Source organism: Sphaerisporangium sp. TRM90804 (assembly GCF_029846175.1).
GTDB lineage: Bacteria > Actinomycetota > Actinomycetes > Streptosporangiales > Streptosporangiaceae > Sphaerisporangium.
In genome coordinates this window covers 446662-488712 of sequence record NZ_JARWAC010000009.1, presented here as the reverse complement: position 1 = coordinate 488712, position 42051 = coordinate 446662, and the positions used below count along the sequence as shown (strand labels likewise).

Annotated in this window: 31 protein-coding genes (1 of these 31 only partly in view); 20 read left to right on the top strand and 11 right to left on the bottom strand. The window is 73.1% G+C overall.

What is annotated here, in order from left to right:
- Positions 1-668, top strand: a 668-nt coding sequence (locus PYR91_RS12915) for a vitamin B12 dependent-methionine synthase activation domain-containing protein (RefSeq protein WP_279779915.1), incomplete at its 5' end; no start/stop codon positions are given.
- Positions 669-879: 211 nt separating this feature from the next.
- On the top strand, positions 880-2394 hold the full coding sequence (locus PYR91_RS12910) for an aminoglycoside phosphotransferase family protein (protein WP_279779913.1): 1515 nt from the start codon (positions 880-882) through the stop codon (positions 2392-2394).
- A gap of 614 nt (positions 2395-3008) precedes the next feature.
- On the opposite strand, the gene PYR91_RS12905 is transcribed toward PYR91_RS12910, so the two are convergent.
- The 7 genes from PYR91_RS12905 to PYR91_RS12875 all read right to left on the bottom strand — a co-directional run bounded on the left by PYR91_RS12905 (position 3009) and on the right by PYR91_RS12875 (position 11692).
- Positions 3009-3773, bottom strand: coding sequence for a VOC family protein (locus PYR91_RS12905; protein ID WP_279779912.1), 765 nt, complete (start codon positions 3771-3773; stop codon positions 3009-3011).
- A 216-nt stretch (positions 3774-3989) separates the two neighbouring features.
- The gene (locus tag PYR91_RS12900; protein ID WP_279779910.1) at positions 3990-4511 is read right to left on the bottom strand and encodes a hypothetical protein; all 522 of its coding nucleotides are present in this window, start codon (positions 4509-4511) and stop codon (positions 3990-3992) included.
- 185 nt (positions 4512-4696) lie between these two features.
- Entirely contained in the window at positions 4697-5521 is an 825-nt protein-coding gene (locus PYR91_RS12895; protein WP_279779909.1) for an SRPBCC family protein, read from the bottom strand.
- A 156-nt stretch (positions 5522-5677) separates the two neighbouring features.
- Positions 5678-6700, bottom strand: coding sequence for a hypothetical protein (locus tag PYR91_RS12890; protein ID WP_279779908.1), 1023 nt, complete (start codon positions 6698-6700; stop codon positions 5678-5680).
- Between the two features lie 174 nt (positions 6701-6874).
- The gene (locus tag PYR91_RS12885; RefSeq protein ID WP_279779906.1) at positions 6875-8158 is read right to left on the bottom strand and encodes a lipase family protein; all 1284 of its coding nucleotides are present in this window, start codon (positions 8156-8158) and stop codon (positions 6875-6877) included.
- A 202-nt stretch (positions 8159-8360) separates the two neighbouring features.
- Positions 8361-9761 (bottom strand): HAMP domain-containing sensor histidine kinase, encoded by a 1401-nt coding sequence (locus PYR91_RS12880; protein WP_279779904.1) that lies wholly within the window; start codon positions 9759-9761, stop codon positions 8361-8363.
- A 410-nt stretch (positions 9762-10171) separates the two neighbouring features.
- Positions 10172-11692: a discoidin domain-containing protein gene (locus tag PYR91_RS12875; RefSeq protein ID WP_279779903.1), complete on the bottom strand. Its 1521-nt coding sequence runs from the start codon at positions 11690-11692 to the stop codon at positions 10172-10174.
- A gap of 426 nt (positions 11693-12118) precedes the next feature.
- On the opposite strand from PYR91_RS12875, the gene PYR91_RS12870 reads away from it, so the two are divergent.
- The 10 genes from PYR91_RS12870 to PYR91_RS12825 all read left to right on the top strand — a co-directional run bounded on the left by PYR91_RS12870 (position 12119) and on the right by PYR91_RS12825 (position 25703).
- Positions 12119-13423, top strand: coding sequence for an ROK family transcriptional regulator (locus PYR91_RS12870; RefSeq protein WP_279779902.1), 1305 nt, complete (start codon positions 12119-12121; stop codon positions 13421-13423).
- Between the two features lie 183 nt (positions 13424-13606).
- A complete protein-coding gene (locus tag PYR91_RS12865; protein ID WP_279779901.1) occupies positions 13607-16438 on the top strand; it encodes a carbohydrate-binding protein in 2832 nt (943 codons plus the stop codon).
- 133 nt (positions 16439-16571) lie between these two features.
- The gene (locus tag PYR91_RS12860) at positions 16572-18149 is read left to right on the top strand and encodes a ThuA domain-containing protein (protein ID WP_279779900.1); all 1578 of its coding nucleotides are present in this window, start codon (positions 16572-16574) and stop codon (positions 18147-18149) included.
- Positions 18150-18278: 129 nt separating this feature from the next.
- Positions 18279-19433 carry an inositol-3-phosphate synthase gene (locus tag PYR91_RS12855; RefSeq protein ID WP_279779899.1) on the top strand — a complete coding sequence of 385 codons (1155 nt, stop codon included), beginning with the start codon at positions 18279-18281 and terminating at the stop codon, positions 19431-19433.
- Positions 19430-20476 carry an SCO3242 family prenyltransferase gene (locus tag PYR91_RS12850; RefSeq protein ID WP_279779897.1) on the top strand — a complete coding sequence of 349 codons (1047 nt, stop codon included), beginning with the start codon at positions 19430-19432 and terminating at the stop codon, positions 20474-20476. Before PYR91_RS12855 ends, PYR91_RS12850 begins: the two co-directional genes overlap by 4 nt.
- Positions 20473-21435 carry a sugar phosphate isomerase/epimerase gene (locus tag PYR91_RS12845; RefSeq protein ID WP_279779896.1) on the top strand — a complete coding sequence of 321 codons (963 nt, stop codon included), beginning with the start codon at positions 20473-20475 and terminating at the stop codon, positions 21433-21435. Before PYR91_RS12850 ends, PYR91_RS12845 begins: the two co-directional genes overlap by 4 nt.
- Positions 21432-22118 carry an EboA domain-containing protein gene (locus tag PYR91_RS12840; protein WP_279779894.1) on the top strand — a complete coding sequence of 229 codons (687 nt, stop codon included), beginning with the start codon at positions 21432-21434 and terminating at the stop codon, positions 22116-22118. The genes PYR91_RS12845 and PYR91_RS12840 overlap by 4 nt, the downstream gene beginning before the upstream one ends.
- A 16-nt stretch (positions 22119-22134) precedes the next feature.
- Complete coding sequence (locus PYR91_RS12835) at positions 22135-22998, top strand: TatD family hydrolase (protein ID WP_279779893.1); 864 nt, start codon at positions 22135-22137, stop codon at positions 22996-22998.
- A gap of 94 nt (positions 22999-23092) precedes the next feature.
- Positions 23093-24265, top strand: a complete 1173-nt coding sequence (eboE, locus tag PYR91_RS12830) for a metabolite traffic protein EboE (protein WP_279779891.1) — start codon at positions 23093-23095, stop codon at positions 24263-24265.
- Between the two features lie 58 nt (positions 24266-24323).
- A complete protein-coding gene (locus tag PYR91_RS12825; RefSeq protein ID WP_279779890.1) occupies positions 24324-25703 on the top strand; it encodes an alkaline phosphatase family protein in 1380 nt (459 codons plus the stop codon).
- Between the two features lie 165 nt (positions 25704-25868).
- On the opposite strand, the gene PYR91_RS12820 is transcribed toward PYR91_RS12825, so the two are convergent.
- The 3 genes from PYR91_RS12820 to PYR91_RS12810 all read right to left on the bottom strand — a co-directional run bounded on the left by PYR91_RS12820 (position 25869) and on the right by PYR91_RS12810 (position 29566).
- Positions 25869-26036, bottom strand: a complete 168-nt coding sequence (locus PYR91_RS12820; RefSeq protein WP_279779889.1) for a DUF3073 domain-containing protein — start codon at positions 26034-26036, stop codon at positions 25869-25871.
- 214 nt (positions 26037-26250) lie between these two features.
- A complete protein-coding gene (locus PYR91_RS12815) occupies positions 26251-27720 on the bottom strand; it encodes a HAMP domain-containing sensor histidine kinase (RefSeq protein ID WP_279779888.1) in 1470 nt (489 codons plus the stop codon).
- Positions 27721-28174: 454 nt separating this feature from the next.
- Positions 28175-29566, bottom strand: coding sequence for a tannase/feruloyl esterase family alpha/beta hydrolase (locus tag PYR91_RS12810; protein WP_279779887.1), 1392 nt, complete (start codon positions 29564-29566; stop codon positions 28175-28177).
- Between the two features lie 455 nt (positions 29567-30021).
- Between PYR91_RS12810 and PYR91_RS12805 the strand changes: the two genes are divergently transcribed.
- The 8 genes from PYR91_RS12805 to PYR91_RS12770 all read left to right on the top strand — a co-directional run bounded on the left by PYR91_RS12805 (position 30022) and on the right by PYR91_RS12770 (position 39086).
- Positions 30022-30780, top strand: coding sequence for an ABC transporter ATP-binding protein (locus PYR91_RS12805; RefSeq protein ID WP_279779886.1), 759 nt, complete (start codon positions 30022-30024; stop codon positions 30778-30780).
- On the top strand, positions 30767-31483 hold the full coding sequence (locus PYR91_RS12800) for an ABC transporter ATP-binding protein (protein ID WP_279779884.1): 717 nt from the start codon (positions 30767-30769) through the stop codon (positions 31481-31483). Before PYR91_RS12805 ends, PYR91_RS12800 begins: the two co-directional genes overlap by 14 nt.
- A 71-nt stretch (positions 31484-31554) precedes the next feature.
- Positions 31555-32799 (top strand): ABC transporter substrate-binding protein, encoded by a 1245-nt coding sequence (locus tag PYR91_RS12795; protein WP_279779882.1) that lies wholly within the window; start codon positions 31555-31557, stop codon positions 32797-32799.
- Positions 32800-32899: 100 nt separating this feature from the next.
- On the top strand, positions 32900-33763 hold the full coding sequence (locus PYR91_RS12790) for a branched-chain amino acid ABC transporter permease (protein WP_279779880.1): 864 nt from the start codon (positions 32900-32902) through the stop codon (positions 33761-33763).
- Positions 33760-34773 carry a branched-chain amino acid ABC transporter permease gene (locus PYR91_RS12785; protein ID WP_279779879.1) on the top strand — a complete coding sequence of 338 codons (1014 nt, stop codon included), beginning with the start codon at positions 33760-33762 and terminating at the stop codon, positions 34771-34773. Before PYR91_RS12790 ends, PYR91_RS12785 begins: the two co-directional genes overlap by 4 nt.
- Positions 34774-34826: 53 nt before the next feature.
- Positions 34827-35612 carry a 3-hydroxybutyrate dehydrogenase gene (locus PYR91_RS12780; protein ID WP_279779878.1) on the top strand — a complete coding sequence of 262 codons (786 nt, stop codon included), beginning with the start codon at positions 34827-34829 and terminating at the stop codon, positions 35610-35612.
- Positions 35613-35665: 53 nt separating this feature from the next.
- Positions 35666-37573, top strand: coding sequence for a helix-turn-helix domain-containing protein (locus PYR91_RS12775; protein ID WP_279779877.1), 1908 nt, complete (start codon positions 35666-35668; stop codon positions 37571-37573).
- Between the two features lie 472 nt (positions 37574-38045).
- Complete coding sequence (locus PYR91_RS12770; protein WP_279779876.1) at positions 38046-39086, top strand: LacI family DNA-binding transcriptional regulator; 1041 nt, start codon at positions 38046-38048, stop codon at positions 39084-39086.
- Positions 39087-39252: 166 nt separating this feature from the next.
- Here the strand turns inward: PYR91_RS12770 and PYR91_RS12765 are convergent, their stop codons facing one another.
- Positions 39253-42051: the 3' portion of a BTAD domain-containing putative transcriptional regulator gene (locus tag PYR91_RS12765; protein WP_279779875.1), read on the bottom strand. The gene runs 297 nt beyond the window's last position; 2799 of the gene's 3096 nt are visible here — the last part of the coding sequence; the start codon falls outside the window, past its right edge; the stop codon is at positions 39253-39255.

Genomic DNA, 42051 nt, shown 5'->3' with positions numbered 1-42051 from the left:
GCGGCGGATCCGGGCCCTCCTACGAGGAACTGGTGGAGACCCAAGGCCGGCCGCGGCTGCGGATGTGGCTGGAGCGGTTGCAGACCGAGAACCTGCTGGAAGCCGCCGTGGTGTATGGGTACTACCGGTGCGTCAGCGACGGCGACACCCTGATCATCCTCGGCGAGGAGGAGCAGGAACTGACCCGGTTCGTCTTCCCGCGGCAGCGGCGGGACCGGCATCTGTGCCTGGCCGACTTCTTCCGGCCCAAGGACTCCGGTGAGGTCGATGTGATCGGGTTGCAGGTGGTGACGATGGGCAACCGGGTCGCGCAGGCGGCCGGGGAGTTGTTCGCCAAGGACGCCTACCGCGACTACCTGGAACTGCACGGCCTGTCGGTCCAGCTGACCGAGGCACTGGCCGAGTACTGGCACGCCCGGGTCCGCACCGAACTCGGCATCGGCGGCGACGAGTCCCTCGACGACATGCTGAAGGTCAACATCGCCGGCTGCCGGTACTCCTTCGGCTACCCCGCCTGCCCCAACCTCGAAGACCAGGCCCAGCTCTTCGAACTCCTCGACCCCTCCCGCATCGGCGTCCAACTGTCGGAGGAGTTCCAGCTGCACCCCGAACAGTCCACCTCCGCCGTCATCGTCCACCACCCCGAAGCCAAATACTTCAACGTCTGATCCGACGGCGTATGCGAGGTTCACGCGCCGAAAGAAGTGTTCGCACCACACCTCGGGCGGCGTCCGCCGCCTGAGGTTCAGGTGGTGGGCACGGGCCGTCCGGAGTCCGCTGGTACGGCACCACGGGCGGCGCGGGCCGCGTGTGCGGCGTGCCGAACGGCCGGCGCTAAACGGCTGGCGGCACGGCGCGTCCTCTCCGCACACTTGCGGCATGGAGCAGCGGGCGGGACGGCGGGTCAGCGCGATCGTGACGGTGGCCGGGCGGCGCCTCGGCGGCGTCGGGCCGTTCCCGGTGGACAGCCCGTGGTGGGCTGACGTCGAACCCGTCGTCGCGCACCTCGGGCGCCTGCTCTCCGTGCCCGTGGTCGTGCTGCGCCTGCTCGACGTCCGAGGCGGCGAAGGCGCCAGGGACGGGCACGTCACCTACCACGTCGAGGCGCTGCGCCCCCCGCTAGAAGGGGCTCTGGGGCCCGACCTCCCCGGCTTCGACGACCTCGCGGCACCCGCCGCCGGCCGCGCCTCCTGGGCGACGACGGACGGGGTGCGCGACGCGCTGAGCTGGGCGGAGAACGCGCTGAGCAACGCGGGGCACCGGGTGCTCGCGAGGCCCGAGCAGGTGAAGACCTGGAACCTGGCCTGCCTGTTCCGCATCACCACCTCGGCCGGTGTTTTCTGGCTCAAGACCACCCCGCCGTTCGCCACCGTCGAAGCCGAGGCCATCGCGGTGTTCCGCCGAGCCGACCCCAGCCTCGTCCCCCTCGTCCTCGCCGCCGACCCCCCGCACGGCAGGACGCTGCTCGCGCACATCCCCGGCGTCGACTGCTGGCAGGCCCCGGAAGAGGTCATCCGCACCACAGTCTCCCGAATGGTCACCGCCCAGGCCGCCCTCGCCCACCACCTCCCCTTCGCCGCCGACCCCCCATTCCCACCCCCCACCACCCCCGGCACGACCACACGGCCAACCCCGGGCATGACCACGCGGACCGCCTGGGATATGCCCGCGCGGGCTGTCCCCGGCGTGGCCGCGCGGACTGATCCTGGTCTGGCCGCGCGGACTCATCCCGGTCTGACCGCGCGGACCGCCTCAGGCATGGCCACGCAGGCTTTCCACGGCATGGCCACGCGGCCACCCGCGACCGAGAGCCGCGCGGCCTCGGCTGTTTCCGGCGCCGCCTGGCCCGGTGACGGGCTGCCGGCGCGCACGCCGCGCGGCTTGCCCGCCCAGGTGAGCAGGCTTCTCGACGGCGAGGCCGGCGAGGACCTGAGCGCGGAGGAGCTGTCGCGGGCCCGCCGCCTGGTGGAGCGCCTGCCCGCCCTGGTCGCCGAACTGGAGGCGTGCGGGCTCCCCGACACCGTGGTGCACGGCGACTTCCACCCCGGCAACTGGAGATCCGACGGCCGCCACACGGTCGTGCTCGACTTCGCCGACAGCCACGTCGGCCACCCGGCCATCGACGGCCTGCGGCTCCGCGAGTACGCACCGGACGGCTCGGCGCCCTTCGTCACCGACGCCTGGGTCCGGGCATGGTCGGCGGCCATCCCCGGCTCCGACCCGTCCCGGGCCCTGACCCTCGCCGAACCGCTGGCCCATCTCAGCTACGCCCTCAGATACCAGGAGTTCCTCGACGGCATCGAGCTGAGCGAACGCCGCTACCACGAAGGCGACCCCGCCCACGAAATCCGCGCCGCCCTGACCACCACCGAAGCTCGCCCCCTCCGCCCATAACGCCCCCTGTCCCCGCCGTACGGCGGCGCCGGCCTCGCCGCACTACTCCCCGCCGACGCGGCGCCGGCGACAGGCACTAAACAGCGAGGACGCGCTGCCTAACGCCGCCTACGCCCTGCGCCTGCCGAGGGCGCCGTGAAAGGGCTGGGCCGAAGGCGCCGTTTCGTGGGCGGTGGCCGGCTGGATCGCAGTGGGTGGGGTTGGAGGATCGGGCGGTCGTCTGGGTCGGGGGTGGCGCCGGTGATTATTGCGTGGCGGGCGCCCTAGGGGGCGTTTCGTGGGCGGTGGCTGGCTGGATCGCAGGGGGTGGGTTGAGAGGATCGGGGTGGCTCGTTTGGTCGGGGGTGGCGCTGGTGATCATGGCGAAGCGGGCGCCCTGGGGGCGGTGGGTTCGGCGAGATGGTGCCTTCGGCGCTGTCTTCCAAAGGGCGGCATTCATCCCGGTTCGCTGCTCACCGTTGCGCGGGTGATCGTTCGCGGTCGTCACGACTGGGGGTGAACGCTCGCGCGATGGCGGGGGTGAGCCGGGGGAGGGGCGCTCCAGAAAGGCCGGGCCGAAGGCGCCGTTTCGGGGGCGGTGGCTGGTTGGATCGCCGGAGGGCGGGGCGTTCGGGTCAGGGGGTGGCGCTGGTGATTATGGCGAAGCGGGCGCCCTGGGGGTCGGTGAGTTCGGCGAAGCGGCCTATGCCTTCGGCGCCTATTGCGGGGACGGTGACGCGGGCTCCCAGTTGCTGGGCCAGAAGGAGGGTGGCGTCGCAGTCGGGCACCTCGAGGTAGGGGAGCCAGTGGGGGGTGTCGCCGGGCTGGAGGGGCAGGAGGCCGGCCAGGCTGGGGTCGGTGCCCTCGGAGGCCGAGGCGACGATGTAGGTGAGGTCGCCGAAGGGCGTGTGCTCGATGGTCCAGCCGAAGACGTCGGCGTAGAAGGGGCTCACGGCATCGGGGTCGGCCACGTACAGCTCGGCCCAGGCCAGCGAGCCGGGCTCGGTGACCAGGTCGAGGCCCTTGAGGTCGCCCGGCTGCCACAGCGAGAAGTCGGCGCCGCCGGGGTCGGTGCACGCGGCCATGCGGCCCTGGGTGAAGACGTCGTCGGGGGCCATGCGTACTGTGCCGCCGGCCTGCTCCACCGCCTTGACGGTCGTGTCGGCGTCCGGCGTGTGGAAGTAGAGGTTCCACGTGGGCGGGGCGCCGTCGTGGCTCGGGCTGAGGGCGGCGACGGTCTTGCCGTCGAGCTGGAAGAAGCCGTAACCGCCGGACTCGGGGCCGGCGGAACGGAAGCTCCAGCCCAGCAGTTCGCCGTAGAACGCGGCGGCCGAGCCGGTGTCGGACGTCGAGAGGTCGAGCCAGTTGGGAGCCCCGTGGACATACTGGGTGGTGAGCATGAGAGCTTCCTTCGAGGAATCCGGGCAGGGGAAACTTGCCGGGTGACCTGCGGCGACGTCGCCGGTGCCCACCCACCCGAAAGACTGGCATCCCCCACCGACAGTTTCGCCCCCTGCGCCCGCCCGCTCACACGGCGGATCCCGCCACGCCCACGGGCGGCACCTTTGTGGTGGCCGGGCCGGGGGGCCGGGGTGGCGACGGCTCTGCCCGCGGCGCTACGCGGTGGCGGTGTCTCCTGATGGCACCTGTGCGGTGGCCGGGGGCGCCGGGGGTACCCGGGTGGCGGGGGTGTCGCCCGGGAAGGGGAGGCTCGGGGCGTCGGCGGGGGGTGTGTCCCAGAAGGGGGCGTCCTTGGCGGAGGTCTTCTTGCCGAAGGGCTCGAAGTGGGGGACGTAGCTGTTGGGGAAGACCTTGACGCTGTGGGCGCCCATCATCCTGCGGTGCTTGGCCGTTCCGGCGGGGATGCGGACGCCCGCGCGCAGCAGGCCGCGCTTGCAGTCGGGGCCGGAGTAGACGACCACCTCGACGTTGGTGTTGTTGGCGATCACCGCGCGGCTCAGGAAGGGAAAGGACGGCAGGCTGTAACAGCCGGCCGCGGGGTTGTCGAGCTGGGTGCGGGGCACGCCCTCGCCCTCGATCACCAGGGTGCCGGTGGCCGCGGCGGCGGGTGGGGGAACGGCCATCACCAGGGGTGCGGCGGCGAACAGGGCACTGAGGGCGGTCAGGGCACGTCGCATGGCTTTCTCCTCAACTGTGGATCCAGAGCCACTCCATCGTAACCGACAGTGATCGAATACTCACCGAACGAAGCCGTTCGCCGCCCTGGTGGTGCGCGGCCCCCGATCGCCGCGGTTGCGTGCCGCGTGTTCTCGGGCGGCGTGAGCCGCTCAACCGGGGGCCTGGTCGCGGGTCGTCGCCGGTGCTAGTCGCGGGGTGGCTTCGGGGTTCGGGCGAGTTGCTCGGCCAGGTGGGCGATCCGGGTGCGCCAGCCGGTCAGGGCCGTTTCGCGGTCGCCGGGCGGGCAGGTGTGGGTCAGGGTCAGGCGGGCGCCGTGTCCGGTGCCTGGCCGCAGCTCCCAGCGGACGACGCCGGCCCCGGCGGTGTACTCCAGGAGGTGGGGAGGCTTGACCTCCAGCGGCCGCCCCGGGGGGAACCGCGGGAGTGTGAAGCCCTCGGGGGTCGCGTCCCCCGCCGGGTCGCCGCCGAGGGTCTGCCACACGACGGCGGCGGGGCGGCTGAGCTGCCGCTCGAAACGGACCCCGGTGTCGTCGGTGACGCCGCGGTCGAGGCCCAGCTTCTCGATGTAGGTCTCCAGCAGGTCGTCCATGTCGCCGCCCTCCTCGGACGGCGGCGGGGACGAACCGCGCAGCGCGGTGTCCATGGCGTTCAGGCAGGTGTGCCATCCGGCGGCGAAGCTGGGGGCGCCGTAGCGGTCGTCGAAGGTGTGGGTGAGCAGCAGCAGCGACCCCTCGCCGTCCGCCCGCACCTCCCAGCGGAGCAGCTCGCCGCCCCAGGTGAAGGCGAAGACCCGGGGCGGGTCGAGCTCGGTCACGACCCCGGGCTCGTCGGGGAAGTCGAACCGGATCTCGCCGCCGACCCTGAGGTCGACCCGCACGGAGCTCGGGAACCACCGGGCGAGGTCGTCAGGCTCGGTGAGCGCCCGCCACACCTTCTCCGGCGGGTGCGCCAGCCGCCGCTCCATCCGCAGGACGCTGCGGCCCGCCTCCATGCCCAGACTCTCGCGCATTCGCTCCTCCTCGCTGTCCGCGCCCGGCCGTGCGCCGCCGCAGGCGTGGCGACGAGGCGACCCTCGTCCAAGCGATGTGGCCGGTCGCGAATGAACATACCAGTTTGGTTATATGCTTATGACAGCATATACGGATCGGGAAGCGGATGGGGAGGGCTACCACGGCGGGGTGAGGACGGCGAAGGCGGTGCAGTTGCCCGGCCAGGCGGGGGTGCCGCCCGTGCCCGGTGCCGGGACGACCGTGCACGCGGCCCGGGCGATCTGCCTGCGGGACCCGAGCACGGTGACCGAGAGGGTGGCCCCGACGGGGGTGAGCGCGACGCCGACCACCTCGCCGAGGCGGGCCGGCAGTACCTGCGCGAGGTCGATCCAGGGATTGGCGGCCCGGGGGTCGTGGATCACCGCCCGTGTGGCGCCGCCGGGCGTGAACGCGAGGAACTCCACCCCGCCGAGCAGGGCGGCGTCGATGGCCGAGGAGGGGCCGGGCGGTCCCTGCGCACCGGTCTCGCCTCTCGGGCCGGGCTCACCGCGTTCCCCGCGATCCCCCGCGGGCCCCTTGTCTCCGGGGTCGCCCTTGGCGCCGGTGTCTCCTTTATCTCCTTTATCGCCCTTGTCTCCGGGCTCTCCGGCATCGCCTGGGTCGCCCTTGTCTCCCGGGTCGCCCTTGTCGCCTTTCGGGCCGTCGTCGCCTTTTTCTCCGTCGTCGCCTTTATCTCCCGGGTCGCCCTTGTCGCCTTTCGGGCCGTCGTCGCCTTTCTCTCCGTCGTCGCCTTTCTCTCCATCATCTCCCTTGTCGCCCTTCGAGCCGTCGTCGCCTTTCTCTCCTTCCTGGCCCTTATCGCCGTTGTCCCCCTTGTTTGCTCGGCGCTTCTTGGTGCGACACCGGTCTGTCCCTTTCTTTCGGCCGTACTTGCATTTCGGCCACGGCCTCGCCTCGGGCCCCGCGGCCGGGCCGCCGGCGTTCCCCACGGCGGTGACCGGCGCGGACACCTGGGCCTGACCGGGGACGGACGCCGTCACCAGCCCGCCCGCCATCGCCGTCGCGACGGCCAGCGCCAGCAGCCGCCCCCGTGGGGATCGCCGCGCGGTCCCGCCCCCGCTGTGAGGAATCACGTGCCATCTCCTGTGGTGAACACCGAGAAACAGGGCCTTTCCGGCCGCCCCGTCTGCGATGCCCACCAAGATACTCAGAAGCCGGCTCCGAACTCCCGCAGCGATTCGATCGCGGAGGTGGAAAGGCGGCGAAAGCCGTCCGCCGGGTCCGCCGGACACGCGAAGACCGCCCCCTCTCGGAGGCGGTCCCGTGTTTTCCTCGCGGGCGTGTCGCGTGCGGCGCCCGTCGTTGCCGGCGGCCTAGTCGCCGAACTCGTTCTGCACTCCCGGAGGGGTCAGCGCGGAGATGTAGTGCTGCGGAAGGTGGTCGTCGATGGAGTACATGACGGGCAGCGCACGGGTCGCGTGGAACTTGCGCGCGACGAACGCCATCGCCGACAGGGGGATGCCGAGCAGGCCGGGCATCTGCGGCGCCGGGCGCCTCCTGGCCTCCCAGCGCCCCTTGCGCGTGATGGACGTCCGCGCGGCGGGCGCCAGCGTGCCGACGATGCCGTTGCGCAGGTGCGGGATCCGGTAGTGGAACTCGCGGCCGAAGTGCCGGAACGGCCCGGAGGCGGTGGACGGCAGGTGCGGGACGACGTCGCTGTCGTAGGTGTACCGGATCACCTTGTCGCGCAGGAACGGCTCGCTCTGGCACGCCTCGGCGAAGTTCGGGTCGCCGATCATCGGCTGCCCGAAGGTGTAGACGGCGCGGAGCCGGGCGGCCAGGTCCTCGTACTTGCGCTCGTGGCGCAGCATCACGCCCATCAGCGCCGCCATGCCGCCGCCGAGGCTGTGCCCGGTGATGTAGAGCGCCTCCAGATTGCCGTCGAATCGCGCCGGCCGGCTGTGCAGGGCGTCGCCGGGCACCTGGGCGTGGTCGGAATGGCGGTCGGTGGCGCGGCGCAGCAGGTTCATGACCTCGTAGCGGGTGGCGCGCACGTTGCGGTAGACGCCCGCGTGCACGGTGGCGCACGGGTCGCCGATGCGGTAGCCGATCCGCTCGGGGTCGACGTCGAGGTCGCTGAGCCAGTTGATGAAGTTCAACGGCTCGGTTCCGCGATAACAGAGAATGGCGACCCGGCCGCTCCGGCTCTGAATGAGGAAGGCGGTCGAGCAGATCAGCATCGCGTCGACCGACGACCGGATCATCTGGATGTGGTTGTCCTCCAGGCCCATTCTCGCCATGATCATGGAGAGCGTCTTCGGGTCGGAGTAAGCGTAGGCGGCGCACGTCGCCATCACGTGGGCGACGACCGGGTCCGGCTGGTCCACGGCGTTCAGCAGCCGGTTCTCCAGGTCCTTGTAGACCGGAAATCCGGCGGTCTCCTGGTGGCCGTACGGGCGGAGCTCCTCGAACGTCGGGGCCTGGGCCTCGCTGACGCCCCGGCCGTCGGATTCGAGGGCCTCGCGCAGCCGCTCCTCCCATCCCTGGGTGAGGGTCTCACCGACCTTCCTCCCGCCGGCCATCGCCTTGCCCACGCCGGACGCCGGAACGGACTTCTCCGCCTGGCGGTTGTTTCTCGTGGTTTCCACACTGGCCACGTCATACCTCTTTCGGTCGCCCGCCGCGACGGTGCTCTTAACGGGCCGTGGTTTCCTGGACGAACAGCACGGAATCCGTCGCCGCCCCCGGGGGCGAACGCCGGATTCCCGTCTGCTTCCTCACGTTTCCTGTGCGTACGGCGGCGAATCTCATGCGCGCGCAAACTCATTCCACAGCGCGGGAGGACCGGGGAGGGAAGGCCTAGCGGGTGGAGGCCAGACCGCTCCCCGCGTGCGAGGCGGGCGGCGGTGCGGCGCCGCCGGAGCGGGCGGCGAGGGGCAGGCACAGCACGAAGCGGGCGCCGCCCGCGTCGGAGGCAGAGACCTCGATGGTGCCCCCGTGCGCGCGGGCGATGTCGCGGACGATCGCCAGGCCGAGGCCGGTCCCGCCCCGGTCGCGGCAGCGGGAGGCGTCGAGCCGGGTGAAGCGCTCGAAGATCCTTGCGCGGTCCGCCTCGGCGACGCCGTCGCCGTCGTCGTCCACGACCAGCTCGGCGCTGTCGCCCGCGGGGCGGACCTCGACCCGCACGAGCCGGCGGGCGTGCCGCTGGGCGTTGTCGAGCAGGTTGGTCAGGACCCGGGCGATCTGGGTGTCCACGGCGTCGACGTACACGCCGGGGGTGAGGCGGAGCTGCACCGGGAGGCGGTCGGCCCGCCGGGAGACCTCCATGCGGACCGACTCCGACAGGTCGACCTCACGGGTCGCGGCCCCGGGGGCGCCGGCGCCGATCCTGGCCAGCAGGAGCAGGTCGGTGATGATCGCCTGCAGCCGGTCGACGTCGCGCAGCGCGCGCCCCAGCAGGTCGTCCAGGTCGGTGTCCTCCGGGTGCAGCCGGGCCTCTTCGAGCTGGGCGCGCAGGCCGGCGACCGGCGTGCGCAGCTCGTGCGAGGCGTCGGAGGCGAACTGCCGCTGCTGGGCGAGCGCGTGGTCCATGCCGGTCTTGGCCTTCTCCAGGCGTTCCAGCGTGCTGTTGACCGTGCGCGCCAGCCGGGCCACCTCGTCGTCGCTGTTCGGCTCGGGGACGCGGCTGCTGAGGTCGTTGACGTTGGTGGCGGCGAGCTCGGCGCGGATGGCCTCGACCGGCCGCAGGGTGCGTCCGGTGATCTTCCACGTCGCCCAGACCGCCAGGGAGATCAGCAGCGCGACCTGGATGGAGAAGAGCGCGTCGAACACGCCGGTGGAGATCAGCCCCTGGACGGGGCCGCCCGCGTAGACGACGGTCGAGTCGTCGGAGGAGGTGACCCGCAGGGCCGAGATGCGGATGCACCCGAGCGCCGGGTGCGCGCAGGTCTGAACGTCGCTCTGGGGATCCGAAGGGGACGGCCACACGCTGGTCAGCGGGGGGAGCCCGCGCGCGGCCGGCGAGGCGGCGATGACACGGGGACCCGGCGCGACCACCTGGACCAGGTCGACGCCCGGGACGCTTGAGGTGACCTCCGGGCCGCTGAGCCTGCCCACGCGGTCCGCCGCGGCGATCAGGTCGGCGGCGTGGCGGGCGTCGAGCCAGCCGGCGTTGGTCAGCTCCTGGCGCGCGACCATGCCGGCCAGCACCCCGGAGGGGATCAGGAGGAGCATGGACAGCAGCGCGATCAGGGCCGTCACCCGGCCACGGATCGACCGGGGGCGGTGGAGACGACGTCCGAGGCGCCACAGGGCGCGCGGTGACGGGAACGGCCTGTGACGCAAACGGGTCTCCTCCTCACGGTGGATCGCTGTCGGGTTGATCACGAGTGGCGCCCGGCGGGCTCCGGTGGGTTCCGGCGGGCCGCGGCGGCGCGGGCCGCACGGGGGGCGCGAGTGCCGGGGACGGCGTCTGGGTGGTCATCACCCACACCCAGGACGACATCAATGTACCAAACACCCCAAAAAGGTACAAACCAGACAGAAAGCCAGCAGGGTTAGGTCACGGCAAGGCCAAGGTGGAGGCCCCAACGCCAAGGCGGGGGCCCGGAAACACGTCCGCCCGGTACGGCCGGTGGCCGTACCGGGCGCAGGACTGCCCGGGAGGACGGTCAGGTGCGGTAGACCTGGAACTCCGAGACCTGCCCGGCGGGCCATCCGGTGTTGCCGGTGAAGGTCAGCCGGATGTGGCGCTGCGTGGTCGCGGGGAACGTGATGGTCGCGGCGTTCCCGCCGGAGGGCGAGAACGTGTAGCCGCGCGACTGCGCCAGCGTGGTGTAGGCGGACCCGTTCTGGCTGCCGTGCACCGAGAGCGTCTGCGTCCTGGCGCCCCAGGAGGGCGGCAGGGTCAGCACGATCCTGCCCACCTGCGAGGCGGCGCCCAGGTCGACGGTGATCGACTGCGGGAAGGCGTGGTTGGCGCTCTCCCAGTAGCTGCCGGTGTTGCCGTCGTTGGCGTTGGCGGCGACGTAGCCCTGGGTGTGGCTCGTCGCGCTGATCGGCTTGCGCGCGGCCAGGTTCGGGTTCGGCTGCGGGACGGTCGTGCCGGTGAACTGCTCCACCCAGTACCTGGTCCGGTCGAGGTAGGCGGTCTCGGCGGCGGCGCCGGTCTTGCCGTAGGCGCCCTCGAAGGTCTGGTACCCGTAGCCGGCGGGCGGGGTGGAGGTGACGGGCTCCAGGACCGAGCCCTCGTGCCACTCGTTGAACGAGGTGACCGAGACCCAGCTCGGCGGGCCGCCGGTGGCCGGGTCGAGCGCGTTGCGCCACTCGGTGTCGTAGGTCGCGCCGTTGTCGCGCGGCAGGGTGGGGGTGGTGTTGCCGACGACGGCGCGGTCGTCGATGTACCCCGGGCCGACGGACGGCGCCCACACCAGGCCGTTGGCCTTGCAGAAGTCGCCCGCGTTCTTCCAGCCCGGCGCGGTCAGCCCGGCGATGGCGTCGTAGGTGTACATGCCGCCGAAGTGCGCGACCTTGGAGGTGTCGGTGGTCTGCGCGAGCACGATGCTGCTGGAGCTCACCTGGTCCAGGGCGGCCCAGTCGGTGATCCGCAGGCTCTCGAAGACGTAGAACGCGCCGCGGTTGCCGTGCGCGGCGTCACGGTAGAACGCCGGGCTGCCGCCGTAGCGGGAGTTGATGTAGTTGATGTCGGCCACCGTCGAGGCGGCGGTGCGCCCGCTGTACGGCTCCAGGTGCCAGGCGACCTTGACGCCGAACCTCGCGGCCGTGGCCAGCACGCCTGCGGCGAGCCCGTCCTCGTAGGAACCCTGCCCCCACCAGCTGTAGACGATGACGCCCGCGCCCGACTGCTGGATCCAGCGCATGTGCTGGGTCACCGCGCCGGGCAGGTCGCCGGAGTCGTACGCCCCGAGCTTGGGGTACAGGTCGGCGCCGATGCTCTCCGGCGGGGTGTGCCCGCCCTGCTGCCAGTGACGGTAGCTTCCGTACACCTGGGGGCTTCCGTACCAGGGGTAGTAGAAGAGATGGACGTCGGTGGCGGTACGCTCGGCGGCGGCGGTCGCCCGCGCGGCGGCGGCCGGCTCTCCGGAGGCCGCGGCCGACTGCGCCGGGGCCGACATCAGGCCCGTCGTCACGAGCAGGACGGCAGCGGCGGTGACGCTGCGCCAGTTTGGCATGAGGGTGACTCCTCGCGTGGGGGGCGGAGGGGTGCCCGTCCATCCGGCCGGCTCGGCGGCACCTCCGCGGCCGGGCCGAAGTCGGCGGGAACGGCCCGGACACGGAACCTGCCGGCCGGACGGACGGGAGTCATGGGGAAGCGGTTGCCACAGGCTGCTCACGAAATTTCAGGGTTCAACGAGCAACTTGCGGTGTTCCAACTCAATTTTGCGGACTTGTTGCATTAAACGAGCAGCCACGGGCCGGGGGCAAGTCTCGAAGCGCTTCGCTTTTCGTAACGCTTCCGTAACGTGGACAACCACCCCTCGTCTACCTGCTCGTGTTCCGGAGGATGCGGATTCGTTACCAACTCCGGGGATTTACGCTGCCGTGCTCTCCATGTTAGAAATCGGTTAATTGTTCTTGGAGACATACAAATCGGGTTGGTGAGTGTGGCGCAGAGGAAGGTGCCCGGCCGAACGGCCGGAGACCGGACGCAGGCCGTGGGGCACGCCTCGCTGCGCCGGGCCAACCTCGCCACCGTCCTGCGTCACCTGCGTGACGAGGGCTCCTGCTCCCGCTCCGACATCGCGGACGCGACCGGCCTGCACCGGGCCACCGTCTCCAGCCTGATGGCCGAGCTGCTCGACCGCGGCCTGGTCCGTGAGGTGGGCATCGAGTACGTGGGCGCCGTCGGCCGGCCCCGGCGGGCCGTCGCCCTGGACGGATCCCACGTGGGCGTGCTCGGCACCGAGATCAACGTCGACTACGCGGCCCTGTACGGCACCGACCTCGGCGGGCGCGTGCTCGTCGACCGGCGGGTGGGCATGGACGCGATGGGCATGGGCCCCGACCGCGCGATCAAGGAGCTCGGCCGGGTGGCCAGGAACGCCATCGAGGAGCTGGTCCGCGCCGGCGCCACGCCCGCGGGCGTCGGCGTCGCCGTCCCGGGCCTGGTCGACGTGGTCCGCGGCGCCGTGGCCTTCGCGCCCAACCTCGGCTGGCGCGACGTGGCGCTGACCGTGCGCCTTCGCGCCGAGATCGGCCACGTGCGGGTGCCGGTGATGGCCGACAACGACGCCAACCTGGCCGCGCTCGCCGAGTACACCGGCGGGATCGCCGCGGGCACGCCCGACATGGTCTACCTGACCGGGGAGGTCGGCGTCGGCGGCGGCATCGTCGTCGCCGGCCGCCTGCTGCGCGGCGCCGACGGCTTCTCCGGCGAGGTCGGGCACATGCCCGTCGACCCGACCGGCAGCCGCTGCGGCTGCGGCCGCACCGGCTGCTGGGAGACCAAGGTCGGGCTGGCCGCGCTGGTCAGGTCGGCCACCCCCGAGCTGGCCTACGGGCTGGGCGGCGCGCCCTCGCCCGACCCCGAGGAGCGGGTGACGCAGATCGCCCGCGGACTCGCCGAGGGCGACCCGCGCGCCCACGCCGCCGTCGCCGAGGTGGGCCGGTGGCTCGGGCTCGGCGGCTCCATCCTGGTCAACCTGTTCAACCCGAGTGTCATCGTGCTCGGCGGCTACTTCGCCAAGCTGGCCGAACGCCTGATCCCGCCCGCGCAGGCGGAGCTGGAGCGGCTGGTCATCGCCGGCCCGGCGGCACGCTGCCGGTTCGTGGCGTCGGCACTCGGGTTCGGCGCCGCCTCGCGCGGCGCGGCGAGCATGGTGGCCGATCAGGTCATCAACGATCCCGCGGCGATCGGCTCGGCGCCGATCGCGGCCACCGCCCCCACACTGGCAGGTCAATGACAATTTCTTTCATAACTTGATTCGATTTTTGCAGAAACGTACCCTCACGGGTACGACCTGGAGGCGGCACCCTCCAGCGCCATCGCGGCACCGCAACCCTCCTCGCACGACGCACAACCCGGCAACAAGCGCGGCGGCGCGCGCCTTGCCTGACTGACCCCCCAAGTCAGGAAAGGACCCCTCATGTCTCCACGTCCTCGGTCGTGGGCCCGTCTCCTCGCGTCGATCTCGCTGGTCGTCGCGGGCGGCGTGGCCACCGTGACGGCCACCGGACCGGCCGCCCAGGCGGCCCCCATCCCGCCAGGCGACTACCAGCACGTGACCCTGGCCACCGGAAGCGCGGAGATCGGCGAGGCCATGTCCCTCGCGGTGCTCCCCGACCGGTCGGTCGTCCACACCGCCCGCGACGGCACGGTGCGGGTCACCGACGCCGCGGGCAACACCAAGGTGGCCGGGAAGCTCAGCGTCTACACCCATGACGAGGAAGGCCTCCAGGGTGTGGCGGCCGACCCGAACTTCGCCTCCAACCGGTACATCTACCTGTACTTCTCGCCCCCGCTCAGCACGCCGGGCGGGGACGCGCCGAAGACGGGCAGCGCCGCCGACTTCGACGCGTGGAAGGGCGAGCTGCACCTGTCGCGCTTCACGCTGAAGACCGACAACACGCTCGACATGGCCAGCCAGAAGGTCGTGCTCCGGGTTCCCAACGACCGCGGTCAGTGCTGCCACGTCGGCGGGGACATCGACTTCGACGCCGCCGGCAACCTGTACCTGACGACCGGCGACGACACCAACCCGTTCGAGTCGGACGCCTACACGCCCATCGACGAGCGCACCGACCGCAACCCGCAGTTCGACGCCCAGCGCTCCTCGGGCAACACCAACGACCTGCGCGGCAAGGTGCTGCGGATCAAGGTCCAGCCGGACGGCACCTACACCATCCCGTCGGGCAACCTGTTCGCGCCCGGCACGGCGCGGACCCGGCCCGAGATCTACGCCATGGGCTTCCGCAACCCGTTCCGCATGAGCGTGGACAAGGCCACCGGCATCGTCTACCTGGGCGACTACGGCCCCGACGCCGGCGGCACCAACGCCAACCGCGGCCCCAGCGGCCAGGTGGAGTTCAACCGGATCACCGGCCCGGGCAACTTCGGCTGGCCGTACTGCACCGGGTCCAACAGCACCACCGAGACCTACAACGAGTACACCTTCCCCAGCGGCCCCTCCGGCGCCAAGTACAACTGCGCCGGCGGCCCGACCAACAACTCCTTCCGCAACACCGGCCTGGCCACGCTGCCCCCGGCCAAGCCGGCCTGGATCAGGTACTCGGGCGACGCCGGCTCCCCGCCGGAGTTCGGCAGCGGCTCCGAGTCGCCGATGGGCGGCCCGGTCTACCGGTACAACGCCTCGCTGAACTCGCCGATCAAGTTCCCGCAGTCGCTCGACGGCCGCTACTTCGCCGGCGAGTACGGCCGCCAGTGGATCAAGGCCGTCGAGGTCACCTCCAGCGGCGGCTACGGCGAGATCGTCGACTTCCCGTGGGACGGCACGCAGGTCATGGACATGGCCTTCGGCCCCGACGGCGCGCTGTACGTGCTCGACTACGGCGCCGGCGGCAGCCCCCCGCAGCTGGTCCGCGTCGAGTACCTCGGCGGCACCAACCGCAACCCGATCGCCAAGGCCGCGGCCGACAAGAACTCCGGGCCCGTGCCGCTCACCGTGAGCTTCTCCTCGGCGGGCAGCAGCGACCCCGAGGGCGGCTCGCTGAGCTACTCGTGGAACTTCGGCGACGGCACCACCTCCACCGCCGCCAACCCCACGAAGACCTACAACACCGCAGGCACCTACACGCCGACGCTGACCGTCCGCGACCCGCAGGGGCTGACCGGGACGGCGAGCCTCGTCGTCACCGCCGGCAACACCGCCCCGACGGTGAACATGACCCAGCCGGTGAACGGCCAGCTCTTCTCGTTCGGCGACACCGTGCCCTACGCGGTCACCGTCGCCGACCCCGAGGACGGCACGATCGACTGCTCCCGGGTGACGGTCACCTACTTCCTGGGCCACGACAACCACCGCCACCAGATCACCTCCAGGACCGGGTGCTCCGGATCCCTGGTGGTGCCGGCCGACGGTGAGCACGACTCCGCCGCCAACATCTACGGCGTCCTCGAGGCCTCCTACACCGACCGGGCCGGCCTGACCACCACCAGCACCCGCACGCTCCAGCCCCGCCACCGGCAGGCCGAGCACTACACCACCATGCAGGGCATCCAGCCCGCCGACCACGGCTCGGCCGAGGGCGCGCGGACCGTCGGGTTCACCGACAACGGCGACTGGATCGCCTTCCCGACGTACGCGATCGGCAACGCCCAGAGCTTCACCGCCCGCGTCTCCTCGGGCGGGCCGGGCGGCACGATCGAGCTGCGCGCCGGCTCGGCCACCGGCACCTTGCTGGGCTCGGTGAACGTCGCCAACACCGGGAGCTGGGACACCTTCGTGAACGTCACCGGCGCCATCTCCAGCCCGCCCAGCGGCACCACGACGCTGTACTGGGTGTTCAAGGGCGTCACCGGCCAGGGCAACCTGTTCGACCTCGACGCCTTCACCATCAACACCTCCGGCGGCGGCACCGGCGTCACGACCGAGGCCGAGGCCTACACCTCCAACTCGGGCGTGCAGCCGGCCGGGCACACCGCCGCCAGCGGTGGCACGACCATGGGCTACATCGACAACGGCGACTGGGCCGGATACTCGCAGGTCAACACCCAAGGCGCGCGGAGCTTCTCGGCCCGCGTGTCCTCGGGCGGCCCCGGCGGGACGATCCAGGTCCGCTCCGGCTCGCAGACCGGCACCCTGCTGGGCTCGGTGAACGTCGCCAACACCGGAAGCTGGGACACCTTCGCCACCGTGTCGACGGCACTGAGCGGCTCGGCCACCGGCCCGCTGTTCCTGTCGTTCACCGGGGGCACCGGCGCCCTGCTCGACGTGGACACCTTCACCATCACGCGTTGACGGCGAAGGCCGGCGCGGCGGGTCCACCGGCCCGCCGCGCCGGCCTTCGGCACCCGACGCGGGCCGCTCACGCGGGCCGCGGAGGGGAAAGGGTCGCCGCCCCCCCGGCGAGCACGACACGAAAGGACAGTCCATGCGCAACGTCATAAGACGTGGCCTGAGCGGTCTGGCGCTGGTCGCCGCCGCGCTTGCCATGACCCCGTCGGCCCCCGCGGCCGCGCGGGCGGCCGACCCCGCCTACGAGGTCCTGGTGTTCTCCAAGACCGCCGGCTTCCGGCACGACTCGATCCCCGTCGGCATCCAGACGATCCGGGAGCTCGGCGCGGCCAACAACTTCACGGTCACCGCCACCGAGGACGCGGGCGCCTTCACCACCGCCAACCTCGCCCGGTTCAAGGCGGTGGTCTGGCTCAGCACCACCGGCGACGTGCTCAACGACTCCCAGCAGACAGCCTTCGCGTCCTACGTCAACGGCGGCGGCGGTTACGTCGGCGTGCACGCCGCGGCCGACACCGAGTACGACTGGTCGTACTACGGGCAGCTGGTCGGGGCCTACTTCCGCAGCCACCCGGCGATCCAGCAGGCCGTCGTCAAGAACGAGGACCGCACCCACCCGGCCACCGCCGGGCTCGGGGCGACCTGGACGCGCACCGACGAGTGGTACAACTACCGCACCAACCCCCGCTCCACCGTGCGGGTGCTGCAGAGCCTGGACGAGTCCAGCTACAGCGGCGGCGACATGGGTGGCGACCACCCGATCACCTGGTGCCACCCGCAGGCGTCCGGGCGCTCGTTCTACACCGGCCTCGGGCACACCCAGCAGTCCTACGCCGAGACGCCGTTCCGCAACCTGCTGCTCGGCGGCATCCGGTACGTGGCCGGCATGGTCGCGGCCGACTGCACGCCGACGACGACGCCGCCCGACCCAGGCGGCAGCACCACCGTCGAGGGCGAGGCCTTCACCTCCCAGTCCGGCGTGCAGACGGCCGGGCACGCCTCGGCCAGCGGCGGCACGACGCTGGGCTACATCGACAACGGCGACTGGGCCGGGTACGCGTCGGTGAGCACGGCGGGCGCGACCGGCTTCTCGGCGCGGGTGTCCTCCGGCGGCGCCGGCGGGACGATCCAGGTGCGGTCGGGTTCGCAGACCGGCACGGTGCTGGGTTCGGTCGCCGTTCCCAACACCGGCGGCTGGGACACCTTCCGCACCGTCACCACCACGCTGAGCGGCTCGGCCTCCGGCCCGCTGTTCCTGACCTTCACCGGCGGTTCGGGCTCGTTGTTCGACGTGGACACCGTCACGATCTCCAGGTCGACCACCCCGCCGCCCGCCGCCGCCGTGGAGGGCGAGGCCTTCACCTCCCAGTCCGGCGTGCAGACGGCCGGGCACGCCTCGGCCAGCGGCGGCACGACGCTGGGCTACATCGACAACGGCGACTGGGCCGGGTACGCGTCGGTGAGCACGGCGGGCGCGACCGGCTTCTCGGCGCGGGTGTCCTCCGGCGGCGCCGGCGGGACGATCCAGGTGCGGTCGGGTTCGCAGACCGGCACGGTGCTGGGTTCGGTCGCCGTTCCCAACACCGGCGGCTGGGACACCTTCCGCACCGTCACCACCACGCTGAGCGGCTCGGCCTCCGGCCCGGTCTTCCTGGTGTTCTCCGGCGGCACCGGAGCCCTGTTCGACGTGGACACCTTCACGCTCACCAGGTGACCCGGGCGTCCGCCCGGTTCGCACGGCCCCGGCCCGGGTTCCCCCCGGGCCGGGGCGGTTCCACAAGTACACAAGAGAACGCGAAAGTCGGCGAAGTACGTGAAAGTGCGTGATCGAAGAGGAGTACCGATGGACGTCGGGGTCTGGCTCGTCGGGGCACGGGGATCGGTGGCCACCACGGTCGTCGCGGGCGCCGCGGCACTACGCGCGGGGCTGGCGACGCCCATCGGCTGCGTCACGGAAGGCCCCGACTTCACGGGCGCCGGCCTGCCGCCGCTGGACCGGCTGGTGTTCGGCGGGCACGATGTCGCCGGCCCGCCGCTGGTCAAGAAGGCCGAGGAGCTGAGCCGGTCGGGGGTCATCCCCGCGCCGCTGCCCCGGCTGGTCGCGGACGACCTGGAGGCGGCGGAAGCGGAGATCCGCCACGGCACCGACGGCGACGCCGAGCCCGGCGGAGCGACGGGTCAGGCGGCGGTGGTGCGCAGGCTGGCCGCCGACATCACCGGGTTCAGGGAACGCCACGGGCTCGCCCGGGTCGTCGTGATCCACGTCGCCTCCACCGAGCCCCCCGTCGCGCCGCACCCGGCGCACCACGACCTCGGCGCGCTGACCTCCGCCATGGAGGAGCCGGGCCGGGTGCTGCCGCCCAGCTCGCTGTACGCGTTCGCCGCGCTCAGCGCGGGCTGCCCGTACGCGGACTTCACCCCCTCCACGGGCGTGTCGCTGCCCGCCCTGGACGAGCTGGCCCGCTCGCGCGGGCTCCCGTACGCGGGCCGGGACGCCAAGACGGGGGAGACGCTGGTCAAGACCGCCCTGGCCCCGATGTTCGCCTCCCGGGCGCTCGCCGTGCGGTCCTGGTCGGGCACGAACCTGCTCGGCGGGGGCGACGGCGCCACGCTGGCCGACCCGGCGGCGGGCGAGAGCAAGCGCATCTCCAAGGACCGGGCGCTGCCCGGCATCCTCGGCCATCCCGTGGAGGGCCAGACCCACATCGACCACGTGCCGCACCTGGGCGACTGGAAGACCGCGTGGGACCACATCACCTTCGAGGGATTCCTCGGCGTGCGCATGTCGCTGCAGTTCACCTGGCAGGGCTGCGACTCGGCGCTCGCCGCGCCGCTGGTGCTCGACCTGGCCAGGCTGCTGGCCCTCGCCCACGAGCGCGGCCAGGCGGGGGTGGTGGGGGAGCTGGGCTTCTTCTTCAAGGACCCGCTCGGGCTGGACGAGCACCGGCTCCAGATCCAGTACGACCTGCTGCGCGCGTGGGCCGGGAGCCCGGCGTGAGCGTGGACCTGGCCACACTGGCCGAGCTCGTCCGGGCGCCGGCCGCGCTCACCGTCCCCGGCGACGTCGCCGCGGGCGGCGCGCTGCGACCGGAGCTGGCGCTGTCGTCGGTGTGCCTGTACTGGGCGGGAATGGCGCTGAACGACTACGCCGACCGCCACCTGGACGCCGAGGAGCGCCCCGAGCGCCCCATCCCGTCCGGGCGCGTGCGGCCGGGGCAGGCGCTCGGCCTGGCCGCCGGCCTCACCGTCGCCGGCCTGGCCCTGGCGGGCCGGGCCGGGGGCCGCCGGGCGCTCGGCACCGCCGGCGCGCTGGCCGCCGTGGTGTGGGCCTACGACCTCGCGCTGAAGGACACCCCGGCCGGGCCGGCCGCGATGGCCGCCGCCCGAGGCCTGGACGTCCTGCTCGGCGGCACGGCGCGGCCCTCCGCACACGCCGCGGCCGGCGCCGGGGCGCCGGCGGGCCGGGGCGGCCCGGCGCGCGGAACGCCCGGGGCCGGCCCCCGTGCGGAGCGGACGGCGCTGGCCCTGGCGGCCGGCGCCGTGGCGGCGCACACCTTCGGCGTCACGACGCTCAGCCGCGGCGAGGTCCACGGCGGGACGGCCGCCCGGTCGGCGACCGCGCTCGCCGCCACCGGGGTCGCCGCGGCGCTGGCCGCCGCCCACGTGCTCTCGACGCCGCCCGGCCTCGCGCCGGCCTCCGGCACCGCGCGGGCGCGCCTCGCGCGCGTGCCGGCGGGCGTCCTGAGCGCGCTCGCGCTCACGGCGCCGCCCTCCGGCGCCACCGGCGGGGGGAGGGCGGGCAGGCTGGCCGGCCTGGGGCTCGCCGCGGCGTACGCGGGAGTGGTCGGGCGGGCGCAGTTCACCGCCGCCCGGCGCCCCGACGCGGGCAGGACCAGGGCGGCCGTGGGCCGGAGCATCCTCGGCCTGCTGCCGCTGCAGGCCGCGCTCACCGCGGGGCGCGGCGACCTCGTCACCGCCGGGGCGCTGGTCGCGGCGCATCCCCTCGCCAGGAAACTGTCCAGAAAGGTGTCCGCGACGTGAGACTCGGCTACGGGACCAACGGATTCGGCGACCACCGCCTGGACCAGGCGCTGGTCGTGCTCGCCGACCTGGGGTACGACGGCGTCGCCCTGACCCTGGACGCCCGCCACCTGGACCCCTTCGCCCCCGACATCGGGCGCCAGGTGGAGCGGCTGGCCAAGCGGCTGGGCGAGCTGGGCCTGGGCGTGGTGGTCGAGACGGGCGGGCGTTACGTGCTCGACCCGTTCCGCAAGCACTACCCGACGCTGCTGCACCCGCCGGGCGAGGCGGCGCCGCGCGTCGGCCTGCTGCGCCAGGCCGTGCGGATCGGCGCCGACCTCGGCGCCGAGGCCGTCTCCTTCTGGAGCGGGGTCCGCCCGCCGGGCGTGTCGGAGGCGCAGGCCTGGGACAACCTGGTGGCCGGGGTCGGCACCGTGGTCGAGGAGGCGGCGGCCCGGGAGGTCACGCTGGGCTTCGAGCCCGAGCCGGGCATGCTGGTCGACACCATCGAGGCGTTCGAGCACCTGCGCGAGCTGACCGGACGGCCCCGGCGGCTGGGCCTGACCCTGGACGTCGGGCACTGCCGCTGCCTGGAGTCCGACCCGGTGCCCGACAGCGTGCGCCGGGCCGCGCCGTACCTGGTCAACGTCCAGATCGAGGACATGCGGCGCGGCGTCCACGAGCACCTGGAGTTCGGCGACGGGGAGATCGACTTCCCGCCCGTGCTCGCGGCGCTGGACGAGACCGGGTACCGGGGCCTGGTCAGCGTGGAACTGCCCAGGCACAGCCACGCCGCCCCGGTCATCGCCTCCCGCTCCCTGCGCTTCCTGCGCGAGGCCCACCGGCGGGGCGGCGCCGACGGCGCCGCCCCGGCCTCGCCGGTGCCGTCGCCGCGGGCCGGGACGCCCGGCCCGGCGCCCGGCCGCCCCCCGACCGCGGTGACGCCGGATCGCCGTGCCCGGGCGGGGGAGGCCCGGTGAGCGCCCCGACCCTTCCCGCGCCCGGCCTGACCGGCGAGGCCGCCGAGTGGCTGCGGGCCGCCGCCGACCGGATCCGCGCCGACGGGACCGCACTCCCGGCGCTGTTCCCCGCCGCCGCCCGCACCTGCGGCCGCGGCCCGCTGCCCGGCGCGCCCGGCTGGACCGTCGACCAGGCGGTCCGGGGCGAGCTGCTGCGCGCGCTGCCGCTCTCGGGCGAGGCCCTGGGCGAGGTCCTGTTCGACGTCTACACCCACGGGGACGCCGCCGAGCGGCTCGCCGTGCTCAAGGCCCTGCCCGTGCTCGACGCGGAGAAGAGCCTGGGCGAGGCCGGCCTGCCGGTGGTGCGCGACGCGCTGCGCACCAACGACACCCGGCTGATCGAGGCCGCCCTGGGCCCGTACGCCGCCGCCCGCCTGCCCGACCACGCCTACCGGCAGGCGGTGCTCAAGTGCGTGTTCGTCGGCGTGCCGCTCAGCGCGGTGGCGGGCCTGGAACGGCGCCGCGACGCCGAGCTGGCCCGCATGATGGCCGGCTACGCCGAAGAGCGCCTGCTGGCCGGGCGCGAGGTCCCGCCGGACGTGTGGCCGCTGGCCGAGCTGCACCCCGCCGCGCCCGAACGCCTGCGGGCCCTGCTCGCCGAGTCCGGGCGCCCGCACGGCGGCCGCCCGGACGGCCCCGCCTGACACGAGAGGAACGTCCATGCGCATCTTCGACCCGCACATCCACATGACCTCCCGTACCACCGACGACTACGAGCGCATGTACGCCGCCGGGGTCCGCGCGGTGGTGGAGCCGGCGTTCTGGCTGGGCCAGCCGCGCACGTCCGCGGGCACCTTCGCCGACTACTTCGACGGCCTGCTCGGCTGGGAGCCCTTCCGCGCGGCCCAGTTCGGCATCGTCCACCACTGCACGATCGCGTTGAACCCCAAGGAGGCCAACGACCCGCGCCTGCGCCCCGTGCTGGACATGCTTCCGCGCTACCTGGCCAAGGACCGGGTGGTCGCCGTCGGCGAGGTCGGCTACGACGACATCACCCCGGCCGAGGACGAGGCGCTCACCCACCAGCTCGCGCTGGCCGCCGAGCACGGCCTGCCGGTCCTGGTGCACACCCCGCACCGGGACAAGCCCGCCGGCACCAGGCGCACCCTGGACGTCGTCCGCGAGTCGGGACTGCCGCCCGAGCGCGTGCTGGTCGACCACCTCAACGAGATGACGGTCGGCATGGTCGCGGCGAGCGGCTGCTGGATGGGGTTCTCCGTCTACCCCCACACCAAGATGGACGAGGACCGGATGGTCGCCGTGCTCAAGGAGTACGGCACCGAGCGCGTCGTGGTGAACTCCGCGGCCGACTGGGGCCGCAGCGACCCGCTCAAGACCCGCGCGGTCGCCGACGCCATGCTGTCGTCGGGATTCTCCGAGGCCGAGGTCGAGACCGTGCTGTGGGACAACCCTGTCGCGTTCTACGCGCAGAGCGGCCGTCTGGACCTGTCGGAGGTGCACGCGGACGGCACCTACGAGGGCAACAGCGTCCAGCGCGGCACCCCGAAGGAGGCGGGCGCGTGACGGCGCCGCAGGCGGCGCGCCCGGCCCCGGGCGCGGTCCGCCAGGGCGCGCGCACCGGCGTCGGCCCGGCCGCCACCGGGGGAGGGATGTCCTCATGAGGTTCCGGCACGCGGACGGCTCCGTCGTCCACCTCGCCTACTGCACCAACGTCCACCCGGCGGAGGACCTGGACGGCGTGCTCGGCCAGCTCCGGCGCTTCGCCGGGCCGATCCGCGAGCGGCTTGGCGCCGACCGGCTGGGGCTGGGGCTCTGGCTGTCGCGGCCGGTGTGCGACGCGCTGATCGAGGGGCCCGGGCACGTCGCGCGGCTGCGCGAGGCGCTGCGGGAGGAGGGCCTGGAGGTCGTCACGTTCAACGGCTTCCCCTACCAGGGCTTCCACGGCGACCCCGCCGGCGCGTCCAAGCTGCGGGTCTACCACCCCGACTGGACCACACCCGACCGGCTGCGGTACACGCTCGACCTGGCCCGCGTCCTGGCCGGGCTGCTGCCCGGGGACGTCGCCGCGGGAAGCATCTCCACCCTGCCGCTGGCCTGGCGCGACCCCTGGACGCCCGAGCGCGCCGAGACCGCGGCGGCGGCCCTCGACGAGCTGGCCGCCGGGCTCGCCCAGGTCGCCGCCGACACCGGCCGGCTGATCCGCGTCGGCTTCGAGCCCGAGCCCGGCTGCGTCGTGGAGACCACCGCGCAGGCGGCCGAGCACCTCGGCCGCGCCGACCACGACCACCTCGGCGTCTGCCTGGACGCCTGCCACCTCGCCGTCCAGTTCGAGGACCCCCGGGAGGCGCTGCGGCGCCTGGCCGGGGCCGGGCTGCCGGTGGTCAAGCTCCAGGCGTCCTGCGCGCTGCGGGTGGACGACCCCGCCGACCCGGCCGCGCGCGCCGCGCTCGCCGAGTTCGACGAGCCGCGCTTCCTGCACCAGACCCGCGAGCGGGGCAGGCCGGGCGGCACGGACGACCTGGGCGAGGCGCTGGACGGCGGGTTGCCCGCCGCCGCGCCGTGGGCGGTGCACTTCCACGTCCCGCTGCACGCGAGGCCGGCGCCGCCGCTGGACTCGACCCAGGACGTGCTCGACGCCACCCTGCGCGAGCTGCTCGGCGGCCCGGCGGCGCTCACCCGGCACGTCGAGGTGGAGACCTACACCTGGCAGGCGCTGCCGGCCGACCGCCGCCCTCGCACCGACGAGGAGCTGGCCGGCGGGATCGCGCTGGAGCTGGCCTGGATCAGAGACCGGCTCCTGGACCTCGGCCTCAAGGAGGAGGCCACATGACGGCGCCGGCGGTTCGGCGCGTCGGCCCATGGAGCGGTGTTAAGTCGGAGGAGGAACTGTGAAACCCCTGGTGGTCATAGACGTGGTGGGGCTCACGCCCCGGCTGCTCGCGTCCATGCCGAACCTGTCCCGGCTGGGCCCGGCGGCGTCGCTGGGCACGGTGCTGCCCGCCGTCACCTGCTCGGTGCAGTCGACGCTGCTCACCGGCACCCTGCCCCGCGACCACGGGATCGTCGGCAACGGCTGGTACTTCCGCGACCTCGGCGAGGTGATGCTGTGGCGCCAGCACAACGGCCTGGTGGAGGGGCCGAAGATCTGGGACGACGCGCGCAGGGTCCACCCGGGCTACCGGGTCGCCAACGTGTGCTGGTGGTACGCCATGGGCGCGGACGTCGACTACACGATCACCCCGCGTCCGATCTACCACGCCGACGGCCGCAAGTCGCCCGACTGCTACACGGTGCCGCCGTCCCTGCGCGTCGACCTCACCCGGGAGTTCGGCCGGTTCCCGCTGTTCTCCTACTGGGGGCCGAACGCGGGGATCGCGTCCAGCCAGTGGATCGTGGACGCCGCCCGCCGGCTGCTGGCCCGCGAGAAGCCCGATCTGACCCTGGTCTACGTCCCCCACCTGGACTACGACCTTCAGCGGTACGGCCCCTCGGGGCCCGAGGCCGTCGCGGCGGCCAAGGAGATCGACACCGCGCTCGGGCCGCTGCTGGACGACGCCGAGGCTGCCGGGGCGGTGACGGTGGTGCTCTCGGAGTACGGCATCACCGACGTCTCCCGCCCGGTCGACGTCAACCGGGCGCTGCGCCGGGAGGGCCTGCTGTCGGTCTACCGGCAGGCGGGGATGGAGTACCTGGACCCGTGGACCTCGCGGGCCTTCGCCGTCGCCGACCACCAGCTCGCCCACGTCTACGTGCGCGACCCCGCCGACGTGGCCAAGGTGCGGTCGGTGCTCACCTCGCTGGCCGGGGTGGACGAGGTGCTGGACGAGAACGGCAAGGCGGCGTACGGGCTCGACCACGCCAGGGCCGGGGAGCTGGTCGCGGTGGCCGCGGAGGACGCGTGGTTCACCTACTACTACTGGCTCGACGACAAGCTGGCCCCGGACTTCGCCAGGAACGTGGACATCCACCGCAAGCCCGGCTACGACCCCGCGGAGCTGTTCCTCAACCCCGGGGACCCGTGGGTCAAGGCCAAGGCCGGGCTCGCGCTGGCACGCAAGCAGCTCGGCTTCCGCTACACGTTGCCGGTCGTGCCGCTGGACCCGTCCCCGGTGCGCGGCAGCCACGGGCGGCTGCCCGCCCACCAGGCCGACGCCCCCGTGCTGCTGTGCAGCGAGGGCCTGGACAAGGAGGCGTACGAGGCGACGGAGATCAAGTCGCTCTGCCTGCGGCTGGCGGGCCTGACGCCCAGCCTGGGCGTCGGCCTCTGATCGCGGACGGGAAGCCGGACGACGGCTGACGCCCCCCGGTGACGCCGCGCCCTCGGGCGGGGCGTCACCGGCCGCGGCCGGTCACGCCGGGCCGGCGCCCCGCCGGTCGCCTCCGGGCGGCGTCCCCGAGATCGGGGGCGCCGCCCGGAGGCCCCGGGCGCCGCGTCAGCGGTCGGCGAGGGACTCGCCCCGGGTGTCGGTGCCGTCGTCGGATGGGCGATCGTAGGGTGTGGTCAGCTCTTCGCGCAGCCTGTCGAGGTCGATGTCGTGGCTGCTGTACTTGAGCTGACGGGCGACCTTGGTCTGCTTCGCCTTGGCCCGGCCTCGCCCCATGACCTCGCTCCTCTCACCCCAGCCCGCGCGGGCGCAGCCGGGCACGGGTCCCCTGTCACCTGGACGATCTGAAGTATCTTGCGTTTTGCCACATTGTAAAACCCCGCCGGGCCCCGGCGGAGCGGGATCGTGCGTGACGTTGCCCGCATCGGGCCGCCGGAGCCCGGTGCGCCGGCCGGAGACGCCCCGGCGCGGAGAGGCGATACGGCTTTCGTCATGGGGCGTCACTCGCCGGCACCGGAGTCTCCTCCGCCGTCTCCGCCAGCCCGAGGCGCAGCACGAAGCGGGCGCCGCCGAGGCCGGAGGTCTCCACCGCGAGGTCGCCGCCGTGCGCGCGGGCGATCTCGCAGGCGATGGGCAGCCCCAGGCCCGTGCCGCCGCGGTCGCGGCTGCGGGCGGCGTCCAGGCGGGTGAAGCGTTCGAAGACGTGCTGGCGGTCGGCCTCGGCGATGCCGTCCCCGTCGTCGTCGACGCTCAGCTCGGCCTGCCCGTCCACCCGGCGCACGCCCACCACCACCGTGCTCTTCGCGTGCCGCTGGGCGTTGTCGAGCAGGTTGGTCACGAGGCGGCCGAGCTGGGTCGGGATGCCGTCGATCATGACGTCCGGCTCCAGGACCAGCCGCGTGTGGCGGGGCTCCTGGCCGCGCCGGGCGACCTCCTTGCGCGCGGCCGCCGACAGATCCACCCGCTCGCGCATCTCCTTCGCGCACGAGCCCACCCGCGCCAGCAGCAGCAGGTCGGTGATGATCGCCTGGAGCCGGTCGACGTCCGACAGCGTCCGGTGGAGCAGCGAGTCCAGGTCGGTGTCCTCGGGATGGAGCTGCGCCTCCTCCAGTTGCGCCCGCAGGCCCGCCACGGGGGTGCGCAGCTCGTGGGAGGCGTCGGCCGCGAACCGCCGTTGCTGGTTCAGCGCCTCCTCGGTCCGGAGCCGGGCGGCCTCCAGGCGGCTCAGCGTGCTGTTGATCGTCCGGGCGAGCCGGGCGATCTCGTCCTCGCCGGACGACTCCGGCACGCGGCTGCTCAGGTCGTTCACGTTGATGGCGGCGAGCTCGGCCCGGATCGCCTCCACCGGGCGAAGGGTCCGGCCGGTCACCTTCCAGGTCATCGCGATGGCCAGGAAGATCAACAGCGTCCCCTGCGTGGCGAACAGGGAGTCGATCACCGTCATGGACGTGTCGGACAGGGCCGGGCGGCCGGCGTAGACGACGTTGGAGTCCGCGGCCGAGGTGACCCGCTGCGCCGAGAGGCGGACGCAGCCGATCCGCTGGTGCGAGCAGGTCCACACGTCCTGCTGCGGGTCGTCGGCGGACGGCCAGACCTCGCTGATCGGGGGCAGGCCCTTGGCGGCGGGCGAGGCCGACAGGACGCGGTGGTCCGGCGACACGACCTGGACGAACTCGATGCCGGGAACGGTGGGCCTGATCGTCGGGGTGATCGCGCCGACGCGGTCGGCGGCGGCGGCCACGGACGCCTCCTTCCGCGCCTCCAGCCACACCGTGTCGCCGACCGACTGGTGCGCGACCAGACCGGCGATGACCCCGGAGGGGACCAGGAGGAAGACGGCCAGCAGGCTGATGAGCATGGTGATGCGCCCGCGGATGGAACGCGGAGCGTGCCACTGCGGGCGGGGCCGGGACGGGAGCCGGGTGCTCTGGATGCTCTGGACTCGTTCCCTTTCGAACATGGACGTCTTCCCCGTAAGTCGAGCGCGCACTCTCACGGCCATCATGGGATTACCTTCCTGAATGGCCGGAGCTCATATGGGATAGCGCTTTCCACCTCGAGGGCCTTCCGGGTCTTCCTGAATTTTCCGAGTGCTTGCCCGCATCTTTTGGGTGACGAACGGCCCGGGACGCCGGAATGCCCGGGGGCGGCGTGGTCGGCACCCGGCGCAAGCGGCGCTGCCGGCCCCTGACTCACGGGGCGCGCTTCGCGGCGAGGTGCGGTCGTTTCAAACTATCACCCGACCTGCGCATTCCAAGATCGTTTCCCTTGCTTTGGCCAAACATGACCAGTTCGGGTGTGTACTCCGAGCGGGTGTGAGCATGGTGCTCGCACGGGCGCCCCACGGCCGCGTGGGGGCCGTGGGGCGCGGTGGGTGCTCCGGTGCCCCGCCCGGGTGAGGCGAGGCGGTCCGGTCAGGAGGTCAGCGAGCAGGTGCCGACCAGGTCGCCGGAGGCCGGCCGGGGAAGGGTGCGGTCGGCGGGCGGCGCGTGGCCCCCCGTCGTCCAGGACTCCAGGGCCGTGAACGCGCTGCGGAAGCAGGGCAGGATGGGGCGCAGCAGGCCGGGGTGGGCGTCGTAGAGCCCGTCGACGTGCGTGCCGCCCTCCAGGCGGTAGTAGCGGTGCAGGCGGTCGCGGCCCTGGCCGCGGATCAGCCTCTCGTAGACGTCGGAGTCCTGGCCGATCGGCAGCAGCGTGTCCAGCGTCCCGTGCAGGGTGATCATCGGCTTGCCGATGCGGCCGGTCAGCGCGATCTTACGCACCGCCTCGCGCACGGCACGGGGCCGGGAGGCGTAGTCGTAGTCGGCGTCGCATCCGGGCGTGCCCGAGGCGCAGAACGGCGTGCCGGCCTCGGTCGCGCCGTCGTAGCCGGGGTCCAGCTCCTCGCGGTAGATGCGCTGGGTCAGGTCCCAGTAGACCTTGTAGTGGTAGTCCCACAGGGGCTCGGACGCGGCAGGGAAGCCGGCCGCGATGATCGCCTCCTTGGCGGCGGGGTCCCCGGTGGCCGCGTACCGCGGGTAGGCGCGCAGCGTCGCCGGCAGCGACGTCAGCAGGTTGGGGCCCTCGGCCCGCCACAGCGTGCCCTCCCAGTCGACGCCGCCGCTGTAGAGCTCGGGGTGGTTCTCCAGCTGCCAGCGCACCAGGTAGCCGCCGTTGGAGATCCCCGCGGCGTAGGTGCGGCGCGGCGCCCGCCCGTACCGCTGGGCGGTCACGGCCTTGGCGGCGCGGGTGAGCTGGGTGACCCTCCTGTTCCACTCGGCGATCGCGTCGCCGGGCTCGGCGCCGTCCTGGTAGAACGCCGCGCCGGTGTTGCCCTTGTCCGTGGCCGCGTAGGCGTAGCCCTGCGCCAGCACCCAGTCGGAGATCGCGAAGTCGTTGGCGTACTGCCTGCGCACGCCAGGCGTCCCCGCGACCACCAGGCCGCCGTTCCAGCGTTCGGGCAGCCTGATGACGAACTGGCTGTCGTGGTTCCAGCCGTTGTTGGCGTTGGAGGTGGAGGTGTCGGGGAAGTAGCCGTCGATCTGGCCGCCGGGCACGCCGGTCGGGTTGGTCGCCCCGGCGGGGGTCAGCCCGGCGAAGTCGGCCGCGACCGAGTGCCCGGAGGCCACCGTTCCCGCGGTGGTCAGGTCGTCCAGGCAGGCGGAGACCTGCTTCTCGGCGCCGGGCACCACCACGCGCTGCAGGCCCGCGCAGGGGCCGGGGGTGGCGGCGCCGGCGGCGGGCGCGGGGCCGAGCAGGGACACGGCGACCGCGGCGGCCGCCGTCGCCCCCAGCAGCCGGGCCGGCCGGTGTGGGTTGGATGGCATGGGGGGCCTCCTCAGGCGAGACGGGCAGACGGGCGTCGCCGAGCCTCCGGGGAGCGGGCGGCCGTCGCGGCGGCCGCGCGGGGCGACTGCGGCAATGCTGCTCACCCGGTGTGGGCTCGGCCACGTGCGCGCCACCCACATTCGCCGCTCCGGACATGGAGCCCGCACCCACCACGGCCCGGATCCCGCCTTCCGGCCCGCGCCGAACCCAGGTGGGGGCGGTCCCGTGACGTACGTGGGACTCCCACACAATCGCAGGTCAAACGGCGTGGCAGGCCGTTGACCTGGGGCGGGTGTGGGACGCACCCGCCTATCCGCCCGGGAATATGGGGGCGGCCCACATGGAAGACCACACCGGGCTCGCCTAGTGTTCCGCGACACGACGACTTCGCCCGTGACACCGGGGTGACGCCGGCGAAACCATCCGACGAACCCGACGACACGAGGAGGCCCGCATGGCCGACGCCGTCCTGAGCGCGCGGGGCCTGGCCAAGGAGTTCCGCGGCTTCCGCGCCGTCGACGGCGTCGACCTGGACGTCGCCGAGGGCAGCGTCCACGCCCTGGTCGGCCCGAACGGCGCGGGCAAGACCACGCTGTTCAACCTGCTGACCGGGTTCCTCTCGCCCAGCGCGGGCCGCATCACCGTGAGCGGGCACGACATCACCGGCAGACGCCCCGAGCAGGTCGCCCGCATGGGGATCGCCCGGTCCTTCCAGATCACCAGCCTGTTCCCCCAGATGACGCCGCGTGAGCACGTGGAGCTGGCGCTGGCCGGGGCGACCGGGATCACCTGGAAGTTCTGGCGGTCCGACCGGCTGCTCGACCGCTTCCGCGACCGGGCGATGGAGCTGCTCGGCCAGGTCGGGCTCACCGCCCACGCCGGCACCCCCGCGGGCACGCTGGCCTACGGCCACAAGCGCGCCCTGGAGCTGGCCCTGGCCCTGGCGCTCGACCCGCGCGTGCTGCTGCTGGACGAGCCCACGGCGGGCATGGGCGTCGAGGACGTCGAACGCACGGTGGAGCTGGTCAGAAAGGTCCGCGCCGGCCGCACGGTCGTGATGGTCGAGCACAACATGAGCGTCGTCTCCAGCCTGGCCGACCGGGTGACGGTGCTGCAGAGCGGCCGGGTCCTCGTCGAGGGGGCGTACGCCGAGATCCGCCACGACCCACGCGTCATCAGCGCCTACCTGGGAGACGCCCATGCCGAGGACTGACGGCACGCCCATCCTGTCCGTCGAGGGCCTGTCGGCCTGGTACGGCGAGGCCCAGGTGCTGCGGGAGGTGTCGCTCCAGGTGGGGGAGGGCGAGATCGTCACGCTGGTCGGCCGCAACGGCGCCGGCAAGACGACGCTGCTGCGCTGCCTGATGGGCCTGCAGGAGCGCTGGTCGGGGAGCGTGGGATTCCTGGGCGCCGACATCACGAGACTGCCCGCCCACCGCCGGGCGCGGCAGGGCCTCGGGTACGTGCCCGACGACCGCGGCGTCTACTCCACGCTGACCGTCGAGGAGAACCTGACGCTGCCGCCCGCCGTCGGCCCCGCCCCCTGGCCGCTGGCACGGGTGTACGAGACCTTCCCCCGGCTGCGGGAGCGGCGGTCCTTCCCCGGCACCAAGCTGTCGGGCGGCGAGCAGCAGATGCTGGCCCTGGCCCGGGTGCTGCGGATGGGCGCGCGGCTGCTGCTGTGCGACGAGCCCACCGAGGGGCTCTCGCCGTTGATCGTCCAGCAGATCGGCGACATCCTGCGCGAGGTCAGGCGGCAGGGCGGCACCGTGCTGCTGATCGAGCAGAACGTGCACTTCGCCTCCACCGTGGCCGACCGGCACTACCTGCTGGCCGAGGGACGCGTCGTGGAGTCGCTCGGCAACGACGAGATGCGCGCCCGGCGGCACGAGTTGCTCGAATACCTCGGGATCTGACCCACCCCCAAAGCCGATGCCTCCCGCCGGGCCCCGACCCGGCGCACCGGTAGAACTGACAGGAGAAGTACATGAAAGCTGTGGGCCGATCGGCCGCGGTGGCCGTCGCGGTGGCCACGATCGCCGGGTGCGCGGGCGGGCCCGGCGCCGGGGGGAGCGGGGACAAGATCAGTGACGGCAAGGTCGTCCTGGCCGTCCTGAACGACCAGTCGGCGATCTACGCCGACCTTTCGGGCAAGAGCAGCGTCGAGGCCGTGAAGATGGCCGTCGCCGACTACCAGGCCAAGTACGGGGACAAGGCCGTCGTCAAGGAGATCGAGGTCCTCTCGGCCGACCACCAGAACAAGCCGGAGGTCGCCAACTCCAAGGCCCAGGAGCTCTACGACCGGCAGCGCGCCGACATCATCCTGGACGTGCCCTCCTCGGCCGCCGCGCTCGCGGTGGCGGGCATCGCCAAGGCGAAGAAGAAGATCTTCATGGACATCGGCGCCGCCACCACCGAGCTGGAAGGCGCGCAGTGCAACAAGTACACCTTCCACTACGGCTACAACACCTACATGCTGGCGCACGGCACCGGTGACACGGTGACCAAGGACGGCGCCGAGAACTGGTACATCGTCTACCCCGACTACGCGTTCGGGCAGGACATGCAGAAGAACTTCACCGCCGCGGTGACCGGCGCGGGCGGCACCGTCGTCCAGAGCGACCCGGCGCCGTTCCCCAACGACAACTTCTCCACGTTCCTGCTCAAGGCGCCCGGCCTGAGCCCCAAGCCCGAGGTCATCGGCACCATGCAGGCCGGCGGCGACCTGGTCAACCTGGTGAAGCAGTACAACGAGTACAAGCTGCGCGACAAGGGCATCGGCCTGGCGGTCGGCCTGATGTTCATCACCGACATCCACTCCCTGGGCCCCGACGCGCTGGCCGGCACGAAGTTCACCGACGCCTGGTACTGGAACGCCACGCCGGAGAACCGCGCGTGGGCCGACAAGTTCCAGGCCAAGGTGAACAAGCGGCCGAGCTTCCCCAACGCCGCCAACTACTCGGCGGCCACCCAGTACCTGGAGGCCGTGCAGCGCGCCGGCACCGACGGCGCCGACGCGGTGGTCAAGCAGCTGGAGGGCTACGAGTTCGAGGACGTGTTCGCCAAGAACGGCACCATCCGCGCCCAGGACCACCTGCTGCTCCACGACGTGTCGCTGGCCCAGGTCAAGCCCGCCAGCGAGGTCACCGAGCCCTGGGACTACGAGAAGATCCTCAAGACCATCCCCGCCGACGAGGCCTTCCAGCCCGCCGATCCCGCCTGCAAGCTCTGAGCCCGCGGGGGCGCGCCGCGGCGAGGGCCCGGCGCGCCCCGGCGTCCCGTCGCCCGCGACGGGACGCCGCCCCGGTCCCCGCCCTTCTCTGGAGGTCACCGTGCTTCAACAGGCGTTCAACGGCCTGGTTGGTGGCGCCTTCTACGCCCTGCTCGCCCTCGGCCTGGCCGTGATCTTCGGCATGCTGGGCGTCGTCAACTTCGCCCACGGCGCCTTCTACATGCTGGGCGCGTTCGGGTCGTACGTACTGCTCGACTCCTTCGGCGTGAACTTCTGGATCGCGCTGGTCGCGGTCCCCGTCGCGCTCGGCCTGGCCGGCACCGTCCTGCAGCGGCTGTTCATCCGCAGGCTCGCGCCGCTGGACCCGCTGTACAACTTCCTGTTCACCTTCGGCCTGGCGCTGATCCTCCAGGACCTGGTCAAGCGGGAGTACGGCGTGCAGTCCCAGCCGTACCCCCGGCCGGACCTGCTTGCGGGCACGGTCGACCTCGGCCTGTTCACCTACCCGGCCTACCAGGTGTTCGTGCTGGCCGTCTCGGTCACCCTGTGCCTGCTGGTGTGGCTGGTGCTCACCCGCACCCGGGTCGGCATGATCGTCCGGGCCGCGACCGAGCGGCCCGAGCTGACGCGGGCGCTGGGCATCGACGTCGGCCGGTGGGTGACGCCGGTCTTCGGGTTCGGCATCGCGCTCGCCGGGCTGGCCGGGGTGCTCGCCGCCCCGATGCGCGCGGTCAACCCGCTGATGGGCGGCGACCTCATCATCACGGTCTTCGCGGTCGTCGTGATCGGCGGCCTCGGCTCGATCTTCGGCTCGGTGGCCGCCGGGTTCGCCATCGGCCTGGTCTCGGCGCTCGGAAACCTGTACGTCCCCGCCCTGTCCCAGACGCTGGTGTTCATCCTCATGGCCGCCGTTCTCCTGTGGCGGCCGGCGGGCCTGTTCGGACGCGAGGAGGCGTTGTCGTGATCCTTTCCCGGCTGGCCGCGAGGCCGCCGCTGCTCGCCGCCGGGCTCTTCCTCGCCCTGGCGCTGCCCTGGATGATCTACCCGCCCGTGGCGCTCGACATCGCCTGCTGGGCGCTGTTCGCCGCCGCGCTGGACCTGCTGCTGGGGTTCACCGGCCTGCTGTCCTTCGGCCACGCCGCGTTCTGGGGCACGGCGACGTACGTCTCCGGCCTCATCGCGCTGCGCGCCGGGCTGCCGTTCCCGGTCGCGGTGGCCGGCGGCGCGCTGGCCGCCGCCCTGCTCTCGGTGCCCATCGGCTACCTGTCGGTGCGCCTGCGCGGCATCTACTTCGCGATGGTGACGCTGGCCTTCGCGCAGATGGTCTACTTCGTCGTCAACCAGTGGCGCGACGTGACCGGCGGCGAGAACGGCCTGCAGGGCGTGCCCCGCGAGCTGTTCGGCCTGGACCTGTCGGACTCCTTCGTCTTCTACTACGCCGGCCTGCCGCTGATCCTCGCCGGGTTCCTCGCCGTGTGGCGCGTGGTCCGCTCGCCGTTCGGCCGGGTGCTGATGTCGATCAGGGACAACCCCGCGCGGGCGCAGGCCCTCGGCTACCCGGTGCAGCGCTACAAGCTGCTCGCCTTCGTGCTGTCGGCCGGGCTGTCGGGCCTGGCCGGCGGGCTCTTCGCCCTCGGCCACGGCTTCGCCTCGCTGGAGAGCGTGTACTGGACCACCTCCGGCCAGGTCGTGATGATGGTCGTGCTCGGCGGCATCGGGACGCTGTGGGGCGGCGTCATCGGCGCCGGCCTCGTCGTCGCGCTCAACGACTACCTGGTGACCTCCGGATTCGACGGCATCGGCATCGTCACCGGCACGATCTTCGTGCTCGTCGTGCTGGTGTTCCGCCGGGGCATCTGGGGCACGGCCCGCGACCTGGTCCACGCCCGCACGGGCCGCCGCCCCGACCCCGGCCAGGGGGACGCGTCCGACGGGACGCCCGCCCGGCCCGAAGGGGTCGGATCGCCGGTGTAGGCCCGGCCGCGATCCCGCCCCGCCGCATCCGCGCATCCCTAGGAGCAACTGCTGTGGTTTCAACGAGCGTGACCGCCGGCACGGCGGCCGGGCTGGACCTCACCGGCCGGCGTGCCCTGGTGACCGGCGGGGCCGGCGGCATCGGCCGGGCCTGCGCGCGGCGGCTCGCCGGCGCCGGCGCGCGGGTCGTCGTCCTGGACGTCCGGGAGGACCTGGCGCGCGAGGCCGCCGAGGAGATCGGCGGGTCGGCGCTCGCCGCCGACCTGACCGACATGGCGGCGGTGGACGCGCTTGCGGTCGAGGGGGTGGACATCCTCGTCAACAACGCCGGGTTCCAGCACGTCGCGCCGATCACCGAGTTCCCGCCCGAGACCTTCTCCTCGATCATGAGGATCATGGTGGAGGCGCCGTTCCGGCTGGCCCGCGCGACGCTGCCCGGCATGTACGAGCGCCGCTGGGGGCGGGTGGTCAACATCTCCTCGGTGCACGGGCTGCGCGCCTCGCCGTACAAGGTCGCCTACGTGACCGCCAAGCACGCCCTGGAGGGGTTCTCCAAGGTGGTCGCGCTGGAGGGCGCGCCGTACGGCGTGACCTCCAACTGCGTCAACCCCGCCTACGTGCGCACGCCGCTGGTGGAGCGGCAGATCGCCGACCAGGCCCGCGTCCACGACCTGGAGCCCGACGAGGTGGTCGAGCAGATCATGCTGGCCCCGGCCGCCATCCGACGCCTCATCGAGCCCGCGGAGGTCGCCGAGGCGGTGGCCTTCCTCTGCTCACCGCACGCCTCGATGATCACCGGATCGTCGCTGACCATCGACGGAGGCTGGACCGCGCATTAGACCGGGGGACGCCATCGGGGGGAGGAACCATGTTCAAGGGGACAATAAACCCCATGACCTGCACCGTCTTTCTCGACCTGCTCGCCAGGGAGGCGCCGCCGGTCGAGTTCGAGGCCCCCCTGGTCGAGGCGCGCGCCGCGGGCGCCGCGCCGGAGATCCTTGCCGAGCTCGACCGCGCCAAGCTGGCCGCGCTTCGCGTGCGGGCCCTGCTCGAACACCGGGCCCGCAGGGAGGCCGAGCTGTCGGCGCTGTTCGAGACCGCGGGCGACCTGGCCGGGCTGCGCGACGTCGGCGCGGTGCTGGAGGCCATCGTGCGCCGCGCCCGCCGGCTGCTGCACGCCGACATCTCCTACATGACGCTGCACGACCCCGAACACGGCGACACCTACATGCGGGTGACCGACGGCTCGGTGTCGGGCGCCTTCCGCGCCCTGCGGCTGCCCATGGGCGCCGGGCTCGGCGGCCTGGTCGCCCAGACCGGCACGCCGTACGCCAGCCCCGACTACTTCGCCGACGAGCGCTTCCGGCACCGCGCCCACATCGACATGGCGGTCAAGGAGGAGGCGCTGGTCGCCATCCTCGGCGTGCCGATGCGGCTGGGCGCCCAGATCATCGGCGTGCTGTTCGCGGCCAACCGCAGCGCCCGCCCCTTCGCCCAGGAGGAGGTGACGCTGCTCGCCTCGCTGGCCGCGCACGCCGCCGTCGCCCTGGACAACGCCCGCCTGCTGGAGGAGACGCGCACCGCGCTCGGCGAGCTGAGCGCGGCCAACCAGCTCATCCAGGCGCGCAGCGCGGCGGTGGAACGCGCCGCGCAGGCCCACGACCGCATGACCGGCCTGGTCGTCCGGGGCGGGGGCGTCGAGGACGTCGCGGCGGTCGTCACCGACATCCTGGGCGGCGCGCTCATCGTGCTGGACGCCGACGGGCGCCGGCTGGCCGCCGTGGGCTCGGTCGGCGACCTGGACGAGGCCGAGGTGGCCGACGCGGCCGCCGCCTCCCGCGGCATCGGGCGCAGCGTCCAGCGCGGCGACATGTGGGTGACCTCGGTGGCCTCCGGCACCGAGATCCTGGGCACGCTCGTGCTGCGCGCCCCGAACGAGGTCGTGATCACCGACCAGCGCATCCTGGAGCGGGCCGCCCTGGTGACCGCGCTGCTGCTGCTGTTCCGGCGCACCGCCGCGGCCGCCGAGGGCCGGGTGCGCGGCGAGCTGCTGGACGACCTGCTCACCGGCAGGGTCGTGCACCCGGACGGCCTCTACGGCAGGGCCCGGCTGCTCGGCGTCGACCTCGACGCCCCGCACACCCTCGTCGTCGCCCGGCACGGGGCGGGCGAGCCGGCCCCCCGCCAGCGCACGGCGTTCTGGGCGTCCTCCGACGCCGCCTCCCGGCACGGCCTGATGGCGGCGCGCGGCGAGGAGACGATCCTGCTGCTGCCGGGCACCGACCCGGGCGCCGCCGCGCAGCGGGTGGCCAGGGAGCTGGGCGGCGCGCTCGGGACGCCGGTCACCGCCGGCGCGGCCGGCCCGGTGCGCGGCCCCGCCGCGGTGGCGGACGCCTACCGCGAGGCCCGGCGCTGCGCCGAGGCGCTGCTGGCCCTCGGCCGCACGGGGGAGGGGGCCGGCTCCGCCGAGCTGGGCTTCGTCGGCCTGCTGATCGGCCGCGACCGCGACGTCGGAGGCTTCCTCGGCTCGGCGATCGGGCCCGTGCTCACCTACGACCAGCGCCGGGGCACAGCCCTGGTGCAGACGCTGGAGACCTACTTCGGCACCGGCTCCAGCCTTTCCAAGACCGCCGAGCGCCTGCACATCCACGTCAACACCGTGACCCAGCGGCTGGACCGCGTGGGCCGCCTGCTGGGCGAGGGATGGCAGTCGCCCGAGCGGGCGCTGGAGATCCAGCTCGCCCTGCGCCTCAACCGCCTGCGCCCCCTGACCGGCGCGCCGGAGGCCCCCCAGGAGTGACCGGGGCCCGCCGTGTCTCGGGTCACCCGCCGTCGTCCCGCCCGGGTTCGTCGTCTCCGGGGAGCGGGGCTCATGCCGTCGCAGGGTCTCGTCTCCTGAGCCGTCCCGATCTCGGGCCGGCGTCCTTTCGAAGAGGGGTCACGCGCGCCTTCGCCCAGGCCGGCAGCGGTATTCGGGGTGCTTGGGGGCCGGTCGGCCGGTTACGCAAGGCCGCCCGCAAGAAGGCGACGGGATTGCGTAATATTTCCGGCGTGTTAAGCGGGGTCCTCCGGCGCTGGTCGGGCGGGTCCGCACAGGTGGCCGGGTTCGACGGAACGGTCCATCTGACGCGCGCCGTCAAGTCATCGCGAGACTAGCTGTGGTGATCCGCCATAGCCCTCCCGGGGCCGGCCCGGAGGCGGTTGAGCGGGGCCGTATATCGAATCGTGAGATTGTCAGGTGCTTGCGTAGTTTTTTACAGTACGCTTGCAGCGTGACACGGCGTCTTGCGGAAGTTGCGAAGAAGGTTGGCGTCAGCGAAGCCACGGTGAGCCGGGTGCTGAACGGCAAACCGGGTGTTTCGGATTCCACCCGCGCGGCCGTGCTGACGGCGCTCGACGTGCTGGGCTACGAGCGCCCCACCCAGCTGCGGGGCGAGCGTGCCCGGCTGGTGGGCCTCGTGCTGCCCGAGCTGGGCAATCCGATCTTCCCGGCGCTGGCCGAGGTCGTCGGCGGCGCCCTCGCCCAGCGCGGCTTCACGCCGGTTCTGTGCACGCGCACCGCGGGCGGTCTGTCGGAGTCCGACTACGTCGAGATGCTGCTGGAGCAGCAGGTCTCCGGGGTGGTGTTCGCCGGCGGCCACTACGCCGAGGCCGACGCGCCGCACGAGCACTACCACCGCCTGCGCGAGCTGCGGCTGCCCGTCGTGCTGGTCAACGCCGCCAGCGAGGCCCTGGGCTGCCCCTGCGTGGCGACCGACGACGCCGTCGCGGTCGAGCAGGCCTTCAGCCACCTCACCTCGCTCGGCCACGAGCGCATCGGCCTGGTGCTCGGCCCGGCCGACCACATGCCCTCGCGCCGCAAGCTGGAGGCCTTCACCGCGGCCGCCAGGAGCGCCGGGGTGCCGATCGGCCCCACGGCCGTCGAGCGCAGCCTGTTCTCCCTTGAGGGCGGCCAGGCGGTCGCCACCCGGCTGGTCCGCGACGGGATCACCGGCATCATCTGCGCCAGCGACCCCCTGGCGCTCGGCGCCATCCGCGCGGTGCGCCGCCTCGGCATGTCCGTGCCGCAGGACGTCTCGGTGGTCGGCTTCGACGACTCGGCGTTCATGAACTGCACCAACCCGCCGCTCACCACGGTGCGCCAGCCCATCGAGGCGGTCGGCCGCGCGGCGGTGACGCTGCTGGTCGGCCAGATCGAGGGCGCGCCGGTCACGGCCGAGGAGCTGCTCTTCGAGCCCGAGCTCGTCGTCCGCGGCTCCACCGCCCCGGCCAAGGTCCGCACCCTGGCGGCCGTCGCCGCCGTGGCCCTCTGACCCGCCCGTCCCCTCCGGCGCGCAGCTCGCGCGCACCGTCTGGTGTGCCGCGCTCTCCGACGCGCCCGCCCGCACGCCACACCTCGGTCCCGCTGCCCGCGCGCGCCCTTCCCGCGCCTTCCCTGCCACGCCCGGCCGCCCTCGGGGGGCGGGCGGCGGGCGGGGTTCAGGTGGGGAAGTCCCGGGCGGTCAGCAGGCGGGTGATGTTGGCGCGCATCTGGGACGCGACCACCGGGTCCATCCGCTCGGTCAGGGCCAGTCCCTGGGCCAGCGCGTCGCGGGCCGACTCCTCGTCGCCCACCGCCTGGTAGACGTCGCTGAGCAGGATCAGGGTCCGCGCCTCCTGCAGGCTCATCTGGATCCGGGCGAACAGGGTCAGCGCCTGCTCGTAGTGCAGGATCGCGTCGGAGGTGTCCCGCTGCGCCATCGCCAGCTCGCCCAGCGCGAGCTGCACCCGCGCCTCCACGAGCTGCTCGTTCGCCGTGCTGGCCAGCAGCAGCGACCTGCGCAGCGCGCTCTCGGCCTCGGCCAGCTCCCCTCGCCGGAGCCGGGCGACGCCGAGCGCGTGCAGTACGTATGCCTCCCCCGTCGGATCGCCGATGTTCCGCACCACGACCAGTGCCTCGTTGAGCACCTCGACCGCCAGCGCCGACTGTCCCGACTGCAGGTAGGTCTCGCCTATCCGGTGCAGCACCTGCGCCTCGACCCGCCTGCTGCCGGTGCTGCGGCTCAGCTCCAGCGCGTCGGTGAGCAGGCGCTGGGCCCCGGGCTGGTCGCCGGACTCCAGCCGGAGCTGGGCCAGGTTGTGCAGAACGTAGGCCGACGCGACCTGGTCGCCGGTGTCGTTGAAGATTTTCAGGGCCCGTTTGTAATGGGCCTCGGCGTCGTCGAACCGCCCGCCCACCCGGTCGAGGAACCCGATGTTGCGGATCACCAGGGCCGTGCCCTGGTCGTCGGCGACCTCGGTGAACAGCTGGACCGCCTTCTCCAGGTCGGCCCGCGCGTCGCCGAACCTCTGCTGCGCGATGTACAGCGAGCCACGGGAGTACAGCATCGCCGCCTGACCGCGCAGGTCGCCGGCGTTCCGGGCGGCCGTCAGCGCGATCTCGTGGGTCTCCCGCCAGTCGTCCAGGTAGACCCGGGACTCGAACAGCGTCACCGCGCTGATCGCCAGGTCCCAGCAGAGCTGGACCATCCCCGCCTGCGCCGCCTGCCTGATGCCGCACACCAGCGTCGGGCGCTCGCGCTCGTACCACTGCAGCGGCGAGGCGACGAGCTGCCCCACCAGCTTCTCCGGGAGCGGCCAGCGGGGCGCGGGGCCGTGGATCTGCACGTAGTCTCCGCCGTACTCGCGGCGGTGCGCCGCCTCGGCCAGGAACAGCAGGCCGCCGAGCACCCGGCCGAGCGCGGCGTTGCGCTCCCCGGAGGTCTCCTCGGCGGCCAGGCGTTCCCTGGCGAAGACCCGGATCAGGTCGTGGAACCGGTACTGGCTGTGCATGCCGTACCCGACGCCGGTGGTCTCGATGAGCTGGGCGTCGGCCAGGTCGTCGAGCACGTCGTGCGCGTCGGCCAGGGGCTGGTCGAGCAGGGCGGCGCTGACCCAGGCGGAGAAGACCGGGGACTCCAGGATGGTCAGCCGCCGGAACAGCCGCCTGGCGTCCTCGCTGACGCTCTCGTAGGTGAGGGTGATGCTCGCCCTGATCCCCATGTCGCCGTGTTTGAGCTCGTCCAGGCGCCGGGTCTCGTCCTCCAGGCGGCCGAGCAGCTGCTCGATGCTCCAGTGCGGCCGCGCGGCCAGCCTCGCGCCGGCGATGCGCAGCGCCAGCGGCAGGTGCCCGCACAGGTCGGCCAGCGCCTCGGCCGCCTCGACCTCCGAGCGCACGCGCTCGGCCCCGGCGATGCGGGCCAGCAGGTCGACCGACTGGTCGGAGTCGAAGGTGTCCACGTCCAGGTGGGTGGCGCCCGCCAGCCCGGCCAGCCGGCCCCGGCAGGTGATGACCACGGCCGAGGCCGGGTTGCCGGGCAGCAGCGGGAGCACCTGGCTCTCGCTGCCGGCGTCGTCCAGCACGATGAGCATCCTGCGGTCGGCCAGCAGCGAGCGGTACATCTCCGCCCGTTCCTCCAGCTCGTCGGGGATGGCGGTGCCGGGCACCCCCAGCACGCGCAGGAAGCGTTCGAGCACCTGCATCGGGCTGATCAGCCGCGACGTGGCGCCATGGAGCGCTGCGTAGAGCTGGCCGTCGGGGAAGCGGGAGGCGATGCTGTGGGAGGCGTGCACCGCGATGGTCGACTTCCCGACCCCCGGCTTGCCGACGATCACGATGATGGGGACGGCGAACCGCGAGTGGTCCTCGGTGGCCACGATCAGCCGTTGCCGGATGTCCTCGATCTGCTTGGCGCGCCCGGTGAAGTCGGCGATGTCGGTGGGCAGCATGCCCGGCACGTTCGGGACGCTGGGCGCGGGAGCCTGGGTGGGGGCCGGCGTCTCGGGTCTGCGGGGCGGCGCCACCGGCAGATCCAGGCTCTCGTCGGAGGTGAGGATCGCGTGCTCCAGCCGCTGGAGCCGCTCGTTCGGCTCGATGCCGAGCTCCTCGATCATCGCCCGGCGGGCGCTGCGGTAGACCTGCAGCGCCTCCGCCTGGCGCCCCGAGCGGTACAGGGCGGTCATGAGCTGGCCGCGCAGGCGCTCCCTGAGCGGATGCTGCTCGACCAGCTCGGTGAGCTCGCCGACCAGCTCGTGGTGGCGGCCGATGTCGAGTTCGAGCTGGACGCAGTCCTCGTGCGCGGCGATCCGGTTCTCGGTGAGCCTGTTGGCCGCCGACTGCACGAGCCGGCTCTCGATGCCGTCGAGCGCGGGCCCCCGCCACAACAGCAGCGCCTCGCGGTAGTGCATGATCGCCTCGTTGGCGTTGCGCGCCTCCCGGGCCCGCCGGGCCCGCTGGACGAGGTTCTGGAACCGCTGGAC

Bases quoted from the DNA above. Each gene is read 5' to 3' on its own strand.
- PYR91_RS12900 (WP_279779910.1), bottom strand. From the start codon at position 4,511: ATGCGACGTGCCCTGACCGCCCTCAGTGCCCTGTTCGCCGCCGCACCC.
- PYR91_RS12910 (WP_279779913.1), top strand. From the start codon at position 880: ATGGAGCAGCGGGCGGGACGGCGGGTCAGCGCGATCGTGACGGTGGCC.
- PYR91_RS12855 (WP_279779899.1), top strand. From the start codon at position 18,279: ATGGACGTCGGGGTCTGGCTCGTCGGGGCACGGGGATCGGTGGCCACC.
- PYR91_RS12865 (WP_279779901.1), top strand. From the start codon at position 13,607: ATGTCTCCACGTCCTCGGTCGTGGGCCCGTCTCCTCGCGTCGATCTCG.
- eboE (WP_279779891.1), top strand. From the start codon at position 23,093: ATGAGGTTCCGGCACGCGGACGGCTCCGTCGTCCACCTCGCCTACTGC.
- PYR91_RS12775 (WP_279779877.1), top strand. From the start codon at position 35,666: ATGACCTGCACCGTCTTTCTCGACCTGCTCGCCAGGGAGGCGCCGCCG.
- PYR91_RS12800 (WP_279779884.1), top strand. From the start codon at position 30,767: ATGCCGAGGACTGACGGCACGCCCATCCTGTCCGTCGAGGGCCTGTCG.
- PYR91_RS12810 (WP_279779887.1), bottom strand. From the start codon at position 29,566: ATGCCATCCAACCCACACCGGCCGGCCCGGCTGCTGGGGGCGACGGCG.
- PYR91_RS12805 (WP_279779886.1), top strand. From the start codon at position 30,022: ATGGCCGACGCCGTCCTGAGCGCGCGGGGCCTGGCCAAGGAGTTCCGC.
- PYR91_RS12860 (WP_279779900.1), top strand. From the start codon at position 16,572: ATGCGCAACGTCATAAGACGTGGCCTGAGCGGTCTGGCGCTGGTCGCC.
- PYR91_RS12875 (WP_279779903.1), bottom strand. From the start codon at position 11,692: ATGCCAAACTGGCGCAGCGTCACCGCCGCTGCCGTCCTGCTCGTGACG.
- PYR91_RS12905 (WP_279779912.1), bottom strand. From the start codon at position 3,773: ATGCTCACCACCCAGTATGTCCACGGGGCTCCCAACTGGCTCGACCTC.
- PYR91_RS12820 (WP_279779889.1), bottom strand. From the start codon at position 26,036: ATGGGGCGAGGCCGGGCCAAGGCGAAGCAGACCAAGGTCGCCCGTCAG.
- PYR91_RS12815 (WP_279779888.1), bottom strand. From the start codon at position 27,720: ATGTTCGAAAGGGAACGAGTCCAGAGCATCCAGAGCACCCGGCTCCCG.
- PYR91_RS12895 (WP_279779909.1), bottom strand. From the start codon at position 5,521: ATGCGCGAGAGTCTGGGCATGGAGGCGGGCCGCAGCGTCCTGCGGATG.
- PYR91_RS12835 (WP_279779893.1), top strand. From the start codon at position 22,135: ATGCGCATCTTCGACCCGCACATCCACATGACCTCCCGTACCACCGAC.
- PYR91_RS12795 (WP_279779882.1), top strand. From the start codon at position 31,555: ATGAAAGCTGTGGGCCGATCGGCCGCGGTGGCCGTCGCGGTGGCCACG.